Source organism: Arthrobacter sp. KNU-44, from assembly GCF_051843155.1.
GTDB lineage: Bacteria > Actinomycetota > Actinomycetes > Actinomycetales > Micrococcaceae > Arthrobacter.
Genome location: NZ_JBPXNG010000002.1, coordinates 1,988,943 through 2,044,385 on the forward strand (window position 1 = coordinate 1,988,943; position 55,443 = coordinate 2,044,385).

Annotated in this window: 55 protein-coding genes and 1 tRNA gene (2 of these 56 running past the window's edge); 20 read left to right on the plus strand and 36 right to left on the minus strand. The window is 64.5% G+C overall.

Annotated elements, in window-relative coordinates:
- The 5 genes from ACSVHC_RS10200 to ACSVHC_RS10220 form a co-directional block, all read right to left on the minus strand.
- Nucleotides 1–195, minus strand: partial view of a DUF1304 domain-containing protein gene (locus ACSVHC_RS10200; protein ID WP_437772081.1) — the beginning only. The gene continues 198 nt to the left of window position 1, outside the view; only the first 195 of its 393 coding nucleotides appear in the window; its start codon is at nt 193–195; its stop codon lies beyond the left edge, outside the window.
- Between the two features lie 46 nt (nt 196–241).
- Entirely contained in the window at nt 242–1,117 is an 876-nt protein-coding gene (locus tag ACSVHC_RS10205; RefSeq protein ID WP_437772080.1) for a class II fructose-bisphosphate aldolase, read from the minus strand.
- Nucleotides 1,117–2,583, minus strand: a complete 1,467-nt coding sequence (locus ACSVHC_RS10210) for a GntP family transporter (RefSeq protein ID WP_437772079.1) — start codon at nt 2,581–2,583, stop codon at nt 1,117–1,119. Before ACSVHC_RS10210 ends, ACSVHC_RS10205 begins: the two co-directional genes overlap by 1 nt.
- A 101-nt stretch (nt 2,584–2,684) precedes the next feature.
- The gene (locus ACSVHC_RS10215; RefSeq protein ID WP_437772078.1) at nt 2,685–3,584 is read right to left on the minus strand and encodes an NAD(P)-dependent oxidoreductase; all 900 of its coding nucleotides are present in this window, start codon (nt 3,582–3,584) and stop codon (nt 2,685–2,687) included.
- Nucleotides 3,585–3,609: 25 nt separating this feature from the next.
- On the minus strand, nt 3,610–5,097 hold the full coding sequence (locus tag ACSVHC_RS10220; RefSeq protein WP_437772077.1) for a four-carbon acid sugar kinase family protein: 1,488 nt from the start codon (nt 5,095–5,097) through the stop codon (nt 3,610–3,612).
- 119 nt (nt 5,098–5,216) lie between these two features.
- On the opposite strand from ACSVHC_RS10220, the gene ACSVHC_RS10225 reads away from it, so the two are divergent.
- The gene (locus ACSVHC_RS10225) at nt 5,217–6,041 is read left to right on the plus strand and encodes an alpha/beta fold hydrolase (protein WP_437772076.1); all 825 of its coding nucleotides are present in this window, start codon (nt 5,217–5,219) and stop codon (nt 6,039–6,041) included.
- 28 nt (nt 6,042–6,069) lie between these two features.
- Nucleotides 6,070–6,771, plus strand: coding sequence for a FadR/GntR family transcriptional regulator (locus tag ACSVHC_RS10230; RefSeq protein WP_437772075.1), 702 nt, complete (start codon nt 6,070–6,072; stop codon nt 6,769–6,771).
- Between the two features lie 81 nt (nt 6,772–6,852).
- On the opposite strand, the gene ACSVHC_RS10235 is transcribed toward ACSVHC_RS10230, so the two are convergent.
- The 3 genes from ACSVHC_RS10235 to ACSVHC_RS10245 form a co-directional block, all read right to left on the minus strand.
- Entirely contained in the window at nt 6,853–7,851 is a 999-nt protein-coding gene (locus ACSVHC_RS10235; RefSeq protein ID WP_437771022.1) for a transposase, read from the minus strand.
- A gap of 32 nt (nt 7,852–7,883) precedes the next feature.
- Entirely contained in the window at nt 7,884–8,288 is a 405-nt protein-coding gene (locus ACSVHC_RS10240; protein ID WP_437771023.1) for a hypothetical protein, read from the minus strand.
- A gap of 200 nt (nt 8,289–8,488) precedes the next feature.
- Nucleotides 8,489–9,702, minus strand: a protein-coding gene (locus ACSVHC_RS10245; RefSeq protein ID WP_437771182.1) for an IS3 family transposase whose coding sequence is annotated in 2 segments (ribosomal slippage) — nt 8,489–9,441 and nt 9,441–9,702 — 1,215 coding nt in all. Because the reading frame shifts where the segments join, the coding sequence is not laid out codon by codon here.
- A gap of 212 nt (nt 9,703–9,914) precedes the next feature.
- On the opposite strand from ACSVHC_RS10245, the gene ACSVHC_RS10250 reads away from it, so the two are divergent.
- On the plus strand, nt 9,915–10,124 hold the full coding sequence (locus tag ACSVHC_RS10250) for a dodecin (RefSeq protein WP_184740694.1): 210 nt from the start codon (nt 9,915–9,917) through the stop codon (nt 10,122–10,124).
- Nucleotides 10,125–10,204: 80 nt separating this feature from the next.
- Here ACSVHC_RS10250 and ACSVHC_RS10255 read toward each other — a convergent pair whose 3' ends face one another.
- From ACSVHC_RS10255 to ACSVHC_RS10265, 3 genes are all read right to left on the minus strand, one after another.
- Complete coding sequence (locus tag ACSVHC_RS10255; RefSeq protein WP_437772074.1) at nt 10,205–10,477, minus strand: hypothetical protein; 273 nt, start codon at nt 10,475–10,477, stop codon at nt 10,205–10,207.
- Entirely contained in the window at nt 10,474–10,680 is a 207-nt protein-coding gene (locus ACSVHC_RS10260) for a hypothetical protein (RefSeq protein ID WP_437772073.1), read from the minus strand. Before ACSVHC_RS10260 ends, ACSVHC_RS10255 begins: the two co-directional genes overlap by 4 nt.
- A 145-nt stretch (nt 10,681–10,825) precedes the next feature.
- Complete coding sequence (locus tag ACSVHC_RS10265; protein ID WP_437772072.1) at nt 10,826–11,749, minus strand: helix-turn-helix transcriptional regulator; 924 nt, start codon at nt 11,747–11,749, stop codon at nt 10,826–10,828.
- Between the two features lie 164 nt (nt 11,750–11,913).
- Here ACSVHC_RS10265 and ACSVHC_RS10270 point away from each other — a divergent pair, with 164 nt between their 5' ends.
- From ACSVHC_RS10270 to ACSVHC_RS10290, 5 genes are read left to right on the plus strand one after another with little or no spacing between them, the layout of a single operon-like run.
- Nucleotides 11,914–12,759, plus strand: a complete 846-nt coding sequence (locus ACSVHC_RS10270) for an aldo/keto reductase (RefSeq protein ID WP_437772071.1) — start codon at nt 11,914–11,916, stop codon at nt 12,757–12,759.
- A 30-nt stretch (nt 12,760–12,789) separates the two neighbouring features.
- Nucleotides 12,790–13,761: an aldo/keto reductase gene (locus tag ACSVHC_RS10275; RefSeq protein ID WP_437772070.1), complete on the plus strand. Its 972-nt coding sequence runs from the start codon at nt 12,790–12,792 to the stop codon at nt 13,759–13,761.
- Nucleotides 13,755–14,762, plus strand: coding sequence for an NAD-dependent epimerase/dehydratase family protein (locus ACSVHC_RS10280; RefSeq protein WP_439180921.1), 1,008 nt, complete (start codon nt 13,755–13,757; stop codon nt 14,760–14,762). The genes ACSVHC_RS10275 and ACSVHC_RS10280 overlap by 7 nt, the downstream gene beginning before the upstream one ends.
- Before the next feature lie 19 nt (nt 14,763–14,781).
- Nucleotides 14,782–15,612, plus strand: coding sequence for an aldo/keto reductase (locus ACSVHC_RS10285; protein ID WP_437772069.1), 831 nt, complete (start codon nt 14,782–14,784; stop codon nt 15,610–15,612).
- 32 nt (nt 15,613–15,644) lie between these two features.
- Nucleotides 15,645–16,715, plus strand: coding sequence for a lactonase family protein (locus ACSVHC_RS10290; RefSeq protein ID WP_437772068.1), 1,071 nt, complete (start codon nt 15,645–15,647; stop codon nt 16,713–16,715).
- A 75-nt stretch (nt 16,716–16,790) separates the two neighbouring features.
- Here the strand turns inward: ACSVHC_RS10290 and malQ are convergent, their stop codons facing one another.
- Nucleotides 16,791–18,983 carry a 4-alpha-glucanotransferase gene (gene malQ / locus ACSVHC_RS10295; protein ID WP_437772067.1) on the minus strand — a complete coding sequence of 731 codons (2,193 nt, stop codon included), beginning with the start codon at nt 18,981–18,983 and terminating at the stop codon, nt 16,791–16,793.
- A gap of 485 nt (nt 18,984–19,468) precedes the next feature.
- Between malQ and ACSVHC_RS10300 the strand changes: the two genes are divergently transcribed.
- The gene (locus tag ACSVHC_RS10300) at nt 19,469–20,494 is read left to right on the plus strand and encodes a PHP domain-containing protein (protein ID WP_437772066.1); all 1,026 of its coding nucleotides are present in this window, start codon (nt 19,469–19,471) and stop codon (nt 20,492–20,494) included.
- On the opposite strand, the gene ACSVHC_RS10305 is transcribed toward ACSVHC_RS10300, so the two are convergent.
- The 9 genes from ACSVHC_RS10305 to ACSVHC_RS10345 form a co-directional block, all read right to left on the minus strand.
- Nucleotides 20,491–21,534, minus strand: a complete 1,044-nt coding sequence (locus ACSVHC_RS10305) for a HoxN/HupN/NixA family nickel/cobalt transporter (protein ID WP_437772065.1) — start codon at nt 21,532–21,534, stop codon at nt 20,491–20,493. The genes ACSVHC_RS10300 and ACSVHC_RS10305 overlap by 4 nt on opposite strands.
- Nucleotides 21,534–22,364 carry an urease accessory protein UreD gene (locus tag ACSVHC_RS10310; RefSeq protein ID WP_437773938.1) on the minus strand — a complete coding sequence of 277 codons (831 nt, stop codon included), beginning with the start codon at nt 22,362–22,364 and terminating at the stop codon, nt 21,534–21,536. Before ACSVHC_RS10310 ends, ACSVHC_RS10305 begins: the two co-directional genes overlap by 1 nt.
- Nucleotides 22,365–22,486: 122 nt before the next feature.
- Entirely contained in the window at nt 22,487–23,104 is a 618-nt protein-coding gene (ureG, locus tag ACSVHC_RS10315) for an urease accessory protein UreG (protein WP_078106937.1), read from the minus strand.
- A 16-nt stretch (nt 23,105–23,120) separates the two neighbouring features.
- Nucleotides 23,121–23,789, minus strand: coding sequence for an urease accessory protein UreF (locus ACSVHC_RS10320; protein ID WP_437772064.1), 669 nt, complete (start codon nt 23,787–23,789; stop codon nt 23,121–23,123).
- 192 nt (nt 23,790–23,981) lie between these two features.
- The gene (gene ureE / locus ACSVHC_RS10325; protein ID WP_437772063.1) at nt 23,982–24,461 is read right to left on the minus strand and encodes an urease accessory protein UreE; all 480 of its coding nucleotides are present in this window, start codon (nt 24,459–24,461) and stop codon (nt 23,982–23,984) included.
- A gap of 19 nt (nt 24,462–24,480) precedes the next feature.
- Nucleotides 24,481–26,226, minus strand: coding sequence for an urease subunit alpha (gene ureC / locus ACSVHC_RS10330; protein WP_437772062.1), 1,746 nt, complete (start codon nt 26,224–26,226; stop codon nt 24,481–24,483).
- On the minus strand, nt 26,223–26,609 hold the full coding sequence (locus ACSVHC_RS10335) for an urease subunit beta (RefSeq protein WP_437772061.1): 387 nt from the start codon (nt 26,607–26,609) through the stop codon (nt 26,223–26,225). Before ACSVHC_RS10335 ends, ureC begins: the two co-directional genes overlap by 4 nt.
- A 9-nt stretch (nt 26,610–26,618) precedes the next feature.
- Nucleotides 26,619–26,921: an urease subunit gamma gene (locus tag ACSVHC_RS10340; RefSeq protein WP_236814155.1), complete on the minus strand. Its 303-nt coding sequence runs from the start codon at nt 26,919–26,921 to the stop codon at nt 26,619–26,621.
- A gap of 204 nt (nt 26,922–27,125) precedes the next feature.
- Nucleotides 27,126–27,734 carry a DedA family protein gene (locus ACSVHC_RS10345; protein ID WP_437772060.1) on the minus strand — a complete coding sequence of 203 codons (609 nt, stop codon included), beginning with the start codon at nt 27,732–27,734 and terminating at the stop codon, nt 27,126–27,128.
- A gap of 96 nt (nt 27,735–27,830) precedes the next feature.
- Here ACSVHC_RS10345 and ACSVHC_RS10350 point away from each other — a divergent pair, with 96 nt between their 5' ends.
- Entirely contained in the window at nt 27,831–29,222 is a 1,392-nt protein-coding gene (locus ACSVHC_RS10350; protein ID WP_437772059.1) for a CoA transferase, read from the plus strand.
- 55 nt (nt 29,223–29,277) lie between these two features.
- Here the strand turns inward: ACSVHC_RS10350 and ACSVHC_RS10355 are convergent.
- A tRNA-Lys gene (locus tag ACSVHC_RS10355) sits at nt 29,278–29,350 on the minus strand.
- Nucleotides 29,351–29,590: 240 nt separating this feature from the next.
- Here ACSVHC_RS10355 and ACSVHC_RS10360 point away from each other — a divergent pair.
- From ACSVHC_RS10360 to ACSVHC_RS10370, 3 genes are all read left to right on the plus strand, one after another.
- Nucleotides 29,591–30,250, plus strand: coding sequence for a hypothetical protein (locus ACSVHC_RS10360; RefSeq protein WP_078106945.1), 660 nt, complete (start codon nt 29,591–29,593; stop codon nt 30,248–30,250).
- A 238-nt stretch (nt 30,251–30,488) separates the two neighbouring features.
- On the plus strand, nt 30,489–31,106 hold the full coding sequence (locus tag ACSVHC_RS10365) for a DUF47 domain-containing protein (protein ID WP_345450326.1): 618 nt from the start codon (nt 30,489–30,491) through the stop codon (nt 31,104–31,106).
- 1 nt (nt 31,107) lies between these two features.
- Nucleotides 31,108–32,121, plus strand: a complete 1,014-nt coding sequence (locus ACSVHC_RS10370; protein ID WP_437772058.1) for an inorganic phosphate transporter — start codon at nt 31,108–31,110, stop codon at nt 32,119–32,121.
- A 216-nt stretch (nt 32,122–32,337) separates the two neighbouring features.
- On the opposite strand, the gene pstB is transcribed toward ACSVHC_RS10370, so the two are convergent.
- From pstB to pstS, 4 genes are all read right to left on the minus strand, one after another.
- Entirely contained in the window at nt 32,338–33,117 is a 780-nt protein-coding gene (gene pstB / locus ACSVHC_RS10375; protein WP_059388353.1) for a phosphate ABC transporter ATP-binding protein PstB, read from the minus strand.
- Nucleotides 33,118–33,165: 48 nt separating this feature from the next.
- Complete coding sequence (gene pstA, locus ACSVHC_RS10380) at nt 33,166–34,275, minus strand: phosphate ABC transporter permease PstA (protein ID WP_437772057.1); 1,110 nt, start codon at nt 34,273–34,275, stop codon at nt 33,166–33,168.
- Nucleotides 34,275–35,207: a phosphate ABC transporter permease subunit PstC gene (pstC, locus tag ACSVHC_RS10385; protein ID WP_439180922.1), complete on the minus strand. Its 933-nt coding sequence runs from the start codon at nt 35,205–35,207 to the stop codon at nt 34,275–34,277. The genes pstA and pstC overlap by 1 nt, the downstream gene beginning before the upstream one ends.
- Before the next feature lie 140 nt (nt 35,208–35,347).
- Nucleotides 35,348–36,469: a phosphate ABC transporter substrate-binding protein PstS gene (gene pstS, locus ACSVHC_RS10390; RefSeq protein WP_437772055.1), complete on the minus strand. Its 1,122-nt coding sequence runs from the start codon at nt 36,467–36,469 to the stop codon at nt 35,348–35,350.
- A 282-nt stretch (nt 36,470–36,751) separates the two neighbouring features.
- Between pstS and ACSVHC_RS10395 the strand changes: the two genes are divergently transcribed.
- From ACSVHC_RS10395 to ACSVHC_RS10405, 3 genes are all read left to right on the plus strand, one after another.
- Entirely contained in the window at nt 36,752–37,882 is a 1,131-nt protein-coding gene (locus ACSVHC_RS10395; protein ID WP_437772054.1) for an FUSC family protein, read from the plus strand.
- Nucleotides 37,883–37,923: 41 nt separating this feature from the next.
- Nucleotides 37,924–39,297, plus strand: a complete 1,374-nt coding sequence (gene radA, locus ACSVHC_RS10400) for a DNA repair protein RadA (protein WP_437772053.1) — start codon at nt 37,924–37,926, stop codon at nt 39,295–39,297.
- A 64-nt stretch (nt 39,298–39,361) separates the two neighbouring features.
- Nucleotides 39,362–39,985 carry a Pr6Pr family membrane protein gene (locus ACSVHC_RS10405; protein ID WP_437772052.1) on the plus strand — a complete coding sequence of 208 codons (624 nt, stop codon included), beginning with the start codon at nt 39,362–39,364 and terminating at the stop codon, nt 39,983–39,985.
- Nucleotide 39,986: 1 nt separating this feature from the next.
- On the opposite strand, the gene ACSVHC_RS10410 is transcribed toward ACSVHC_RS10405, so the two are convergent.
- Nucleotides 39,987–41,600: a peptide chain release factor 3 gene (locus ACSVHC_RS10410; protein ID WP_437772051.1), complete on the minus strand. Its 1,614-nt coding sequence runs from the start codon at nt 41,598–41,600 to the stop codon at nt 39,987–39,989.
- Between the two features lie 334 nt (nt 41,601–41,934).
- Here ACSVHC_RS10410 and ACSVHC_RS10415 point away from each other — a divergent pair, with 334 nt between their 5' ends.
- Together ACSVHC_RS10415 and disA are read left to right on the plus strand one after the other, a co-directional pair.
- Nucleotides 41,935–42,159: a hypothetical protein gene (locus ACSVHC_RS10415; RefSeq protein WP_437772050.1), complete on the plus strand. Its 225-nt coding sequence runs from the start codon at nt 41,935–41,937 to the stop codon at nt 42,157–42,159.
- Between the two features lie 270 nt (nt 42,160–42,429).
- A complete protein-coding gene (disA, locus tag ACSVHC_RS10420; protein WP_059388344.1) occupies nt 42,430–43,506 on the plus strand; it encodes a DNA integrity scanning diadenylate cyclase DisA in 1,077 nt (358 codons plus the stop codon).
- Here the strand turns inward: disA and ACSVHC_RS10425 are convergent.
- Complete coding sequence (locus ACSVHC_RS10425; RefSeq protein ID WP_437772049.1) at nt 43,503–44,222, minus strand: hypothetical protein; 720 nt, start codon at nt 44,220–44,222, stop codon at nt 43,503–43,505. The two genes, disA and ACSVHC_RS10425, sit on opposite strands and share 4 nt — an antisense overlap.
- Before the next feature lie 162 nt (nt 44,223–44,384).
- On the opposite strand from ACSVHC_RS10425, the gene ACSVHC_RS10430 reads away from it, so the two are divergent.
- Complete coding sequence (locus ACSVHC_RS10430) at nt 44,385–45,353, plus strand: HhH-GPD family protein (protein WP_437772048.1); 969 nt, start codon at nt 44,385–44,387, stop codon at nt 45,351–45,353.
- A 22-nt stretch (nt 45,354–45,375) separates the two neighbouring features.
- Here the strand turns inward: ACSVHC_RS10430 and ACSVHC_RS10435 are convergent, their stop codons facing one another.
- Nucleotides 45,376–46,044: a class I SAM-dependent methyltransferase gene (locus ACSVHC_RS10435; RefSeq protein WP_439180923.1), complete on the minus strand. Its 669-nt coding sequence runs from the start codon at nt 46,042–46,044 to the stop codon at nt 45,376–45,378.
- 274 nt (nt 46,045–46,318) lie between these two features.
- Between ACSVHC_RS10435 and ACSVHC_RS10440 the strand changes: the two genes are divergently transcribed.
- Nucleotides 46,319–46,714 carry a hypothetical protein gene (locus tag ACSVHC_RS10440; protein ID WP_437772046.1) on the plus strand — a complete coding sequence of 132 codons (396 nt, stop codon included), beginning with the start codon at nt 46,319–46,321 and terminating at the stop codon, nt 46,712–46,714.
- Nucleotides 46,715–46,777: 63 nt separating this feature from the next.
- On the opposite strand, the gene dhaM is transcribed toward ACSVHC_RS10440, so the two are convergent.
- The 7 genes from dhaM to ACSVHC_RS10475 form a co-directional block, all read right to left on the minus strand.
- Nucleotides 46,778–47,473: a dihydroxyacetone kinase phosphoryl donor subunit DhaM gene (dhaM, locus tag ACSVHC_RS10445; RefSeq protein ID WP_437772045.1), complete on the minus strand. Its 696-nt coding sequence runs from the start codon at nt 47,471–47,473 to the stop codon at nt 46,778–46,780.
- Complete coding sequence (gene dhaL, locus ACSVHC_RS10450) at nt 47,470–48,120, minus strand: dihydroxyacetone kinase subunit DhaL (protein WP_437773937.1); 651 nt, start codon at nt 48,118–48,120, stop codon at nt 47,470–47,472. Before dhaL ends, dhaM begins: the two co-directional genes overlap by 4 nt.
- Nucleotides 48,121–48,122: 2 nt before the next feature.
- Complete coding sequence (gene dhaK / locus ACSVHC_RS10455; RefSeq protein WP_437772044.1) at nt 48,123–49,124, minus strand: dihydroxyacetone kinase subunit DhaK; 1,002 nt, start codon at nt 49,122–49,124, stop codon at nt 48,123–48,125.
- 491 nt (nt 49,125–49,615) lie between these two features.
- Entirely contained in the window at nt 49,616–50,125 is a 510-nt protein-coding gene (locus ACSVHC_RS10460) for an amino-acid N-acetyltransferase (RefSeq protein ID WP_059388339.1), read from the minus strand.
- A 28-nt stretch (nt 50,126–50,153) separates the two neighbouring features.
- On the minus strand, nt 50,154–52,256 hold the full coding sequence (locus ACSVHC_RS10465; protein WP_439180924.1) for a S9 family peptidase: 2,103 nt from the start codon (nt 52,254–52,256) through the stop codon (nt 50,154–50,156).
- A 151-nt stretch (nt 52,257–52,407) separates the two neighbouring features.
- Nucleotides 52,408–54,900: an ATP-dependent Clp protease ATP-binding subunit gene (locus ACSVHC_RS10470; RefSeq protein ID WP_284980636.1), complete on the minus strand. Its 2,493-nt coding sequence runs from the start codon at nt 54,898–54,900 to the stop codon at nt 52,408–52,410.
- Between the two features lie 373 nt (nt 54,901–55,273).
- Nucleotides 55,274–55,443 carry the 3' portion of a histone-like nucleoid-structuring protein Lsr2 gene (locus tag ACSVHC_RS10475; protein ID WP_236814113.1) on the minus strand. It continues 157 nt past the right edge of the window, so the window shows 170 of its 327 coding nt (coding positions 158–327); the start codon falls outside the window, past its right edge; its stop codon occupies nt 55,274–55,276.

Here is a 55,443-nt window from a genome sequence, read left to right on the forward strand (position 1 = left end):
CGCCCCGATGGCAAGGAAGAGGTTGTAGAAACCCTGGTTGTACGCGAGGGGCTTGGTGGTTTCGGCGTCGGACTGGGAAGCGACGCTGAAGCGCTTCCACGTGGCCGGGCGGGTCCAGGTGATGGACTCCATGCTGAAGATGTAGACGTGCAACAAGCCGGCAAGGAGGGCGAAAATCAGGGAGGCTACGATCATGTGCTGATCGTAGCCTCCCTGCGTTGTGTGGGTTCGCCAGCCGCCCCTAATTGCTGAGCATGTCCAGCGTTGCCCCGGCGAACGTCGAGGCGGAGGAACTCCAGCGACCCAGCAGGCCCTGGAGGTTCTCGCCGTCGGCCCGGTGCATGGTGGTCTCGGCTTCGAGCGTGGCGAGGATGCCGGTGCGGAGCTCGGTGTTGAAGTTCACCTTGCCCACGCGCATGGACGTCGCCTTGACCAGGTCCGCAGCGGGGATGCCCGACGCGCCGTGGAGCACGAGCGGAAGCTCCGTGCGCGAGGCGATGTCTTCCAGCACGTCCCAGTGCAGCTTGGGCTCGCCGGCGTAGCGGCCGTGCGCGTTTCCGACCGCCACGGCCAGGAGCTGGGCGCCTGTGCGGGAGACGAATTCCTGCACTTGGCCGGGATCGGTCAGGCCTGCGGGATGGACGCCCGCCGGATGAGCGTGAACATCAGCACCGAAAGCCTTGTCTTCGTCGCCGGCAAGTCCGCCGAGTTCTGCTTCAATGACGACGTCGGAGGCGCCTTGGGCGTCCAGCGCAGCACGGACTTCGCGGACCAGGGCGATGTTCTCCTCGAACGCGAGGGACGAGCCGTCGGCCAGGACGGCGTCGGCACCGGCAGCTACCGAATCACGGATGACATCCAGGTCCGAGGCGTGGTCCAGCTGTACCGAAACCGGAACACTGGCGTGGTCGGCCAGAGTGCGGAGCGCCGTGATCAGCCGCAGTCCGCTCTGAGTGCCGGCCGTTTTCGGCGCGACCAGCAGGATGACCCCGCGGCCTGACTCCTCAGCTGCTGCCACCACGGCCAGCGCAGTGGTGAAGTCGTAGCAGGTGAAGGCCGGGCGCGCTGCCCCTCGCTCCAGTGCGGACCCTACAAGATCGTCAAGGCGGACACGCATCAGTGGGCCAGGCCTCCGACCAGGATCCAGGCGACATAGCTGAGCAGGAAGCCGGCGATGCCCAGGATGGTCGTGAGCACGGTCCAGGTCTTGAGCCCGTCGGACACCGTGAGGCCGTAGTAGCGCACCACCACCCAGAAGCCGGCGTCGGTCACGTGGGACAGACCCAGTCCGCCGAAGCCGATCGCGATCACGATCACCGCGATCTGCGCCGGGGTGTAGCCGCCGTGGGCGACGGCAGCCGAGAGGAGGCCAGTGGTGGTGACGATCGCAACCGTGGCCGAACCCTGTGCGGCACGCAATGCGAGGGAGATGATGAATCCGAGCAGGATGATCGGCACGCCCAGGGAATCCAGCGTCTGGGACAGGGCCGCGCCGATGCCGGAGACCTGCAGGACACCGCCGAACACGCCGCCGGCAGCTACAACCATCAGGATCGATGCGATGGGAGGCAACGCGCCTTCGAAGATCTCGCCGGTTTCCTTGAGCGACCACTGGCGGCGGACTGCCAGCAGGAAGAAAGCGAGCGCAACGGCCACCAGCAAGGCGAAGAACGGGTTGCCCACGAAAGATGCGACGCCGTACCAGTAGTCCTTCTTGTTGATCAGGAGGGTACCGGCTGTGCCGAGCAGGATCTGGACGATCGGGGCGGCGATGAGGAACATGATCAGGCCCGGACGCGGCGGGGCGACTGCGCTGGCACCGGGACCGTCGTGGCCCACCCGCACGAGGGAATCGGAGCCGAATTCTTCAATCTGGTCACGGACACCCGGAAGCAGTTCGTAGTCCTTGCGGTTCATGATGCTGGCGACCCAGTAGGACAGGAAACCCAGCGGTACGCAGATAATCAGTGAAATCATCGCGATGAGTCCGATGTCGGCACCCATGACGCCTGCCCCGGCAACAATGCCCGGGTGGGGAGGAACCGCGACGTGGATGGAGAGCATGATGCCGGCCATGGGAAGGCCGAACTTGATGGGGTGCAGCTTGGCGATCTTCGCGAACGCGTAAACAATCGGCACAAGGACGATGATGCCCACTTCGAAGAACACCGGGATGGCAACGAGGAAGCCGACGGCGGTTAGTGCCACGGCGACTCGCTTGGCACCGAGCTTCGCGGTGAAGTGGTTGGCCAGCGACTGTACGCCACCGGACACTTCGATCATCCGGCCCAGCACGGCGCCGAGGGCAATCAGCAGTGCGACTTTGCCCATGGTTCCGCCCACACCGTTGGCCACAACGGTGAAGACGTCCGCCAAGGGGATCTGCGCGGCGACGGCAACCAGGATGCTCACGGCCAGCAATGCCACGAAGGCCTGGATCTTGAAGCGGATGATCATCAGCAGCAGGAGTGCGACGCCGGCAACGGCGATGGTCAGCAGCAGCGGGGTCCCAAGGTCCACGGCCGGCTTGATGGCAGGGGCATCAGCTGCCCGGACCGCCAAGGTATTGATGAGGGGATTCATCGGGGGTGTCTCCTTTGACAGAGCCGGCCTCGACTCGAGGCCGGCAAGAGAGGCGACGACGGCGGAGGGGGGACCGCCGTCGTCGCACGTTGTGCGAGGGGTTAGTTGGTACGCCTGGTGGGCGCGACGACCTTGATGACGGCGGAGTCGTCGGCGGCGGCGAGGCCCTGGGCCTGGCCGAGGAGGTAGAGCTGTTCGGCAGCGGCGGCAACCGGTGCGGCCAGGCCGGCAGCGCGCGTGGCCTTGCCGACGATGCCCATGTCCTTGACGAAGATGTCCAAACGGCTGAGGACCTCGGCCCCGTCTTCGGTGTAGGCCTCGAGGATGCGGGGGCCGCGGTTGGACAGCATGAACGAGCCGGCGGCGCCTGCCTCCAGGGCCGCAAGGGTCTTCGCCTGATCCAGTCCGAGGGCGTCCGCGAGTGCCATGGCCTCGGCGGCAGCGGCGATGTGCACGCCGCACAGCAGCTGGTTGACAGTCTTGAGTGCCTGGCCGTCGCCGGGCTTGTCGCCCACGATGCTTAGCGTGGAGGCCAGCAGTTCCAGGGCGGGTCGGGCCTTTTCCTGGGCAGCCGGCGTCGCACCCACCACGATCAGAAGATCGCCTTCGCCGGCACGCTTGGGGCCGCCTGAAAGGGGTGCGTCAACGAGTTCGACGCCGTACTCGGCCAGGCGCGCCACGGTGGCCGGAATGGCTTCGGTACCGACGGTGCTGCCCAGGATCACGACGGCGCCCGGCTTGAGTACCGAGGCAACACCGTTCTCGCCGAAGAGGACGTCGTCGAGCTGTTCGCCGTTGCGCACGGCAAGGAGCAGGGCGTCGGCGCCTTCGGAAGCTTCACGCGCCGAAGGGAAGGTGCGGATCCCGGCGTCGGCAGCGAGCTTCAGCCGCGGTTCGGCGATGTCGAAGCCGTGGACGGTGAGCTGGGTTGCCAGGCGGGTGGCCATCGGCAGGCCCATGGCGCCCAGGCCGAGGACGGCGACGGTGTAGTTGCTGGTCATGGTGTTCTCCATTGAATGCGGTTGGCTAAAAGTTGTTGCTGAGCTTGCGCGTGACTTGAGCGAGGGACTCGTCGTCACCCACGTTGCCGGCGAAAACGATGTACGGGATGCCCTTCGCGGGTCCGTCCACCGGCTCCCACAGCGAGACGATGCCGGGCAGCATCGGGCCGCGGACAATCGCGTGGCGGATTTCCAGGCCGTGCGCGGCCACGTCCGATGACGTGATGCCACCCTTCGCGATGACGAAGCGCGGCGGGAAGGTCTTGAGCGTCCGGTTCACGATCGCGACGACGGCGGCAGAGACGGTGCGGGCAATCTTCAGGCTCGCCGCGGCGTCGTCGGTCTTGATGAGCAGGCGGCTCGTGTGGACGATGACGTCGCCCGTGTGGAGGGCGTCGACGACGGCCGCGACCATTTCGTCGAGGTAGGCCTCCGCGCCGCTGGCGAGAAGCTTCTCGACGTCGATCTCGATGATGCGGGCGGCGCTGTGCTGGGCGGTCAGGACGTTGAGCTGGCGCGTGGTGAGGCCGACGTGCGAGCCAACGACGATCAAGCCACCGGCTGTCGAGGGAGTGTTGCCTTCGTAGGCCTCCTCGCCGCTAAGTGCCTCGTGGATTTCCTGGCCGATGCGGCCACGGACGAAGGGCGGGCCCACGCGGTAGAGCAGCTTCTTGCCGCGGCGTTCGGCTTCTTCCAGTCCAAGGGCCAGCGCGCGGAAATCGTTCTCGGTGACGATGTCCACGACGATGGGCGTGGAGTTCGTGGCAGGTTCGATGGCGTCGGCGATGGCCTTGGCAGAAATTGAAGGGTCCTGAGCCGAGGCGCCGGCGCGGATGATGTTCAGGTCGAGGACGATCACATCGCCGGCCGGGAAACGGCCCTGCGACTTTTCCTCCACATATTTGGCCAGCTCGGAATTGGCGAAGCCGAAGCTCGCATCCTTGGCGAACTCGGTCTCGGCAACCGGGGTGAGCTTGCCGGCGTCGTGCCCGGTACCGCGCATGTAGTGCACGCCGCCGATGGTGACGCGACCGGCGTCGGGAAACGCCGGGACCATCACGACGCCGTCTGTCGCTTCGCCGGTCACGTCAGCGACGGTGGCTGCAATGACGTCCGGTTCCAGCGGGTAGTGGCCGCGGAGGGTGGAGTCGGAGCGGCTGACGAACCCCAAGCGCACATCGTCGCCCGCTGCGGCAAGGGCGTTGCGCACGATTTCCTCGTTGCGGGCAGCGGCCTCAACCGGGTCCAGGCTGCGCGTGTTGGTCAGCACGTAGACCGCGGGCTGGGACCGGCTTTCCGCAATGTGAGCGAACGCCCATTCGAAATCGACAACCTCCCAGCGGGTGAGTACCGGCAGGTTGGCCACTGATTGGGTGCCCGTTGGGTCGTCGTCGAGGACTACCAGGACGCGGGGCGAGGCTGCGGAAGACGTCGCTACTGCGTCGGCAACCAGCTGAGCGGGGATCTGGACTTCAGCCGGGAAGGCAGCCAGAACATCGGCTTCAAGGGTCACTATGCACTCCATCGTGGTTTCGAAAGTAAATGTAAGATGTCAGACATCTAATATTTGAATGCTAGTGTGACACACCCCCTTTCGGCTGTGCAAGTGTCAGTCGTCACTATGCTTGGCGCATGCTTCAAGAGCCTCCCGCCGCGGCAGCACTACATATGGACATGCGCCTTCCAGCGGCTGCCGTTAGCACGGACCCGGAACAACCGTCCCAGCCTCCCGTCTTCTTGCTGCACGGCTGGGCCTCGACATCCGCCTATTGGGAGCCACTCGCCACCGAACTGCTCGACGCCGGGCGGACCGTCTGGATCGTCGATTTGCCCGGGTATCACCGCGGGGACGTATTGCCTCCGGGTTTCCAGTGGACCCTGGAATCAGCGGCCGATTCCGTCGCTGCCGTTGCTGTCCGGAACGCATCGCCGGTCCACATTGTGGGCCACTCAATGGGCGGCAGTGTGGCGCTGACGTTAGCGGCCGCGAATCCGGAGCTAGTGGCGAGCGTGGCCTTGATCGGCATGGTCCCGGCTCCGCCGAACGAAGTCTTCAGATCGATGCTCGAATCCCAACTACGGCAAGGCTTCATTGACGACGCGACGCGCGCCAAGTGCATGAAGGCCTGGTTCGGGGCGTTGTCCCCGGAGGACCATCGCTTGTTGAGCCGAGGATTTGAACTGCCTTTCGAGGTCCTCGGCCCCAGCGGCCTCGCGGCGATGGCCGGGGTGGCTGCGGGCGTCCCCGAAAAGGTGACGGCACCGACGCTGGTGATTGCCGGCGTCGGGGACCGACTACGTTCGCCGGAGCAGGCGCAAGCCTTCGTGGCAGAGAGCCCGCTGCGGAGGCTCGCGGCAATCCCCGACGCCGGGCATAGCGTCCATTGGGAGCAACCACGTGCTTGCGCCCTCGCGCTCGGCGCGTTTTGGAACGAAAGCCGGCAACCGCCAGCGTAAGATGTCAGACATCTAAGAACGGAGCACCATGGCACGCAAGTCGCTGGTCGGCGTGGTCGCTGACGAGCTGCTGGACCGCATCGTCGCGGGCGAATTTCCGCCGGGCACGGTGGTTCCCGGCGAACTCGAATTGAGCGCAAAGCACGAAGTCAGCCGCATGACCGTCCGCGAGGCCATGAAGACCCTCGAGGCCCAGCGAATCCTCAGCGTGGAGCGCGGCCGGGGAACGTTCGTCAACCCTCTGAACCGCTGGGCATCCCTGGAAGCTGTGTTGCGTGCGGCTTCCGAGGGAAAGAACGACGCAGCAGCGTCCGTCCAGCTCATTGAGCTGCGCCGCATGCTCGAGACCGGCGCCTGCGAACTCGCCGCTTCACGGATCTCCCCCGAGGAAATCGACCAGCTGCAGGTTCATGTGTCCGCGATGCAGAAGGCCCACGATTCCAATGATGTGAGCGCATTCGTCGAGGCGGACCTGGGCTTCCACGATGTCATCCTGCATGCCTCCGGCAACGTCTTCGTGGCCGTGCTTTTCGAACCCCTGCACCGCGTCCTGGAAGCCCGACGCACCCAGACCTCGAAAATCCCCGATATCCAGAGGCACGCGATCGGACATCACCGGGCCATCCTGAAAGCCCTCGAAGCCGGCGACTCCCCCCGTGCCCGCGAGGCCATGGACGCACACATGCAGCAGACGCTCGACGATCTCAGGACGTACGTCCTAGAGGCCTAGCCCCCGGCCCCCTCCCACGGACGCCCGCTCACATATCCGGGCCAATTCCCAAACCCTCGAAAGTTGTCAAGCTGTGTGGAGTCACTGGGCTAGTTTTTGGGGTGTTTTGGTCTGGGGGAGGTTGATCCCGGCGTATGTGGCGGGGGCCGGTGTGGTGGGTCGGCGGCGGAATCTTCCCGGGTGTCGTTCGTAGTAGTCCTGGTGGACTTTGTCTCGCTTGGTCCAGAGTTCTTTCCACGACCCGTCGTGGACCTGTGATGGTGAGAACAGTGCGATGCCGGAGTGTTTGTGATCGGTGCTGTACCAGTGCACGTAGCAGGTGAGGTACTCCCTGGCGGCCTCGAGATCGTTAAAGATCCGGGGGTAGCCGGGCCGGTATTTCATCGTGCGAAAGCCTGACTCCGAGAAGGGATTGTCGTTGGAGACGTACGGGCGGTTATGGCTGAGTTCCACGCCGTGGGCGGTGAGGGTGTCACGGAGCAGGGTTGATCTCATGGCCGGGCCTGAATCGGCATGCACGATGCGCGGGGCGCCGTGCCGGGCGATGGCTGTCTTGAACATCTGCGCGGCGAGGTGGTCGGACTCGCGTTCCTCCACCCGCCAGCCGACGATTTCCCGGGAGAAGATGTCCATGATGGAGTACACCTTGAAAACCTTGCCCTGCCACTTGGCATAGATGTCGGTGATGTCCCAGGACCAGACCTGGCAGGGTCCGGTGGCCTTGACCACCGGCTTTTCAGAGGAACCACGCGTGCCCCAACGCTTGCGCGGGATGGTTGGGCGGGCCTGCTGGTCCTCGTAGTCTGCCGCGATCCGCCACCACGAGCGGTTGGAGGCGAGCAGCTCGCCGTTGTCCCAGGCTGTGGCGAAGGCATGGTCAACGGAGTTGCCCTTCTCCCAGCTGGCCAGGATGAGCCCCAGGATCCGGTCCTGATGCGCGGAGCTGATCCGGGATTCGTAGGCCCGGTCGCTCTGGTGGATCGGGTGCTGCACCGCCGGACGGGGATTGGACCGGTAATGCCAGGTCCCGCGCGAGAGGCCCGCCAGCTTGAGCGCTGTCCGCTGGGAGCCGATGATCACATGCAGTTCCAGGACCAGAGTGTTCTCGGCCGCTATGAATCGTTGTGAGCGCTCGTCGGGGTTGTATCGGGCTCTGGCACGCTCAACTCGTGCAAGAGCCCGATAGCTTTTCCCAGCGCGGAATTCGTGTCCTCCAGCTCCTGCACCCGCTTCTGGAGTTTTTCGACTTCGGCACGGTGGGCAGCCATTTCCTTCGCGCGTGCTTTTTCGAACGCGGAGAGTTCACGATTCGTCGGGACCATGCCTCCATGCTCCCGCGGAATCAGGCCACGGTCGATATCGCCCTGGACCATCATCTTGCGCCACCGGCGGAACGTCCATTCCGAAACGGACGTCGAGGCCATCCATTCCTTCCTCGACCCGTGCGGCTGCAAATAGTACTCATGCATGAACTCACGGATCTCTTCACGCGTAAAACCCTTGTTATCAACGGCCATCGCCGGCTCCTTCAATCAAAAGGTAATGAATGACTCACAACCAGCTTGACGATGAGGGCCTCGCTCACATATGGGCCACTTCACGGACGCTCGCTCACATATCCGGGCCAATTCCCAAACCCTCCCTCACATCATCTGCAGTGGCGTTCCGCCACTTTGCGGTCGTCAAGTTTTTGAGACATTTTCGTTGTTTGTTTTGGTTAGGCGGCCAGGGGTTCCTGGACGCTGGTGTGGTGGTTTGCGTGGGCGGTGGCTGGCGGGATGCCGCCGGCCCGTCGGTTGGGTCGGCGGCGGTTGTACCAGCCCTCGATGTAGTCCATCACGGCGGTCCGTGCGGTGAGCCTGGAACCGAAGCGGTGGTGGTGGTAGAACTCGGTCTTGAGGTGTGAGAAGAAGTTCTCGGCGACCGCGTTGTCCCAGCACACCCCCACCTTGCCCATGGACTGGGTGACCTCGTTCTGGGCGCACCATCGTTGGAATTCCTCCGAGGTGTACTGGGTGCCCCGGTCGGAGTGGAAGACGACTGGGCCGCCGATGAGGTGGCCGTGGTTCCGGGCCATCCGCAGGGCCGCGGTGCACAGGCTGGCGCGCATGTGTTCGGCCATGGCCCAGCCGATGACCATCCCGGAGAACAGGTCGATGACCGTGGCCAGGTAGAGCCAGCCCTCGCCGGTGCGCAGGTAGGTGATGTCCCCGACCAGCCGGGTCCCGGGCACCGCGGAGGTGAAGTCGCGCCTGCCCTGGTCATCGAGCATGTGGTTCTGGATGTGGGCGGTCTTGGCCTGCGGGTCCTGGAGCGTGGTCTTTTTCCAGGCCTGGGTGCGGATGGCCCGCAGGCCGTGCTCGCGCATGATGGCCCCCACGGTCGGGGCGGAGACCTTGGTCCCGGCCGCGTTCAGGAGCCGGGTCAGCTGGTCCCGCCCGGCACGCCCGGACTCCTTCGTGTAGAGCTTGGTGACCGCGGTGACCAGCTCCCCGTGCCGCACGGTGCGCGGTGAAGGGCCGGCAGGTTTGCGCCACCGGTAATAGGAGGCCCGGGAGACGTTCAATTTCCGGCATAGCCACACCACGGGATGGTTGGCCTTCTCCGCTTCGATGAACTCGTAGAAATCCTCTACTTTTGCTTCGCGGCAAAGAAGGCGCTGACTTTTCCCAGGAACTCGACCTCGGCCTTCAACCTGGCGTTTTCGGCCAGCGCTTTCTGGTGTTCATCCCACGCCACCGGCCCCCGGTCCTCGGGCTGGGCAGGGGTGTCCGGTTGCTTGTCCCGGGACTTGTGTACCCAGTTTCCCAGCGTGCTTTCCTTCACCCCGATCTCCTGCGCGATCTGCTTCACCGGCCGGTCCGAAGACAAAACCAGTCGAACCGATTCCTCCCGGAACGCGGCGTCGTATGTCTTTCTGCGGGTGGTCATCTGAAACTGAGGCTCCCATCAAGCTGTCTCACAAAACCATACGGCCGCACTTTGCCTCATAGGTGAGCGAGCGTTGGCCCGAAAGGCCTCATAGGTGAGCGAGCGTCGGCGGGGACCAGACCCCTAGTCCGCCGGCCCTGGGTCGGCTAGTCTGCTTTCACGGCCTGCCAGGCCCGCAGTTCAGGCATCAAGGACGATCATGAGGAGCAAGAATGGCTGACCACACATATAGCGTTTCCGAAATTGTTGGAACCTCGTCCGAGGGCGTCGACGCCGCCATCAAGAACGGGATTGCGGCTGCTAGCCAGACCCTCCGGAACCTCGACTGGTTCGAGGTCAAGGAAATCCGCGGCCACCTTAGCGAGGGCGCCGTTGCCGACTGGCAGGTAACCATCAAGCTCGGATTCCGCCTGGAGCGTTAAGAAGCCCCCAAACCCCAAAACGACGATGGCCGCCAGCCTTTCTGTGGAAAGGCTGGCGGCCATCAGTTGCGAGGCTGGACTCACCCGCGGGTCCAGACTTGGACGGGGTCACCGCCACAGAGGAGTCGCCGGCCACGGCCGGCAAAATCGATCCACAGGAATTCGTGGTCGGAGGAAACTTCGTCCACAAGGCCGGCGTCGAAGCCCCATTTGTCCTCGTGGATCCAGACGGTTTCGCCGCGGCTGAGTTCCGACCATTTCGACGGCGGCAGACGAAGTGCCGCTCCAGCGGGCCGTTGCGCCGACGTCGTGAAGTGGCGTGGGCCCCAGGCGCCCAATGTTTCGGGACTCATCGGGACTCTGCGGCCAGGTACTGGCGGTGCCAGACCGTTGCCGCCCCGTTGTGGGTCGGGAAGACGTGGCCTTCGAAGAACGTGTGCACCACGTGGGGTTCGCCTTCAGGGCTCCACTGACCGGATGCCGGGCAGTGCGAGCCTGTGGATCCCGCGGACCCGGCGGTGGATGCCCGTTCCCTCAGCAGCGCGATGCGTTTCATCGTTGAATTCCATCCTTGATATGCGAAAAGGTCTGGATTCAGCGTAAACGCGATTCAAAAGCCGCCCAATGGGCACATAGACAAACTCATGCCGATTCACTATGCAGCAGCACAGTGACGTGGGGCACTTTTGGCTGAAACTGGTTCAGCTCTCGTCCATTGCATGACGCTCGGACAACTCCGGGCTCGTCGTCGCCGTTCCCGCACCAAACGCCGTTCCCGCACCAAACGCCGTTCCCGCACCAAAGCTGCCGAGCAACTTCAGGGCATCGTCCGACGGCGAACCCGCCTTCGCGGAGTAGACCCTCAAGACCTGGTCCGGGTCCTCCGGCAGGGCAAGATTCTCGAAGTTCAGTTCCACGTCCCCCACGGTGGGGTGGTGCAGTCGGACCGTGCCGGCTGAACGTGCCGCCACGCGATGCCCTGCCCACCACTGGCGGAAATGTTCGCTGTTCACAGCGAGTTCGCCCACGAGCTGGTTGGCTTGGGGATCGTCGGGGTGCCGCCCGGTATCCGCACGCAGGGAGCCGGCGGCTTCCGCGGCAACCGTCTTCCAGTCCCGGAACAGTTCGCGTGCCTGGGGGTCCAGGATCAGCCAGCGCGTGAGGTTTCGCTCGGCGGGAGGCATGGCCGGGAAGTCGGCGAACAGCAGGACCGCCATCCGGTTGGCGCCCAGCACGTCGCTGCGCCGGCCAAGCAGGAGGGCCGGAACGTCGCCAACAGCGTCCAGAAGTTGACGCAAGGCCGGCCGCACCCGTGGCGCCGGAGTCGGCGCCTTGGCGCTCGACGCGCAGTGCTCAAGCAGGTCCATCATGTGGGTGTGCTCGCTTGAGTCCAGGCGAAGCGCCCTCGACACCGATTCAAGGACTGCCCGTGAAGGATGGATATGGCGGCCCTGTTCGAGGCGGGTGTAGTAGTCCGTGCTGACATCGGCCAAGCGTGCAATCTCTTCCCTGCGCAGCCCCGGAACCCGGCGCGCGCCCGATGCCTCCGGCAAACCTGCATCCTCCGGCGACATCCGGGCACGCATGGCTTTGAGGAATTTTCCGAACTCGGCGCTTTGACCCATGTCCCCATTCTTCCTTTCCTGGGGGCTTGTTTCTACGGCCAAGGTAGGACTGCGAGTCCTAGGAAAAACAGGGGGCGTCAAAACTACTGCTTGTTGTGCCGAAAGTGCATAGGCTCGAAAAAGCCAGTCAGGCAATCCACCCACCAGCGACGAAAGGGCCGGACATGTCCAACGCTCAGAATTCAACCGTTCCCGGGCTCGTCCTGAACAACTCGGTCACCATCCCCCAGCTCGGCTTCGGCGTCTTCCAGGTCCCGCCTGCCGAGACCCAGAAGGCCGTCGAGGACGCACTTGAAGCCGGGTACCGGCACATCGACACCGCCGCGGCGTACCGGAACGAGTCCGGCGTCGGCGCCGCAATCAAGGCTTCCGGCATCGCCCGGGAGGAACTCTTCATCACCACCAAACTCCGCAACGGCGAACAGGGCCGGGCCGCGGCGGCATTCAACCACAGCCGGCGCGAACTCGGCCTCGACGTCATCGATCTCTACCTGATCCACTGGCCCGTGCCGTCCCAGGGCCTGTTCGTGGATGCGTGGAAGGCCCTGGAAAAGATCCACGCCGACGGCGGCGCCCGGGCGATCGGTGTCTCCAATTTCTTGCCCGAACACCTCGACACGCTCCTGGAGTTCGCCGACGTCGTTCCCGCCGTCAACCAGATCGAACTGCACCCGACCTTCCAACAGCGGGAACTGGCGGCGAAGAGCCGCTCGCACGGGATCGCCGTCGAGGCCTACAGCCCGCTGGGGCAGGGCGCGGACCTGGGGTCGCCAACGGTCACCGAACTTGCCGAAACGCACGATGCCACCCCGGCGCAGATCGTGCTGGCCTGGCACCTCGGAACCGGCAACATCGTCATCCCTAAGTCCGTCCATCCGGAGCGGATTCGCCAGAACCTCGCGGCGGCGTCGTTGCAGCTCACCCAGGACGAACTGGCAGCCATCAGCGCGCTCGACGCCGGTGCCCGCCTCGGCGCCGACCCCGCCGTCGCGTCCTTCAGCCAGATGTAGAAACCACCACAGCGTAAGGAAACCGAAACCATGCAGTACACCCACCTGGGCCGCTCAGGCCTCAGCGTCTCCCGCTTGTGCCTCGGAACCATGAACTTCGGCCCGCAGACGGAGGAATCCGCAGCGCATTCCATCATGGATTCCGCGCTGGACGCCGGCATCAACTTTTTCGATACCGCCAACGTCTACGGCGGCACACAGCACCGTGGATGGACCGAGGAGATCCTGGGCCGCTGGTTCGCGAAGGGCGGCGAGCGCCGCGAGCGCGTCGTCCTGGCCACCAAGCTCTACGGGACCATGACGGACCGTCCCAACGAGTCCAAGCTCTCCGCCCTCAACATCCGGCGCGCCTTGGACGCCAGCCTCAAGCGCCTGCAGACCGACTACATCGACGTGTACCAGTTCCACCACGTGGACCGGAACACGCCGTGGGACGAGATCTGGCAGGCCATCGAGGTAGCGGTCCAGCAGGGCAAGATCCTGTATTCCGGAAGCAGCAACTTCGCCGGCTGGCACATCGCCCAGGCCCAGGAGGCGGCGGCGCGGCGCAGCTACAACGGCCTCGTGAGCGAGCAGTCCATCTACAACCTGCTCACCCGCAACGTCGAATTGGAAGTCATCCCGGCGGCCCAGCAGTACGGCCTCGGGCTCATCCCGTGGTCGCCGCTTCACGGCGGGCTTCTGGGCGGGGTGCTCAAGAAGGAGCGCGACGGCGTCCGTCGCCTTGAGGGCCGCGCGGCCGAGACCCTGAAGAAGCACGAGGACCAGATCCGCCAGTACGAGGACCTCGCCGACGACCTTGGCTACGAGCCCGGCGACGTCGGCCTGGCCTGGTTGCTGCACCAGCCGGCCGTGACCGCACCGATCGTGGGTCCGCGCACGCAGGAGCAGTTGGACGCTGCCATCAGGGCTTTGGACGTCACCCTCGACGCCGATGCCCTCAAGCGGCTCGACGACATCTTCCCGGGCCACCGGACCGCGCCGGAGGACTACGCGTGGTGACGTCGGCACCGTTGCACCTGCTGTTCATCGGCGGAACCGGGACCATCAGCGCGGCGGCGGCGGAGCGCGCCGTCGCGCTGGGCCACCGGCTCACCATGCTCAACCGCGGACTGAGCTCAGAAAGGCCGGTCCCTCCGGGCACGGAACTGCTCCAGGCAGATATCCGCAACCCCGCCGAGGTGGCGGAGGTGCTGAACGGCCGCGAGTTCGACGCCGTCGCGGACTTCATCTCTTTCACGCCGGAGCACGTTTCTGCCGCCGTGGAGTTGTTCCGCGGCCGGACCGGTCAGTACGTGTTCATCAGCTCGGCTTCGGCCTACCAGAAGCCGCCCGCACATTTGCCCATCCTCGAGTCGACCCCGCTAAGGAACCCCTTCTGGAAGTACTCGCAGGACAAGATCGCGTGCGAAGACCTTCTCGTCAGGGCCTATCGCGACCAGGGATTCCCCGTGACCATCGTCCGGCCTTCGCACACCTATGACCGCACGCGGATCGCCCTTCTGGGCGGTTGGACGGACATCCATCGGATGCGGGAAGGCCTGCCTGTGGTAGTCCACGGCGACGGTACCTCGCTGTGGACGCTCACCCATACGGATGACTTTGCGGTGGCCTTCGTCGGCCTCCTCGGCCGGCCGCAGGCCGTTGGTGAAAGCTACACCATCACCTCGGACGAAGCGCTCCCGTGGGACCAGGTCTACCGGCTCTTCGCGACGGCCGCAGGGGCCCCGGAACCCGAACTGGTGCACGTCGCCTCGGAAACCATTGCCGCGCACTCTCCGGAGCTTGGTCCCGGGCTTCTCGGGGACAGATCCCACTCCGTGGTCTTCGACAACACCAAAATCAAGACTCTGGTGCCTTGGTATCGGGCAGAAATTCCGTTCGCGGCAGGCGCACGGGAGATCGTCCGGTGGCATGATGAACATCCGGGCATCAAGCACGTGGATCAGGACTTCATGAAACTCAGCGATCAACTGGTCCAATGGGCACGGAGGCCGATCTAGCAACCGAAAGGACAGGACCATGGCACTTGCTCCGACCGTCAGGCTCAATGACGGTAATGCCATTCCGCAGATCGGCCTCGGAACCTGGCCGCTCGACGACGCCCAGGTCGCCGCGGCGGTAGTGTCCGCCGTCGGGCTCGGCTACCGGCACGTCGACACGGCCTACCGCTACGGTAACGAGGCCGGCGTCGGGCAAGGCGTGCGGGACTGCGGGATCCCGCGCGAGGAACTGTTCATCACCACCAAACTGGACGGCACGCACCAAGGCCGCGATCGCGCCGTCGACGGGCTCGAGGGCTCCCTCAAACGACTCGGGCTGGACTACGTGGACCTCTTGTTGATCCATTGGCCGCTCCCCCAACGGAATGAATTCGTGTCCACTTGGGAGACTTTCGAGCGACTCCAAGCTGAGGGGAAGGTGCGCTCAATCGGCGTGTCCAACTTCAAGCCATCGCACCTTGAACGGCTTCTGGAGGAAACCTCGGTGGTGCCGGCCGTCAACCAAATCCAGATCTCGCCGTCAATCACTCGGATCGATGAGCGTGCCTTCAACGGAAGCCATGGCATCGCCACGGAATCGTATAGTCCGTTGGGGGCCGGCCGCGATCTCCTGAATGCCCCGGTGTTGGCCGCGATCGGGAAGAAACACGGAAAGACTCCGGGTCAGATTGTGCTGCGCTGGCACGTCCAGGAGGGGCTCGTTGCTATCCCGAAGTCCGCAAATCCGCTGCGCATGAAGGAAAACCTGGACGTCTTCGACTTCGCTTTGGACCACGACGATCTGTCCGCGATAGCCACTTTGGACGCGGGTGCCGACGCCGGCGTCGACTCGGATGTACAGGGCCACTGAGGCCGCACTCCATCACCAACACTAAGGACGGCATGGCAGAGAACATCGACGGAACGCTCATCTGGACAGGCGCTTACACCACGGACAGCGACGGGAACGGAACGGGCATTGGGGCAGTTTCCGCGCGTGAAGATGGCAGCCTCAGTTGGCTGGGCACGGCCGTCGAAGCGCCCTCGCCGTCGTTCCTTGCCGTGCACCCCACGCTGCCGGTGGTCTACGCGGTAGCCGAGGCCGCCCAGACGGTCCGGGCATACCGACGGGCCGGGCTGTTCGGCCTTGAACCCCTGGGCGAGGCTTGGCCTGCTGGAGCTGCGGCCTGCCACGTCGCCGTCGACCCCTCCGCCCGTTTCATCGTGGTCAACTGTTGGGGCGACGGCAACGTGCTGCTCTACGGGCTCGACGACGACGGCGGCATCACATCGCGCTTTGTGGCGCCGCCGGCGAAGGATCCGCACGCCGGCGTCGACGGCGCGATCGACATCGCCACCGGCGGCGCCCGGGTGAGCCGCGCCCACGCAAGCCTCATGCTCGAGGACGGCCGGATCATGACCACCGACCTCGGCTTCGACCTTGTACGGGTGTGGAACTATTTCCCCGACACCGGCCTGCTTCCTGACCACCAAGTCGCACTCCCGATGGGCAGCGGTCCGCGGCACCTGGTCCAGCACCCCTCCGCCGGCGCCGTATTCGTGGTGACCGAATATTCGATCGAAGTGGTGGTGCTCCTGCCCGGCGCCGACGGCCGCTTTGTGCTCCACCGTCGCGGTCCCGCGACTGCAGGTGGGGCCGCCGACGGCGACGCAGCCGCCGAAATCGCGCTGTCCCCGGACAATCGCTTCGTCTACACGGGCATCCGCGGCTCCAACCGGATCTCGGTACTGGCCGTCGAAGGCAGCGGAACCCGGCTCCGACCCGTCGCTGACGTGCCCAGCGAAGGAGACTGGCCCCGCCACCACCTGGTCCGCGACGGCTGGCTCCACGTCGCGCACGAGCGTTCCAACCAAGTCACCACGTTCGCATTGGACCCTTCCACCGGCATCCCGGGCGAAGTCCTCGACCAGCTGAACGCGGGTTCCCCCACCGCTTTGGTCGTAGCTCCCTGAGCCGTTGATCGAGGCGTGAGATCTCGCCCCTTTCGCGACCCCAAAGAGGTGAGATCTCACGTCTCGATGCGGCGCCTAACCCCGTACGGCCTCGTCAACTGCCGCCAGCAGGGAGTTGAACCGCGGGTTCGCGTCGAGGTCATCAATGAGGACCGCCCGTCCTCGTTCGTCGGCTAGTGGTACTTGCCAGTTGGGGTAGACCTCCGACGTCGTTCCGGGCTGGTTCTGCACCCTCCGCTCCCCCACGGCATCCACTAGGGCAACACCGAGCAGGACCGACGGAGCAAGGGCCAGCAAGCGATGGAGCGCCTCAATGACTTGCTCCTCGCCAAGCGCTTTTCCGTTGACCGGCAGGAGGCCCCGTTCCCGGAGCAACCCCATCATCTTGTCCAAGCTGGCCTCGTGCTCGGCCCGTTCCTCGGCCACGCTTCGTTCGAGCAAGCCCAGTTGGCTCCGGAGTTCCACGTGATCGCCGGCAAGGTACCCGGCAGTCGGCGGGAGGTCGTGGGTGTTGACGCTAGCGAGGGCCTGCACTCGGTATCGTTCGGGCGGGAGGGGCGAGTCGCCGTCGTACTCGAACCAGAGGATCGACGTGCCAAGGATGCCGCGGGCCGCAAGGTAGTCCCGCACCCAAGGCTCGAAGACGCCCAGGTCTTCGCCGATGACCACCGCGCCCGCGCGGTGCGCTTCCAAGGCGAGGATGCCGATGAGGGCCTCGTGGTCGTACCGGACGTAGGCGCCGTCGCGGGCGGAATTCCCGGCGGGCACCCACCACAAGCGGAACAGCCCCAGGATGTGGTCCACGCGGATTCCGCCGGCATGGCGAAGGACTGTGGAGAGCATCGCGCGCAACGGCGCGTAGCCCGCCTCTGCCAAACGGACCGGGTGCCACGGTGGCTGATTCCAGTTCTGGCCGAGCTGGTTATACATGTCCGGTGGTGCGCCCACGCTGACACCCGGCGCGAAGCTGCTGCGCAGGGTCCAGGCGTCGGCACTGCTCAAATCCGCGCCGACCGCGAGATCGTGCACTACTCCCAGCCGCATGCCGGATCGCCTTGCCGCGACCTGGGCCGACTCGAGCTGCTCATCGCAGATCCACTGAAGCCAACGGTGGAAACCGATCCGGTCGGCCAATGCCTGGCGCATCGACTCAACCTTGGGCGAACCGAGGGTGGCCGCGGGGTCCTGCCAGAAGGGGTCGTCCGGCGACCGGTCCTCGCGGATGGCGCACCAAAGGGCGAAATCGTCCAGGCCCGGGCCGGACTCGCGGCAGAATTCCTCGAAGGCACGTTGCCGGGCCGGAGAAAGCTTGACTGTGTGAAGGAGTTCCAGGGCAGCGAGTTTGGCGGCGAAGATTTGGTCCCGGTCCAGCCGTTCCGCGTCCTTGTTGAGGGCATGGACGTGATCCAACAGCCGGTCCACCGTGGCGCGCTTCCGCGGCTTCACATATGCCAATTCGGGAATGGATTCGACCCGGATATAGAGGGGGTTGAAGAATCGCCTGGTGGACGGAGAATACGGCGACGCTTGAACCGGAGGCACCGGATCTGCGGCATGCAAGGGGTTGACCAGGACGTAGTCTGCACCGCGTGCGCCGGCCAACGCCGCCAAATCGGCCAAGTCCGCGAAATCCCCGATACCCCATGAGCGCTTCGAGCGTACCGAATACAGCTGCGTTGCGAGTCCCCACCCGCGCCGTTCCTCCAGCTGTGCTGCCGTCTGCAACTTGGCTGGAACCACGGCCAGCGCGGCAGTGGCCGTCACGCCGTCGGACTCGGCCGTGAGCGAATGCCAGCCGAGCGGCAAGCCGGCCGGCACCTCAAAGGTGGCACGGCCTGTGGGCACTCCATCCACGTCGCGCGGCGGCGCCCAATCCTCCTGCTGGGTGGCGGCGAGTTCCGTTCCGTCCTCGAGTGAGATCGTCAGACTGGCCGGCAAACCGTCGCGGACGTGGACGTGCACGGCCGCGTTCGTTCCCTCTTGGACGACGACGGCGGGCGGCAGCATCCGCCGCCACGGCGCCACTTCCGCGTCAGCCAGGGCCGCCTCGATCTGCTCGTCGGAATGAGCGGCGACTCCCAGTGCGTCCAGCACTTGGATCAGCGTGGTGGGTAAAACATCGTGTTGCAACCCGTCCCAGCCGTGGAACGACGTCCCGACGCCATGAGCGTCCGAGAGCCGGTGAAGCAGATCCTCGTCGATGGCGATGTTCGGGGCGGGTGGCATCGCCGTGGTGTCGGAGTCCTGCTGGATGGGAGTGTTGGTCATGTCCGCCTCGTCTGCGATGTGATTCGTCCGAAGGTGCATACCGCCCCGCGTGCAACTCGAGCGAGGCAACTGGTTCCGATTATTGCAGGGCGGTGGGGGCCGACCCAGTTATTCCGACAGCATGACGCCCCCAACCCGAAACCCCCGCCCACATATGAGCCCCAAACCGGAAACGCTCGCTCACAAGATGTGAGCGAGCGTCGGTCGTGGAACCCACATATCCGAGCGAGCGTCGGTCGTAGAACCCACATACGTGAGCGAGCGTCGGTCGTGGAACCCACATATCCGAGCGAGCGTCGGTCGTAGAACCCACGTACGTGAGCGAGCGTCGGTCGTAGAACCCACATACGTGAGCGAGCGTCGGTCGTGGAACCCACATATCCGAGCGAGCGTCGGAAAACCGGAAACGCTCGCTCACATATAAGCCCCAAACCGGAAACCCTCGCTCACATACGCCTGGGCACGGCGTGGTACATGATTGAGCTATGGACGCCGTGGATGCGCTCAACGAAACCGCCTTCTGGCTGGAACGGGAACTCGCGGACAGCTTCAAGGTCCAGGCGTTCCGCCGGGCTGCAGGCATCGTCGCCGGACTCAGCCAGGAGGAACTGGTTGCCCGGCTCATGGACGGCCGCCTCAAGCGAACCAAGGGAATCGGCAGCCGGACCTTCGAGGTGATCAGCCAGGCCCTGGGCGGAGCTGTTCCGGAATACCTTGAGAACCTCCGCCGTCGTGGGGCCGAACCCTTGGTCAAGGGTGGACACGAGCTAAACGCCGAGCTGCGGGGCGATCTGCACAGCCACAGCAACTGGTCCGACGGGGGCTCACCGATCGAGGTCATGGTCACCGCTGCGAATATTCTCGGACGGGAATATCTCGCTTTGACCGATCACTCCCCCAACCTCACCATCGCGAACGGACTCAGCCCCGAGCGCTTGATGGAGCAACTCAGCGTTGTGGATGGGATCAACGAGCGATACGGGCAGGAGCCCGGGTTCCGGTTGCTGGCCGGTATCGAAGTAGACATTCTTGAAGACGGCGAGCTGGACCAGTCCGCTGAGCTGCTGAGCCAACTCGACGTCGTGGTGGCCAGCGTCCACTCGAAGCTCCGATCCGACAAACGGCCTATGACCCGGCGCATGCTCGCCGCCATCGAAAACCCGCACACGAACGTCCTCGGGCACTGCACGGGCCGTTTAGTCAGGGGATCGCGCGGAACAAGGCCGCCGTCGGAGTTCGACGCCGAAGAGGTGTTCGCCTCGTGCGCGGAACACTCCGTCGCCGTCGAGATCAATTCGAGGCCGGAACGCCAGGACCCACCGGACGAATTGATTCGGATTGCCCTTGATGCCGGCTGCCTCTTCAGCATCGACAGCGACGCCCATGCCCCCGGCCAACTCGACTTTCTGCAATACGGAGCGGAGCGGGCAGAAGCCAATGGTGTTCCCGCCGACCGGATCATCACGACGTGGCCTTTGGATCGACTCCTGGGGTGGCTCCAGCCAGCCTAGCGGCGCCGCGCCACCCGCAACCGCAGGGCCGCAACCACCCATACGACGGCGAATAGGGCAATCAGCACCAACCCGGCGTCGCCGAGGTCTATTTCGCCCAGCCACGTCGTGACGGGATCCGTCAGGCCAAAAGCCGCGTTGAGGAAACCGCCCAGCGTGATGACCGATATGAACAACGCCGAGAAGGCCGAGATGCCAGTGATGATGGCGTTGAATCCAAGCTTGCGCTGGGGATCGTGGATGGCGGATTTGTACATTCGCATCATGGCCACGCCGTTGACGGAATCGCAGAGTGTCATCGCCGCGGTGAAGGCCAACGGCAACGCCAGGAGGGCCAGAACAGACACGCCCGCGAGCGACGCCGCCGTCGTGAGCACCAGGAGCCCGATGGTGGTGGCGGTGTCGAAGCCGAGTCCGAACAAGAAGCCGATCACATAGATGTTCCGCGGACGCTGGACCTTGGATAGCGGCTTGGCCAGGAGCCGCGCAATAAGCCCTTTGGTTTCGAGGTCCTCGACGGCGATCGCGCCACCGGCCTGGGCGGCGCGATACAGCTGCATCGTGCGGAGGAACGCAGACCCGTTGAAGACCCCCATGGCCAGGAGGAAGAGCCCGGAAACGCCGCTGCCGATCAGCCCCAGCACTAGGTGCCCAGTGGTGCCGTCCTCCATGAGTTGGCCCACCAGGCTGGCGCCACCGATCACCATCACACCGGCCAGGATCACCACGGAGCTGTGGCCCAGGCTGAAGGCGAAACCGACGCTCACGGGGTCCTTGCGCTGTGCCACGAATTTACGAGTGGAATTGTCGATCGCGGCGATGTGGTCCCAGTCGTAGCTGTGCTTGATGCCGGCCACATAGGCCGTCAGCACAAGGCCCAGCGCCAGCGGCTGCCCGCCACCGGCGCCACCCACCAGCAGGAGTACGACGGCGGCAAGGTGCAAGAGGACGACGGAACCGAACATGAACGCGAGGCGCGACCTCATCGGGAGATGCTCGCGCCGGCGGTACATCGAGGCGAACTCCGCGAGTGAGGTCATCAGTATTTCCTTAGGTTCAGCGGCGCCCTGCCGTACCAGCGTTCGCGCAAAAGGCTGGTGCAGGCACCAAGCAATCGATTCAGTTCCTCGGTGCTGTTCGAGAGGGACCGCAGAACCAGGCCCGTTGTGCCCGCAAGGGTGCGGGTCAGCGACAAGCCCGGGTACGCGTCGTACTCCGCCGTCAGCCGGTGCAGTTCATCGGCGAGCGCCTGGTCAACCCGAGAATCCACCACAATGAGCGAACCCAAGTGGCTGTACCCCTCCATGAAGCCCATTCCGGTTACATCGCCCAGGGGCGGCCGGATCAGGAGGTTGTCGAGCGCGAGCAGCGCTGCGCCGTCGTCGCCCTCCACCTGGATCTCGTTCCGGAGCCGCAGTTCCCGGTACCGGAAGGAGGCCCCGTCCGGCGACCAGCCGGGAGTGATGACTTCCGCCATGATGAGGCTCGACGTCGGATGCACAGTGATGTGCGTATTCTGCCGATAGCTGGCCTCCCGGTAGGCGATGAGCTGGTCGGGAGCCAACTCCAGTTCCGCCCCCTCCCCCAGCCGTATGGTCATCCGCTGCTCCGCAAACGACCCTGGCGTTCGATAGATCTTCGTGGCCGACTGAGTCGTCAAAAGCAACGAAGCCCCCGCCTCGACCTCCACGTCCACGACATAGAGATCCGCCCCCAAATACGCCCCGCCCGGATTGACCACGACATAACAAACCTGCCCGCTCTGATCCAAGTAATGCGGCCTCAAAACCCGCAAGGCACCCTGATGAAACTGCCGCACGGCCACGGAACGACCAGCACGTTTCCCTACGACGAGCGCAAGGCGACCCATCTCGGGCCGATCAGCGGACGCGGATGAAGGGGGCCGCGGCGTGGCGGGCACCGCGAAGCGGGCACGGCCCCCTTTATCCGCGGGCGCAGGCCCCGGTGAGATGAGAGCGTTCGCGAGTGAACTCATTGCGCCAGGTCGAGCATCAGGACATCGTGCCGCATCCATGCGATGACCTTGTCCAGCCCTTCGTCGGTCTTCAGGTTGGTGAAGCAGAAGGGCTTGTCGCCACGGAATTCCTTGGAGTCCCGTTCCATCACTGACAGGTCTGCGCCGACGAACGGGGCGAGGTCGGTCTTGTTGATGATGAAGAGGTCCGACTTGATCATGCCTTGGCCGGCTTTGCGGGGGATTTTCTCTCCCTGGGCGACGTCGATGATGTAGATCGAGAAGTCCACGAGTTCGGGGCTGAACGTGGCCGAGAGGTTGTCGCCGCCGGATTCGACGAAGATGACCTGCAGGTCGGGGTGCCGTTTCTTGAGTTCCTCGATGGCTGCCGTGTTCATGGAGGTGTCTTCGCGGATGGCGGTGTGCGGGCAGCCGCCGGTTTCCACGCCGATGATGCGGTCCTCGGGCAGGATGCCGTTGGCCGCGAGGATCTTGGCGTCTTCGATCGTGTAGATGTCGTTGGTGATGGCAGCCATGGAGATTTCCCGGCTCATGTGGCGGGTTAGGCGCTCCACGAGTTGCGTTTTGCCGGCTCCTACCGGGCCGCCGATGCCGATCTTGATGGGTTCAGACATGTGTCCTCCTATGGTTCTAGCTCATGAACATGCGCGCGCGTTGCCATTCGTGCCGCATCTGCGAAATTTCCAGCCCGGGGCTGACGGCTCCGAAGTCGTCCCAGCTGAGGTGCCGGACATGCTCGACGGCGGCAGCGACGTCGTCGTGCGCCCTGAGCAGCAGCCGCTGCCCGGAGTTCTGGCCGAGCGGGATGGCACGCACGGCGTTCTGCGTCAGGGAGGTGACCGCCGCGAAAAGGTACCCGGCCAGCGCTTCTTCGAACGGCACGCCTAGCGAGCGCGCGACGACGGCGAACGCCAGCGGCTGATGACCGGCAGCCCGGCCTGTGGTCACGAGAGTCCGGTACGCCTCGAGCTGGGCCGAAGGAAAGACTTCGGTCCCGATCTCAATCAGCCGCCCGCCCATCTTGGTACTGGCTTCCCGTAGTTGCCGCGGCAAGAGTTGGGCACTCAAATGAGTATCCAACTCCCCCAAATCCACCCCTTCATAAAGGAACCGAACGGCCAGCCCATCGGAATAAGTCAACTGCTGCCCCACAAACGCAGACAGCCAAGTGCCGAATGAGGCTTCATCGTGAACCAACCCCCGCTCGATGTACGTCTCAAACCCCAAGGAATGAGCAAACGCCCCAGTAGGCAACGCAGAGTCAGTCAGCTGCTGAAGCGCCAGCTGATAAGTGCTCACTGTTGCCCCCCAAAGGTGACCTGCGCGGCGTAGGTGGGTGATAGGGGCCGCGGCGTGGCGGGCACCGCGGGGGGCCCACTGCCGCGAGGGCCCCGACCCGAGCTTGCGAGGGTTGGGAGCGGCTGGGGACGGGCACGGCCCCTATCACCCACCGGAGGCTTGCCGACCGGGTTAACAGCGGCCGGGACCGGCCTAGTGCGTGTGTTCAGCATGGCGAAAAGGCACCGGCATTACGCGTTCCTGGCGGTCGTAAGGCACACCGACGTGTTTGAGGTAATCCTCGACCGTGTGGTCGTACTGGCACACCATGACTTCGGCCCCGTACTCGGACGCAGCGTCGAAGAACTGGGCCTGCAGGTGCCGGTTGCCGAGGGAGTGCGCCACGACACCCATTTCGTAGATGCTTCGGGCGGCGATGACCAGGACATCGCTCGGCAGCACGGACACCACGATCAGGTTCGTATCCTCGACGGCGAGGATGTCGCCGTCGCGCAGGTCTCCGGAGCCGGCCGGGAGGCGGATGCCGAGTTCCTTCCCGTGGTCCGTGGTGACGCGCTGGATGCGTTTGACCAGTTGAGCGCTGGGCAGCACGACTTTCTCCTTGTGGAGGCCGGCGTATTGTTCGGGATCGGGCAGTTCGTGCAGGTTGCCGAGAATCTTTTCGATGATCATGTGGTTCTCCTCCGGCGGTCTAGAAAAGGAAGTAGCGCTGGGCCATGGGCAGCACGTCGGATGGCTCGCAGGTGACATCTTCGCCGTCGACCGTCACTTTGTAGGTTTCGGGGTCTACGGCGATGTCGGGGGTTTCGCCGTTGAACTTGAGGTCCGCTTTGCTCAGGTTCCGGATACCGGATACCGGCCGGATGACGCGTTCAAGTCCAAGCTCTTCCGGGACGCCGGCCTCGATGGCCGCTTTGGACAGGAAGGTAATGGAGGACTGCTGCAGCGCTTTGCCGTGGGTGGCGAACATCGGACGCATGGTGCGTGGCTGGGGTGTGGGGATGGAGCCGTTGGAATCGCCCATGAGTGCGTAGGCGATCTGGCCGCCCTTGAGGACCAGTTCAGGCTTCACGCCGAAGAAGGCCGGATTCCAGAGGACGAGGTCGGCGAACTTGCCCACCTCCACGGAGCCGATGGAGTCTGCCATGCCCTGCGCGATCGCCGGGTTGATGGTGTATTTGGAGATGTAGCGCTTGATCCTGAAGTTGTCGCTTTCCGCGCCCAACCCGTTCGGAGCGCCGTGGCTCGCACCTGACGCGTCCTTGAGGACGCCCCGCTGCCGCTTCATGGCGTCGGCCACTTGCCAGGTGCGGATGACGACTTCGCCCACACGGCCCATGGCCTGGGAATCCGAGGAGGTCATGGAGAAGATGCCCAGGTCCTGGAGCACGTCCTCGGCGGCGATGGTTTCGGCCCGGATGCGGGAATCGGCGAACGCCACGTCTTCCGGGATGTCCGGGTTGAGGTGGTGGCACACCATGAGCATGTCCAGATGTTCTTCGATGGTGTTGCGCGTGTACGGGAGCGTCGGGTTGGTGGACGCCGGGAGCACGTTCGGCAATCCGGCGATCTTGATGATGTCCGGAGCGTGCCCGCCGCCGGCGCCTTCGGTATGGAAGGTGTGGATCACGCGGCCGTCAATGGCCTTGATGGTGTCCTCCACGAATCCGCACTCGTTGAGGGTGTCCGTGTGGATGGCTACCTGCACGTCGTATTCGTCAGCTACGCGCAAGGACATGTCGATCGACGAGGTCGTGGCGCCCCAGTCCTCGTGGACTTTGAGGCCTACGGCGCCTGCGCGGATCTGTTCGGCGAGCGGCTCGATGGCTGACGCGTGGCCCTTGCCGAAGAGGCCGATGTTGATCGGCAGCCCTTCCGCGGCTTGCAGCATCCGTGAAATGTGCCATTTGCCGGGAGTAATGGTGGTGGCCTTGGTTCCTTCCGCCGGTCCCGTACCGCCGCCGACCATTGTGGTGATGCCGCTGCACAGGGCCGTGGGGACTTGGTCCGGGGAAATGTAGTGGATGTGGGTGTCGACGCCGCCTGCGGTGAGGATCTTGCCCTCGCCGGCGATCATCTCGGTGCTGGCCCCGATCACGATGTCCACGCCGTCGGCGATCTGCGGGTTTCCGGCCTTGCCGATCTTGAAGATGTGGCCGTCTTTGAGCGCCACATCGGCCTTGTAGATTCCGGTGTAGTCGAGGACCACCACGTTCGAAATGACGGTGTCCGGGACGTCCTCATCCCGGGTCACTTGGCCGTTCTGCCCCATGCCGTCCCGGACCACTTTGCCGCCGCCGAACATGACCTCTTCTCCGTAGACCGTGTAGTCCTTCTCGATCTCGAGGAAGAGTTCGGTGTCCGCCAAGCGGATGGAGTCTCCCGTCGTCGGGCCATAAAGGTCTGCGTACTGCTTGCGCGAAATTTCAAAGCTCACTGGGCTGTCCCTTCTTTCCTGGCTCCGGGCCCTTCAGTGCGGGCGGCAGCGCCGCCGTCGTTCTTTCCGGCATCCGCGTCAAGGGGACCATTGACGGCGTTCCGCAGGCCGTAGACTTCGCGGCTGCCCGCGAGCGCAATGAGCTTGACCGTCTTCGAATCGCCCGGTTCGAAGCGCGCGGCTGTTCCGGCGGGGATGTCCAGGCGGCGGCCGTAAGCGGCCTCACGGTCGAAATCGAGCGCGGGATTCGATTCGGCAAAGTGGTAGTGCGAGCCCACCTGGACAGGGCGGTCGCCACGGTTGACGACGTCGACGGCGATTGCCTCGCGTCCGCTGTTGCAGGCAATGGGCTCCGTTTGGAGACGGTATTCACCGGGAATCATGTTGGCCTCCTAGCGGATCGGGTCGTGGACGGTGACGAGCTTGGTCCCGTCGGGGAATGTAGCCTCGATCTGGACGTCATGGATCATCTCGGGCACGCCTTCCATGACATCCTCACGACCAAGTAGGGTGGTCCCGTAACTCATGAGTTCAGCCACGGTTTTCCCGTCACGGGCCCCCTCAATCAGTTCGTAGCTGATGATCGCCACGGCTTCGGGGAAGTTGAGCTTCAGACCGCGGGATTGCCGACGGCGGGCGAGGTCGGCCGCGACCACGATCATGAGCTTTTCCTGCTCACGGGGCAAAAGATGCATCGGTTCTCCTTAAAGTTCTGTGCTGCAGAAAGCGGACATCAGATCACTCGAGGCTCAGATAAGCCGAGGACATCGGGGCAGCTACTACGGTTATAACGCCAAACATCAGACATATCCAGTTCGACCATTCACCGCCTCTCCCGAACGAATTGTGACCAGCCTAAAGCCTTGAGGTTTCCGCCAGATTTCCGTGCTCCCGCGGCATCAGGCCTTCTTGGCGCGGTGCTTCCTGACCTGCCACACAAGCACAATCGCCACCACAATTACTGCCACCACAGCCGCTGCCCCCCGGCCCACCACACGGGCCACTTCTTCGTACGAATTTCCGGCCACAAAACCGAGCGTCACGAACAGGGACCCCCAGATAATGCCGCCGCTGAAATTCCAGAACGCGAAACGCCGGTAAGGCATTCGGCTAAGTCCGGCGAGCGCGGGCATGACGGCACGGAAGAAGGCGGTAAAGCGCCCAAGGAGCACCGCGACGCCACCTTTGTCTTTGAGGAAGTCTTCGGCCTTCTGCAATTGGGCGCGCCTTTTGTCCAGGATTTTCAAGGCCATCACCCGTGGGCCGAAATGCTTGCCTATTTCGTAGCCCACGGTGTCTCCCGTGATCGCTGCAATCACCACTATGGCGATCATGACCCACAATTCGAAGAGCCCGCGGCTCGCAATCACCCCGCCGACCACCGCCGCCGTTTCACCAGGAATCACGAACCCCACAAAGATTGCATCCTCAGCGAACACGAGGGCGAAAACGATGCACGCGATCACGAGCGGGCTGGTATTCAGGAGTCCGTCCAAAAGCGCATGCATGAAGAACAGTCTGGCAGTTGAAGGCCCACTTGGGCAGGAGGCACCAGATCCGGGCACCATTGCCCGTTCCGTGCAGGCCCGTTGAGAATGGTGAGTGTGAACAACAGCTTCGCTGATGCGACCTCCCGCTTGTGGCACGCGCTCGGTGCAGAAGATGCGGATTTGGCGGCCGCTCATCTAACGACGACCGGGCCGCGGGCTGTTCTCCCGGCCGCTTTCGACGTGACAGGACTCGCGACGGGGGCGGTGGCCGTCGCAACGGTGGCGGCAGCACAGTTTCTGGCAGCTCGCCGAGAGTCACGGCAGCCGGCCGTGACGGTAGGCAGTCGGGAGTCATGCGCCGCGTTCGCGTCCGAGGGGCTGTTCACTCCAGTCGGCTGGAACCGGCCACCGCTCTGGGACCCCATCGCCGGCAACTATCGTGCGGCCGACGCCTGGATCAGGCTGCACACCAACTACGCCGGCCACCGCGCCGCCGTCGAGCGGGTGCTTGGAGCCCATGACCGCGAAACAGTTAAGGCCGCAGTGGGCGGTTTGCGTGCCGAGGAATTGGAGACGGCCATCGTGGAGGCGGGCGGATGTGCCGCCGTCATGCACAGCCGCGTCCAGTGGCTCGCCTCGGCTCCAGGGGCGGCGACCACGGACGCGCCGCCCTTGACCGTCGTCGAACGCCGCTCATCCGGTGCCCGCACGCCGGACGCCGTCGGGAAACTGCCCTTCGACGGCGTGCGCGTGCTCGACCTGACTCGGGTAATCGCTGGACCGGTCTGCACCAAGTTCCTTGCCGGCTACGGTGCGGAGGTGCTTCGGATCGATCCGCCCGGCTTTGAAGAGGTGCCGTCGCTGCTGCCTGAGACGACGCTCGGCAAGCGTACCGCCGCTTTGGATCTCACTGCCCCAAGCGACCGCGCGACTTTCGAGGCACTGCTCGCGGGTGCCGATGTGCTCGTGTCGGGACTGCGCGGCGACGCCCTGAAACGCATGGGCTACGACGACGAGGCCCTGGCCGCCGTGAACCCCGGCCTGATCATCGCGAGCCTGGACGCCTACGGCTGGGATGGCCCATGGCGCAACCGTCGCGGGTTCGACAGCCTGGTCCAGATGAGCTGCGGGATCGCCGACGACGGCGCTACCGCCACGGGCCAAGCGGAGCCGGCCCCGCTTCCCGTTCAAGCCCTCGACCACGCGACAGGCTGGCTTTTGGCCGCGGCCGTCGCCCGAGCCTTGACCCGGCGCCTCACCCACTCGGTGACGACCCGCATCCAAGGCTCACTCATCGGCACGGCCAACCTGCTGTACTCGATGACCCCGCCGAACGACCACCTATCGGTACCGACACCGAATGACTTCACTCTCGTGGAAACCACCACAGACTGGGGGCCGGCGCGCCGCGTGCCGCTTCCAGGGCGAATCGACGGCGCCCCAGCGCACTGGTCGCAGCAAGCCGGACCGCTCGGCCGCCACCCGGCCGCGTGGGGCACGGCCTAGTTTTCGCTTGGCACAAGTAAACCCCCGGAACCGTGCGGTTCCGGGGGTTCTAGAGTGGGCCCTGTGGGGATCGAACCCACGACCCACGGATTAAAAGTCCGATGCTCTACCAACTGAGCTAAAGGCCCCTGCCGACTGTAGAAACAGCCATAAACACTGTACCTCAAGCTCAAGGCCGTTTTGACACGCTTGGCACCCGCGCCGTCCAAGCCGGCACCCGCACCTTTCTCCCCACTTTTGAACCAGGCCCCGACGACGACGCGCGGAGACTAAGGCGATTCGCGGCTCCCACGGATCCAAACATGGGGAGGTTGCAACAAGCCCCAGTCAAGGGTGCACGAGCGAAAACACAGGAGTAGCGTTGGGGCATGAGCGAACAATCGGGACCTCCTGTGTACGGCGGAGCAAATAGGCACCACAAGCCGAAACCGTTCGCGCCGGTTGACTTCGAGCCGTTTGCCGGCGGAGCGGATCCCGCGCGGGTGTCCGAAGCCGCGCACCTTGCCGCTCAGGCCCTCGTACGGCGAGGCCGAGATAGCGATGATCCCAAGATCACCAGGCGCCTCGTGAAGCTCGCTGATGAGCAAGGCCTGGAGGCCATCGCCGAAATGTGGGCCGAGAGCCCCGCCCGGTCCTTGCCCGGCGCCTTGTGGCGGCTCTATGCATTGCGCGCGGCCACCATGCAGAACTCGGAGCGCATCTCCGTGTACTTCAAGGCCGGCCGGGACACGGCCCAGGTTTCCCACGTTGTGGCGGGCGCTGCCGAGCCGCCGGGAGCCGACGAAATGAAGCAAATGGCCGACGCCATTCTTTCGGGAGCGTTCGACGGCGATTTCGACGTCGCGCTGGAACGCTCAGCCGCGTTTTGCCGCGTCGTCGCGCTGGGCCAAGCCACCCTGGCAGACAGTGCGGAGCATTCCAATGAAGGCCACGCAAGCAAGCTGACCCGGAACTCCCACCAGCTCGTAAAGACCGCGGAAGATCTAGAGCACGCGGCCAATGCGTGGCGCCTGGGAGAGCTGGACTGACATGAAATATAGGGGCGAGGGACAGTCACAACCACCCCGGGCGCCAGCTGTCAAGATTGACTTAGCTCGGGCGACGTAGAAAACTGAAACTGGTGTCGAACCGCGAAACCCCCGGGCTTCAACTTATAGCCGCTTCGAGCGGCCTACCGCCGAGAGGCGTATCCGGTTCGGCACCATTTTTATGCCCTTCGGCGAAGACGCCGCCCCACCCCTATCCCTCCCGACTACCGGAAGCCAAATGAAGCTGCGTCTCTTCCCCCAAGAACCCGCCGGGTTGCAATTGTTGTCGCAAATGGCCCGCCAGATTCTTGAGGCAACCGGGACGCTTTCAGAGATCTTCGGAGCTCCTGTCGCGGAGCACGAACGGCTTGTGGAGGAGATGCACGAACACGAGGCGAAATCCACGGATCTGCATTTCGCCCTCCTGACCCACATGCGCACGAGCTTCGTGAACCCGCTCCCCCGCGAGGACATGTACGCCCTCTCCCGTTTCCTCAACGAGGCGATGGAAAAGCTGGATGCCGCAGGTGAGCTCGTGGCCCTCTACAAACTGGACCGGGTGCCCAAGCGCGCGGCGGACCAGTTGGAGATCATCAGCCGCCAGGCGGAACTCACGGTTGATGCAATGCGTCAGCTCGACGATCTGGACGAACTCGAGGACTACTGGATCGAGGTCTTGCGGCTGGCCAAGCGTGCGGAGCGCAGCCATCGGACCTGGGTGGCCGAGATGCTCCGCGACATGAAGTCCACCCAGTTTTCGCGGAACCGCGACGTAGCCAATCAACTAGTGGACGCTACCAAGGACATGCGCCGCGTCGCGACCCAGGTAGGCAGCATCATCGTCAAGGAAGCATGAGGTGGCGGTCGCGTTCTTCGCCCTGGTGGTGGTGCTGGCGGCTGGCTTCGCATTCCTGAACGGCTTCCGCGACGTCTCCACCGCCGTCGCACTCTCTGTGCGGACCCGTGCCCTGACTCCGTCGGTTGCCGTCGTGTTGGCAGCCGTCTTCAACTTTGCCGGCGTGCTGCTCAGCGGCGGTTTCGCACTGGTCTTCAGCCAGTCGTGGGTGGTTCTCCCCTCGGGAATGAACGGGCTTACAATACTCGCCGCGGGGTTGTGCAGCGCCATCCTTTGGGGAATCTACGCTTGGTGGCGCGGTGTGCCGCTCTCGTCAACCCATGCCTTGGTGGGAGGCCTCGTTGGCGCCGGAGCCGCAAGCGCGTTGATGGGAGGCAGCTCGATCAGCGGGGTGGACAGTATTTTGCTGGCGCAAGTAGTCCTGCCGTTGCTGCTGTCCCCCCTGATTGCCTTCCTTGGCGCCTATCTGCTCGTGTGGCCTGTCACGTGGGCGGCCCGCTACACCCAGCCCGATGTTGTGCATGGCCGCTTCCGCCACGCGCAGTCTGTCTCGGCCGCTGCCGTCGCGTTCGGCCACGGCCTACAGGACGGGCAGAGATCCGTAGCGGTGATCCTGTTGGGAGCCGTGGCGGCCGGGGTGTCCGACTCCAACGACCTCCCGTTCTGGGTCATCCTGCTGACTGCTGTCATGCTCACAGCGGGAACGCTTTGTGGTGGTTGGCGCATCTCGTACACCCTGGGTTACAAACTGACGCGGGTAGACCCGATGCGGGGATTCATTGCCCAAAGCCTGACCTCGCTGATGTTGTTCGTCGGGGCCATTGGCTTCCACTTGCCGCTTTCCACCACGCACACTGTGACGTCGGCAGTGCTCGGCGCAGGAACCAACCAGAACTTTTCCGTCACCAACCGTCGGATGGTGCTGCGGATCCTGGGGTTCTGGGTCGCTACGCCGATCGTCACCGCCGCAGTGGCGTTCGTCCTTGGGCTGGCGCTCTCGCCGCTGTCGCACTGACTTGGGGAATCGTCCCGGCACGCAAAAGCCCGACGCCGACAATCACCTCAGAAGGTGACCGTCGCCGTCGGGCTTTTCTGGCATCCGTTGCTCCAAAACTGTCGTTTTGGGCCCCAAAACGACCGTTACTCAGCAATCGACGGGGGAGCCGGCGACTGGGCCCACACCGCCAGGGTTCCCTGGCCGAGCTTGCGAGCCAGGGGGGGCGGCTGGGGATTATCCGAACCGGCCGGAGACGTAGTCTTCCGTGGCCTTCTGGGACGGGTTGTTGAAGATCGTGGTGGTGTCCGCGAACTCGATGAGCTTGCCCGGCTTGCCGGTGCCGGCGATGTTGAAGAACGCGGTCTTGTCGGAAACGCGTGCGGCCTGCTGCATGTTGTGGGTCACGATCACCACGGTGTATTCGTCCTTGAGCTCATTGATGAGGTCTTCGACGGCCAAAGTAGAGATGGGGTCCAGCGCCGAGCAGGGCTCGTCCATGAGGATGACCTGCGGTTCCACCGCAATGGCACGGGCAATGCAGAGCCGCTGCTGCTGGCCGCCGGAGAGTCCGGAGCCGGGCTTCTCAAGGCGGTCCTTGACCTCGTTCCACAGGTTGGCTCCGCGCAGGGACTTCTCCACGAGTGCGTCGGCCGCGCCCTTGCTGATCCGCTTGTTGTTCAGCTTCACGCCGGCCAGCACGTTGTCGCGGATGGACATCGTGGGGAACGGGTTGGGCCGCTGGAAGACCATGCCAACCTGGGTTCGGACCGTCACGGGGTCCACGCCGGGGCCGTAGAGGTTGTCGCCGTCGAGCAGGACTTCGCCTTCAACGCGCGCACCGGGAAGCACTTCGTGCATGCGGTTCAGGGTGCGCAGGAAGGTGGACTTGCCACAACCGGACGGGCCGATGAATGCCGTGACCGATTTGGCTTCAATGTTGATGTTGACGCCCTCAACGGCCAGGAAGCTGCCGTAGTAGACGTTCAGATCCTTGACGTCGATCCGCTTAGACATGGTGTTCCTTCGGTGCTGTGGTTGGAAGTTTGCGCGTGGCCTGGCGGCTCAACGGCCGGCCTTGGGGGCGAAGATCCGGGCGATCAGCCTGGCGCCGAGGTTCAGGAGCATCACCAGGATGATCAGGACCAGTGCGGCGCCCCATGCCCGCTGGCTCGACGGGTCCGGGTTGGACGGCGAGGTCGGGTTCAGGATCTGCGTGTAGATGAACGTAGGAAGTGAGGCCATCCAGCCGCCGAACACGTTGTTGTTGATCGTGGTGGCGAAACCTGCTGTGACCAGGATCGGAGCCGTCTCACCAATCACTCGGGCGATCGCCAAGGTGACGCCGGACGCGATGCCGGAAATCGCCGTCGGGATGACCACCTTGAGGATGGTGCGCCACTTGCGGACGCCGAGCGCGTAAGCCGCCTCACGGAGCTCGTTCGGGACGATCTTGAGCATCTCCTCGCTGGAGCGGACCACCACCGGGATCATCAGGACTGAAAGCGCGACGGCGGCGACCGCACCGGTCTTGGTGCCCGGGCCGACCACGGCGAAGAAGAAGGCTGCGGAAAAGAGTCCTGCGACGATCGACGGGATACCGGTCATGACGTCGACGAAGAACGTGATGGCGCGGGCGAGGGCCCGGTCGTTGCCGTACTCCACGAGGTAGATGGCGGTCAGCAGGCCCACAGGAACCGAGATCACCGTGGCGAGCAAGGTGATCTGCACGGTGCCCAGGAGCGCGTGATAAATGCCGCCAAGGACCTTGGTGCCTTCATCGACGCTCTTGTTGTCCAGGGTGCCTGTAACGCCGTTCATGGATGTCGTCAGGAAACCGGGGGTGATGATGCCCGGGATGCCGTTCACGAGGACGGTCCAGATCACCGAAATCAGGGGCAGCAGCGCCACAAGGAAGGAGCCCACGATCAGGCACGTGGCGAGCTTGTCGCTCGCCTTGCGGCCGCCTTCGACGACGGCACTCCAGCCGACCAGGCCTACCGCGAAGAGGATGGCGGACACTATGCCCCAGCCGAAGGCGTTGAAGCCGATCAGCGCGAGGATCGCCGCGCCGAGCACCAGGGCGACCGCAAGGACGACGTACGGTGCGAAAGCGGGCAACTGGCCCTTGGTCAGTGCGGAGCGTTTGCGCGCCACAGGGGCTGTGACAGTCATTAGTTGGCTCCCGAGAATTCTTTGTGCCTGGAGATGATCCAGCGTGCAATCATGTTGACACCCAGGGTGATGACGAACAATACCAAGCCGGCCGCGATCAACGTGCTGACCTTGAGTCCGCTGGCTTCAGGGAAGTTCAAGGCGATTTCCGCGGCGATGGTCTGGTTGCCCGACTGGATCAGGCTCGCGGTCAAAACGCCGGAGGACAGCACCAGCGCGACGGCCATGGTCTCGCCAAGTGCGCGGCCGAGGCCCAGCATGATGGCGCTCACGATACCCGGGCGGCCGAACGGCAAGACAGCCATCTTGATCATTTCCCAGCGTGTCGCGCCGAGGGCCAGGGCGGCTTCTTCGTGGAGCTTCGGGGTCTGCAGGAAGATTTCACGCGAGAGTGAGGTGATGATCGGCAGGACCATGACGGAGAGGACGATGCTCGCGGTCAGGATGGTCTTGCCGGTAGCGGAGGCCGGGCCTTGGAAAATCGGCAACCAGCCCATGTTGCTGGCCAGCCAGCCGTAGGCGGGCGAAATCTGGGGGGCAAGGAACGCCGCGCCCCAAGCGCCGTAGACCACTGAAGGAATGGCAGCGAGGAGGTCCACCACGTAGCCAAGGCCCGAGGCAAGCCTGCGGGGCGCGTAGTGGGAGATGAACAGCGCGACGCCGATGGCAACCGGGGTTGCGATCACAAGCGCGATGAAGGCGGCAATCAGGGTCCCCACCACGATCGGCCCGATGTAGGCGAAGAAGCCGTGCCCGCCTTGGATGTCCGCGGGCGGAGCCACAAGCGCCGGAATGGCCTGGATTACAAGGAAAAGTGCGACGCCGAAGAGAACCACGAGGATCAGGCATCCCGCGGCCAGGGTGGCTCCGGAGAAGACCTTGTCCCCGGCGCGTCCGGCACCTTGGGAAGTGGTCAAGGAGTTGGTGGTCACTTCACGATCCTTCAGATTCACTCAAAAATGGCCAAGTTCCCCGCCCCGTCCGGTGATGTTTCACCAGCGCGGGACGGGGAACGTTGATATTCAAGGGTAGTGGTGCGGCGGTCCGCGGCACCACTACTCCATTGTGGTCCTTAGGCCTTGGCCTTGATGGAGTCAACAGCGGCCTTTGCCTTGTCCTGCAGCGCCTTGGAGAGCGGAGCGGACTTGGCGGAGCCGGCAGCAGCCTGCTGGCCGGCGTCGGAGACTACGTAGCTCTCGAATGCCTTGACCAGGTCAGCGGTTTCCTTCTTGTCGTAGGTGGTGCAGACGACGTGGTAGGAAACCAGGACTACCGGGTAGGCAGAGGAATCCGTGGTGGTGCGGTCGAGCTTGATGGAAAGGTCGCCGGTCGGGCGGCCTGCAACGGGCTTGCCCAGCTCGACAGCCTTGGCGGCAGCGGCAGCGGAAATCTTGACGAAGTCCGAGCCAACCTTGATCTGCGCGGTGCCGAGCTTGCCGGAGACTGCGGAGTCGTCAGCGTAGGTCACGGCACCCGGGGTGTCGGTGACGGTCTTTACGACGCCGGAGGTGCCCTTGGCGTTCTCGCCCTTCAGGGAAGCAGGCCAAACGCCGGCTGCCTTGTCGGTCCAGACGGAGGGTGCAGCGGACGCCAGGTAGTCGGTGAAGTTCTGGGTGGTGCCGGAGTCGTCAGAGCGGTTGACCGGGGTGACCTTCAGGTCCGGAAGCGTGACGCCAGTGTTCAGGGCGGCGATTGCCGGGTCGTTCCAGTTGGTGATCTGGCCGCGGAAGATCTTCGCAACGGTGTCGGCGTCGAGCTTCAAGTCCTTGACGTTCGGGATGTTGAAGGCAACGGCGATCGGGGAGATGTACACCGGGATGTTGATGGCACCGTCGGTGCCGCACTTGGTCTTGGAAGTGGCCAGCTCAGCGTCGGTCAGGTAGGCGTCAGAGCCTGCGAACTGTGCGGAGCCGTCAAGGATGGCCTTACGGCCTGCGCCCGAGCCGTCGGGGGAGTACTGGACCGTGGCACCCGAGTTCGCGGAAGCGAAGTTGGTCTTCCAAGCGTCCATTGCGGCGCCCTGCGCCGAGGAGCCGATGCCGGTCAGGGTGCCGGTGACCTTGACGCCTGCGGCACTCTGGGTGGCTGCCGGTGCGGCGCCGGTTGCGTTGTCTGAACCACAAGCGGTCAGCGCAAGGGCGCCGACGGCGAGGACCGCGATTGCCGCGTTGCGGCCGAAGCGAGTTGCCTTCACTGGGATGTACCCCTTCCAGGGATTCTCTGATGCGTGCCGAGGGAGAAAGTCGGCATACGAAAGATTTGCGTACGTGTTTGTACCTTTATTGACGGTAGGAGCCGCAGGTAACGGGATCGGCCGTCCAAAGTGAACAGGAGGTGAACGGCTGTGGACCATTGGCTTACATGTACAGCGTCGCCCTTGCGCTTGGCGCATCATGAGGGATTAAGTGACGCCCCTCACTTTGGGGTTCCCCCCGCGAGCCGCACTCCGTAAGCCTCTCCTGAATAGACTTGAGCCATGGCCGCCCCCCAAGGACTTTCAGCAAGCAAGAAATTCCTGCGGGCGCGGCTGCGCACCGGCCTCGTCCGCAGCCGGAACTCGTTGGTTCCAGCCGTCCAGATGACCGTGTGCGCAGTGGGTGCCTACGCGTTCGCCGAATACATCCTGGGCCACTCGGGACCCCTTTTCGCCGCGACTTCGTCCCTGATCGCGCTCGGCTTCTCCCGGGATCCACGGCTTCGCCGGGTGGTGGAAGTCGGGTTTGGCTGCACCCTCGGGATCGTCGTCGGTGATCTGCTGCTCCACTGGCTGGGTTCTGGGATCTGGCAAGCCGCCGTCGTCCTTCTTTTCTCGATCCTGTTGGCACGTTTCCTGGACGGTGGCTCCATTTTCACCACCCAACTGGGCCTGCAATCGCTTCTCGTGGTCTTACTGCCCGCGCCGTCCGGGGGACCCTTCACCCGGAGCATCGACGCCGTAGTGGGCGGAGTTTTCGCGCTCCTCGTCACAATGCTGGTCCCGAAAGACCCGCGCCGGGAGCCGCGCCAGGACGTCCGCAAACTCCTGCACGAACTCTCGGAAGTCCTGCGTGAGTGCGCCGACGCCTTGATCAACAGCGACTCCACCCAGGCCTGGCATGCCCTCATCCGGGGGCGGAACTGCCAGCCCCTCGTGGACCGGATGCGCCAATCCCTCAAGGCCTCCGGAGAAGTGGCCACGCTTGCACCGGCGTATCGTCGGCACCGCGACGAGCTGACCATGCTTGAGGAGTCGCTGGATTCCATCGACCTTGCCCTCCGCAACAGCCGGGTGTTCGCGCGGCGGCTCACGAGCGCCATCAACCATGCAGCGTTGACTGACGAGGCGACGGACAGCATTTCGGAGGTCCTGCAGGACACTTCCGCAGGGGTCGAGGAGCTCTCGCTCGGCCTCGCCGAAGTGCACGACGGCGCCCGCCGCGCCCACCTGCGCGGTGCGCGGCAGGACTTGGCCGACATTGCCACCCGGTTGCACCCCAAAATGCTGCACGTCCAGAAGCTTGAGGGTGAAACAGTGGTGATGCTCTTCCGCCCGCTCATGGTGGACCTGCTCGAAGCAGCGGGCATGGACCCCCGGGAAGCCCGGGACGTTCTTCCTCCCCTGCAGTGAGGCGCACTTGACTGTCCGACTGCTCCATTAGCCTTGTACGCATGGCTTCCAAGACCTCACGCACCTCCAAGACGCCCGCGTACAAATGTGCCGAATGCGGGTGGACCACGGTCAAGTGGGTGGGGCGCTGCGGTGAGTGCCAGGCGTGGGGCACCGTGGAGGAAACAGGCGCCACGGTTGCGCGTACGACGGCGGCAACAACGGTTTTGGAGCCGGCCCGCCGGATTGCCGAGGTAGACGGCACCACGGCCGCTTTCCTGCCCACCGGCGTCGACGAACTGGACCGCGTCCTGGGCGGAGGCCTGGTTCCCGGCGCGGTGATCCTGCTTGCCGGGGAACCCGGCGTCGGGAAATCCACCCTCCTGCTGGACGTCGCTGCGAAGTTCGCCCGCACGGGGCAGGACGTCCTTTACGTGACGGGCGAGGAATCTGCTGCCCAGGTCAAGCTACGTGCGGAGCGGATCGACGCGGTCGCGCACACCCTCTATCTCTCGGCTGAGACGGACCTCGGGCAGGCGCTGGGGCAAGTGGAGAAGCTTGAGCCGAAGCTGCTGATTGTGGACTCGGTGCAGACCCTCAGCAGCGCGGATGTCGAAGGTAGCGCTGGCGGAGTCTCACAGGTCCGGGAAGTCGCGGCGTCCATCATCGCCGCCGCAAAGCGCCGCAACATGACCACGCTGCTGGTTGGCCACGTGACGAAGGACGGCTCCATTGCCGGTCCGCGTCTTCTGGAGCACTTGGTGGACGTTGTGTGCCAGTTCGAAGGCGAGCGCCATTCGCGCTTGCGCTTGTTGCGCGCGGTCAAGAACCGCTACGGTGCCACTGACGACGTCGGCTGCTTCGACCTCAATGAGGCCGGTATCGAAGGCCTAGCCGATCCCAGCGGGCTTTTTGTATCGCGGACACGCGAGCCGGTGTCCGGCACCTGCATCACGGTGACCATGGAAGGCCGGCGCCCGCTGCTGGCCGAGGTGCAGTCGCTGCTGGCCGAAAGTACCAGCTCACAACCCCGCAGGGCAACGAGCGGCCTGGACAGCTCGCGCGTCGCCATGCTCCTGGCCGTGCTCCAACAGCGGGCTGGCTGCATCCTGCACAAGGACGACTCCTACGTGGCCACTGTCGGAGGAGTGAAATTGAGCGAACCGGCAACCGACCTGGCTGTGGCGCTTGCCGTGGCCTCGGCAAAGGCGCGCAAGGCACTGCCGCAGCGGCTCATTGCCTTCGGCGAGGTTGGCCTGGCCGGCGAGGTCCGTCCGGTTCCCGGGATCAACCAGCGTATCCACGAGGCTCAGCGGCTTGGGTTCACCCACGCCGTGGTGCCGGCGAGTCCCAACGGACCGGGCCCCGTCCCGGAGGGTTTCTCGGTCCGCGAAGTGGCACACCTGGCGGAGGCCTTGGAGTTGCTGATCACCTAGCGGCCGGCTTGGCTTCGGAGTGTCGGGTGCATGGGTTGGCCTCGTCCACCGGAAGATTGTCCCCATGACAAAAAGAAATGTGCTCATTGGGGGACGCCTCTTCTTTGGCCTCTTGACCCTTGTTGCGGTGGGGACGCAGCTCACGGTCCACATCGGTCTGGGCTTCGATCCGTGGAACTTCTTCAGCTACTTCACCAATCTGTCCAACATCTTCGCGTCGGTGGTGCTGCTGATCAGCGGCTACCGCGTGCTGGTTGGCAAGCGGCCCAGCGAGCTCGACGACGCCACCCGGGGCACTGCGACGATCGCCATGGCCGTCGTGGGACTCGTCTTCGGCGCACTCCTGGCGGGGCAGGACCTCGGCTCCCTGCTCCCCTGGGTCAACTTCGTGGTCCACTACCTGATGCCGGTTGTCATGGTTGCCGATTGGCTGTTCCAGCCTCCGCGATCCAGGCTGGCCATCAAGCACCTCTGGTACTGGCTGCTCTACCCCGTTGCGTATCTCGTCTACAGTCTGATCCGCGGCTCTTTCGTCAACTGGTACGCCTACTGGTTCATCGACCCGATGCGCGCAGGCGGTTGGGGCGGTGTGGCGGTCTTCGCAGTGTCGATCTCCATAGGATTCCTTGCGGTGAGCCTCGCCATGCTGGGACTGGGAAACAAGCTCGAACGCCAAGTGAGTTACTGAACTATTTTGCCGGGTTGTGCGTTCCGATCGGGACCAGCGTGAGCTTCGGGTGGTTCTTCTCGATCCGGCGCAGTGCCCAGACGTCGTTGAACAACGCGAGGTATTCGCCGTCGGACCTGAGCAGCACCTCTGCGCCCGGGACGTTGGCGAGCGCCGGCATGGCCTCCGCCGTCGAGATTCTTGCCATCGAGTACGGAAGGCGCTCCAGGCGCATCGGGGCGTTGAAGTCGTGGGCCATGCGGTCTTCCACAACCTCGAACTGCATGGGACCGACAGCCGCGAGCACGGGTGCCTGGTCGCCCCGGACGTCGGAACGGAGCACCTGGATGACGCCTTCGTGCTCAAGCTGCTCAATGCCGCGCCGGAACTGCTTGAACCGGCTGGGATCCTGGGACCGGGCCACCTGGAAATGCTCGGGGGCAAAGAGCGGAATGGCGGGGAATTCCACGGGCTCGTCGAGGAACAGGCTGTCCCCTACGCGCAGCGAGGACGCGTTGACCAGGCCAACGACGTCGCCGGGATAGGCCTCGTCGATGACTTCGCGTTCGCGCCCGAACACCTGCTGGGCGTACTTCGTGGCGAAGGACTTTCCGGTGCGTGTCTGCGTAACAACCATGCCGCGCTCGAAGACGCCGGAGCACACACGGATGAACGCGACGTGGTCGCGGTGGGCCTTGTTCATGCCTGCCTGGACCTTGAAGACGAACCCCGCGAAGGGAGCGTCTACCGAACGGGGCTCGCCGTCGACGTCGGGGCGGGGCGCGGCTGGAGGCGCGAAGTCCACCAGGGCGTCAAGGATTTCCTTGACCCCGAAGTTCAGGGCCGCCGAACTGAAGAGGATAGGTGTTGCCGTTCCGGCGTGGAAGCTCTCAATGTTGAACTCGAGGTTCGATTCGATCACGAGTCCGGCTTCGTCGACGGCGTCGCTCCAGTTGTTGCCCTGGGTTTCGGCTGCTTCCTCCGGAGTGAAGTACTCGGTGATGGCGATGTTGGCACCGGCATTATTGCGCGCGAACCGTGCGAAGCGGTCATTTCGCAGGTCCCAGACTCCACGGAAGTCGCCGGAAATGCCCACGGCCCACGTCAAGGGCATGGGCTGGAGTCCGGTGCGTTCCGTGATCTCGTCCATCAGCGCGAGGGCGTCGAGGCCCGGGCGGTCCCATTTGTTGATGACCGTGATGATGGGAAGGTTCCGCTGCTTGCAGACCTCGAAGAGTTTCATGGTCTGCGTTTCCAGGCCCTTGGCGGCGTCCACCAGCATCACTGCGCAGTCGACGGCGGCCAGGACGCGGTAGGTGTCCTCGGAGAAGTCGGCGTGGCCCGGAGTGTCCAGCAGGTTGATCACAGTATCCCGGTAGGAGAACTGCAATGCCGCGGAGCTGATGGAAATACCGCGGTCCTTTTCCATCTGCATCCAGTCGGAAACAGTTTCCTTGCGGTTGGCCTTGCCGCTGGACGCACCGGCGGTGCCGATGACCTTGGCGTGCAAGGCGAGGGCTTCCGTGAGCGTGGACTTGCCGGCGTCAGGGTGCGAAATGACCGCGAAAGTCCGACGCCGGGAGGCCTCATGGTGAATTTCCTGGACTCGGGCGGGGCTCAGGACTTCTTGGGACACGGTGCTACTTTCGCTGCGATCTGGGCGTTGCCCGCATTGGAACGACGGGCCGAACGTGGGATGGAGGCTGGATACTGGCCCCGCGCCGGCCGGGGCCAACTCAGGGAGCGGCACGATTTGCGCGCCAGCCAAGATACCAAGTTTATCGCAGCCCGGGACCACGCCGGAGGCAGGGTCCCGGGCCAGCGCTTAACAGGATCGAAACGAAGTGCACAAACCTCCGAAATCACCTGCCGATAGTTTGAACGCATAGCGGACGCGTCCGGCCCGGATTGGAGCCATCCGCCAGGAAAAACCAGGCAGCCGACGATGGCATGAAAGGAACAGGGCATCAATGAATCCAGGGAATGACTTGTTCTACGATCCCTTCGGCCCCTCCCCCGCGGGGAACCCCGCTGCGAACCAGCAAGGGCACCGGCCGAACGCCGGCAGAGGTGGAGTCAACCCTCCTGCGAGGCAAGCGCATCCGGACACGGGAAGGGCTGCCGCCCGGGAAGCGGCGCTGCAGAGCGTGCGACGCGACCTTGAGCGGCTCGCACACCTTCGGACGGCTCCCTGAGGGTCAAGGGTCACCGAGGTTCCGGGACCGAACTGAGGGTCCAGGGACCGAGCTGAAAATGGCGGTGCCGCGGCCGCCTTCGAACGCGTTTCGAAGGTCCCGCCACATAAGCTAATTTGGGGCACTTTAAGGCTTGCCCGTGCGGTTGTTGCCGGTCTATACCTCTATCATTGAGCTTGCGGGAAACCTGGCATTTTGCTCCCGTCGACTCACTGCTGAAAACCGGCACACTTGCGGGCGCGCCTGCGTGCACCTTTGAAGGGAACACCTATGGCTCGGAGCCCCGAAGATTCGCTCAAGGCGACTCTGGGCAGGGTGGCCCCCGGAACACCGTTGCGCGACGGCCTGGAACGCATCCTCCGTGGGCGCACCGGCGCCCTGATTGTGCTCGGAACAGACCGGACCATCGAATCCATCTGCTCCGGCGGCTTTGAAATCGGCATCGATTTCTCCCCGACGCGGCTGCGTGAACTCGCGAAGATGGACGGTGCCATCATCTGCGACAAGGACGCCGGGAACATCCTTCGTGCCGCGGTACAGCTTGTGCCGGACTCCAGCATCGAGACCCAGGAATCAGGAACGCGTCACAGGACGGCCGAGCGCGTGGCCATCCAGACCGGAGTTCCGGTGATTTCGGTCAGCCAGTCCATGCAGATCATCGCCCTCTATGTCAACGGCCTGCGCCACGTGCTTGAGGGCTCCGAGAAGGTCCTGGCCCGCGCCAACCAGGCTCTCGCAACCCTGGAACGTTACAGCGCCCGCTTGGATCAGGTCACTAGCGCCCTATCGGCCCTCGAAATCGAGGCCATGGTCACCGTCCGGGATGTGGCTGTCACCCTCCAGCGCCAGGAAATGGTCAGGCGCATTGCCGAGGAAATCGCTCAGTATGTCCTGGAGTTGGGTGAGGACGGCAGGTTGCTCTCGCTGCAGTTGGAAGAGCTCACCACCGGCCGCGGCCCGGGCAGCGACGTGATCATCCGCGACTACGCCGGCGCCGACGCCTCGCCCGAGGACATCGACGGTGCGGTGCAGGCCCTTCTGGATCTTGGCCCGGCGGAGCTGATCGATCTGGGCAAGATCGCCGGGATCATCGGATTCGCCGGGGGCATGGACGTGCTCGACGCGGGTGTTCAGCCGCGCGGTTACCGCCTCTTGTCCGGGCTGAAGTCGGTTCCGAAAGCCGTGGCCGACCGTTTGGTGGAGCACTTCGGCGGACTCCAGTACCTCATGGCCGCCACTATCGACGATCTCATGACCGTGGACGGCATCGGCGACCAGCGCGCCCGGACCGTCCGCGAAGGGCTCAGCCGCATGGCCGAAGCCAGCCTGCTGGACAGGTTCCTCTAACCCAGCTGGAAGACCGCTTTGGTGCTCGCCTTGTTTCCCAGTACGGCCTTGAAGGTGTAGGTGCCGGTGGCAGGCTTGGCCGAGATTACGCCGCAGCCCTCGGTCGTCCGGTTGCGTTGCCACGGGAAGTTGGCAATCTCGCTCTTGCCCGGATCAATCTGCTTCACGAGGTCATCGCCCTTCGCTTGACAGTCCTTGGAGGAGAAAATCCGGTCCTCGCCGCTCATCACCAGGAACTCCATCTGGGATGTGCCGACGTTGACCTGGCACGGTGCTGCCCCGCCATTGGTGATCTTCATGCTCAGCACGGGGTTCTGCCCGGCCGGATACGCAGGCTGGTCCGTGGACGCCGTCACCGTCACCAGATTGAGGTCGCACACCGGCGTGGCCGTGGGCGTTGTGGTGGCCGCGATGGCATCCGTCGTAGGGGCCTGGCTCGCCGGGGCGGCTCCGACCGCTTGGGTCTTGGATGCGCCGGGATCAGCCTTGCCCGCAAGAGATGAACTCATAGCCACAGCACCGGCCACGAGCATCGCCAGGACCACCAGGAGCGCGCCGAAAACAACCAGCCTCCGACGCCGGTAAACGGCAGGGCTCGTCCGTCGCCTTTGGGGCCGGACCCCGTTCGCCGAACGGTTTGCGCCTCCGGCCCGGGCAGCACTTTTCGCCGACGGCGACGTGCGCGCCCTCGGCGGTTGCTTGCCCTTGTTGACCATGCTTCTAGGCTAGGCAACGCAAGGCGTGGATGGTGCCGCACCACGCCGCCGGGGCCTGATCGGAGCCAGTATGACCTACGTCATTCCCGGCCGGCTCCACTACAGTGGATGGCAGGAATCGGCCGCCAACAGGGCCCGCCACGAACCGCAGCAAGGATCTCCATGTCACTGCCAGGCGCCGCTGAACTTGCCGGCACCCATCGCCTCACGGACTTGCACCAATCCATGGACCGCTGGTTCTCCGAGGTGGCGCGCGTATTGCCGTGGAGGTCGCCGGACTGCAGCCCGTGGGGGATCCTGGTCAGCGAGGTCATGCTGCAGCAGACTCCGGTAGTCCGCGTCCTGCCGGTGTGGAGAGACTGGATGGAACGCTGGCCGGAACCCGCGGATCTCGCAAAGCAGCCTTCGGGCGACGCCGTGCGACATTGGGGAAGGCTCGGTTATCCCCGCCGCGCGCTCAGGCTCCACGCGGCCGCCGTCGCGATCGTGGAACAGCATGGAGGCAGGGTGCCGGACACGCATGCATCGCTGTTGAGCCTTCCCGGCGTCGGCGACTATACGGCCGCGGCCGTGGCTGCTTTTGCTTTCGGTCGCCGCGAAACGGTCGTAGACACGAACATCCGGCGAGTGCATGCCAGGCTCGTTTCGGGACTTGCGCTTCCGGCGCCGTCGCTCAGCGCGGCGGAGATGCGCCTCGCCGAATCACTCATGCCCGACGATGTCGGGCTCTCCGTCCGCTGGAACGCTTCCGTCATGGAACTCGGAGCGCTCGTGTGCACCGCCCGCTCCCCCAAGTGCCTGGACTGCCCCGTCCGCGGTTCCTGCGCGTGGCTTGCCGCAGGTGAACCGCCGCCCACGTATACGCCGAAGGGCCAGGCGTGGCACGGCACAGACCGGCAGCTGCGGGGTGCCGTCATGGCCGTATTGCGAGTGGCAGAGTCGCCGGTAGCTCCTGAACTGTTCGAACGACCCGCAGCTGACCTCGGATTCGCCGCCGAGGGCGCGGCCGTCCCGTTGGCGGCCCTGCACCGCTTGAATTCGGCCCCCGAGCAGCTGGAGCGCGCTCTCCAGGGGCTACTGAGCGACGGCTTGGCCGAGATGCACGACGGCGGGCTGCGGCTCCCGGCCTAGGCCTCCTTTTGCGCCGCTTCCGCTACGACGTGGCTGGCTTGCGCGCTGGCTTGCGGGCTAGGAGATACGCCTGCGGGGTCTTCTCGTGCCTGCCGTCCGGCTCGCGGAGAAGCTGCGCTTCAACGACAAAGCCAGCCTGAAGGAGGAGTTCCATGATGCGTTCAGGGGGCAAGCGGTAGGCGTCAAGGTCGATTTCGTGGCCATACGCGAAGTCCAAATGCCTTGGCTCGTCGCCGGCCTGGAACTCGAGCAACAGCAAGCCGCCGCCCACGAGGGTACGGTGGAACTCCGCGAACACTCCCGGCAAACGGGCCGGCGGCGTATGGATGATCGAATACCAAGCAACGATGCCACCCAGAGTGCCGTCCGCCAGCTCCAGGGCCTCCATCGACCCTTCATCGAACTGCAGGCCGGGGTGGTCCTTGCGGGCTACTGTCACCATCTCCGGCGACAGGTCGATGCCTAAAGCCGCCAGCCCGAGGGAATCCAGGTACGCCGTGATCCGTCCGGGCCCGCAACCGATGTCGGCAACCGCCCCGCCTCCGGAGGAACGCACGAGCTCGGCGAACGTACCGAGCATGGCCCGGTCAAAGGGTTTGGTGTCGAGCTCGTTGCGCAGGAGTTCAGCGTAATCGGCGGCTACCGTGTTGTAGGCGGCGCGAGTGGCAAGCAGATCCGAGGGTTCAGTCATGCGAAGAACCCTATTCTCTGCGGCCGGCGCATTCCTTGCGCCCTGCGAAAACCCTGCCGAACCCGCCCATGGCCAGGCCTTGAGGTCGCGGAGCCGCAACGATCCGTAGATGTCGGTAACGATGTGCCTGCCAGTTGCAGATATCCCGTTCCGGGTCCCCGGTGCGGGATTATTCTCAAGTATGCGCAGGTTGTGGGCCGCCATAGCATTGACCACGACGGCGACGCTCTGGTCGGCATGCGAACCTCAAGTCACCGTTTGTCCGGCAATTGCGATGGCCCCCGTGGTCTCCCTGACAATCACGGCAGAGTACGCGCCAACGGTCAAGGCCATCCATTTGAAGGCATGCCAGGACGGGAAATGCCGCGAGGCCGATTTGGAGCTGCGCCCGGGCAGCGTGCCGCTCCCTCAATCCTGCGGGCCGGAACCCGAAGGGTCATGCTCTGCCGTCGCGTCACCGGATGGCACCCGCTATGGCTTCCTCAACATGGGAACGCTGACGTCCTCGCCCATCGATGCCGAAGTGACCGGCGCGGACACAAACGGCGAGACCTTGCCCGTCAGGACACTCAACTTCACGCCGAAAAGCGCAAAACCGTGGGGCGAGCAGTGCCAGACCGCCATCACGGCAAGCCTCGTGCTCGATGCCCGCGGCCTGTGGCAGTCCTGAACACCGCGCGCAAACCCCCGCGGCGCGGTAAATCCTGGCGCGAAGCGACATCCCGGCGCGGCGTCAAATCTCGCCGAATCCCTGTTCCACCAGCCGCCTGACGTAATCCACGGCCTTCGATGAATCTTTGCCCCACGCCTCGACCTTGAGCTTGCCACCCTTGCCCACGGCGAGGCTCATGAGTTCCATAATGGAGGTGCCATCGACGCCATTTACCGTTGCTTCGACATCCATGCCGGCGAGTCCGCCCGCGATTTTGGCCGCAGGCCTGGCGTGCATTCCCATGGGGTTTACGAGTTCGAACTCGCCGCTTTCCGCTGGTTCGCCCCTGCCTTGGGATTCTGCCGGCCCCGCCGCTTCAAAAACGGGCTCCTGACCGAAACGCACCGCCTCGGCGGCGGCCTTCACTGCGGCCGCCGAGGCACCACCCTGGGTGGCCACCGCGGCGGCAACCAGGCCCTCAACCAAGGGAGCGTCGGCAATGAGGACCTTTTCCGGCTCGCTGCAGAACTCGGCAGCTGATTCTGCCGTCATAACCGCCGAACCAAGATCCGTCAGGACCACCACTCCATCCCCTGAAGCCTCCCCAAGTCCTGCCTCGAATGCGGCGATCGTTTTCTCCAGGTCGGTGCCAATCCGGCCATCATCCGTGCCGCCGACGGCGTAGAACTTCACATCGGTAGCCATCTGCGCAGCCAACTCCACCGCGCCTTCCGCGATTTTCCGGCTGTGCGAGACCACCACCAAGCCCACCGTCATTCAGCGGCCCCTTCAGGGAATCCCGCAGCGGTAGCCGCTGCGCGCAACAACAGGGCAGAAGACGCAGCCCCGGGATCGCGGTGACCTGCGCTGCGTTCACCGAGGTAGCTTGCGCGGCCCTTGCGGGCTACCAACGGATCTGTCGTGACGGCACCCACCTCGGCAGCCTCGGCCGCCGCAGCCAACACAGCCACAGCATCTCCACCGGCCACCAGGACCTCGTCCGCCGCTTCCACAGCCGGAGACCAGGCATCCACCATGGTTTTGTCGCCGAGCTCCGCCTTGCCGCGGGCAACAATTCCGTCCCGGGCCGCGGTCAGTGCTCCGGCGAGCGCCGCTGCGTCAATGTCCGCGCTTTCTCCCAGAGCCGTGGCCGCCCGAAGGTACGCGGTTCCATACAGCGGTCCGGCTGCCCCGCCCACCTTTGACATCAGCGCCATCGCGGCCAGCTTCAGGGCTGCGCCAGGTGTCTCGGGCGGAGTCTGGGCAAGTTTCTCCATGACGGCCTGGAATCCCCGGTCCATGTTTTCACCGTGGTCGGAGTCGCCTATCGCACGGTCCAGCGCAATCAATTCCTCCCTATGCTCGGACATGAGCCGAGCGGAGAGGGTCAACCATTGAACCGCCCATTCGACCCCCAGGCCCACTGTCACATCCCCCAACGCAGGGCCGGAGTATGGACGGGTGCGTCCCAGAGGGCGGTCAGTTCGTCATCGAGCCGCAGTACCGAGATGGAGCAGCCTTGCATCTCAAGCGACGTGACGTAGTTGCCCACCAGTGAGCGCTCCACTTTGGCTCCTCTTTCCGCGAGGATCTGGGCCGCCCGGCGGTAGACAATGTACAACTCACTGAGGGGCGTACCGCCCATTCCGTTGACGAAGAGCAGCACCTCTTCACCGGACTTGATCCCGAGGTCCTCCAGGACCGGGTCCAAAAGGCGGCTGGTGATGGCGTCGGCTCCCTCCATGGCGATCCGGTGCCTGCCCGGTTCGCCGTGAATGCCGATGCCGATTTCGATTTCGTCGTCAGCGAGCTCAAAGCTGGGTACCCCGGCATGCGGCACGGTGCAGCCGGACAAGGCGACGCCCATGGTGCGCACGTTGCGGACGACTCCCTCCGCCACACCCGCGACGGCCTCCAGCGAATCCCCACGCTCCGCTGCCGCACCAGCAATCTTTTCGACCAGCACAGTGCCCCCCACGCCGCGGCGGCCTGCCGTATACAGGGAATCCTCCACAGCGACGTCGTCGTTGACGAGAACCGAGCGGACGCTGATTCCTTCAGCCTGGGCCATCTCTGCCGCGGTCTCGAAGTTCAGCACGTCACCGGTGTAGTTCTTCACGATGTGTATGACGCCGGCGCCGGAATCGACTGCGGCGGTCGCCGGAATGATCTGGTCGGGAGTGGGCGACGTGAACACCGCACCCGGCACGGCGGCGTCGAGCATTCCGTGCCCCACAAAGCCGGCATGAAGCGGCTCGTGGCCGCTCCCACCTCCCGACACAAGCGCCACTTTGCCGGCCACGGGCGCTCCTTTTCGAACGACGAAGATGGGGTCCGTATGGACGTCCACGAGATCGGCATGGGCCATGCCGAAACCTTCGACAGACTCGTCCACCACCGAGCGGGGATCGTTGATGAGCTTTTTCATGGCGCGCTCCTGGGGCGTTGCTGGTAGGTGATTTGACCCTACTACCAGCGCCCCGGGCACGGTAGGGGAACGGTCCGTACGTGGACACTCCGGAACCCGGAAACGCAGAAGGGACAACCCCCAATGGTTGTCCCTTCTGAAGAACCTTCCGGCATCCGCCCGGTCAGTGCGGCGGCCCGCCCACCGTCAAACGACCGATGCTGAAGTCTTGGGGTGTTGCGTCTTTGGCCATCGAGTCGGGCCAAAGATCCGTGCACCCGGACCGCATGCAACCTCCGGTGCCCTGCTTGCGCGACTCCGGCGTGGCGCCGGGACGCGGCATGTCAATTTGGAAACCTGAAAAGTCCGGAAACATAACGTGGTACTTCATTTCTCGCCTCCACAGTATGGTTGGCCCGCCGCAACCGAGCCTCAACTAGTTTATCCATCAAGTTGATATACGTAAAGAGGTGCGGGCTGGCACATACAGGAGCCAAGGGGAAGAAGAGGAGCTAAAGGACCTTGATCATGCGTGTGTTGCCCAGGGTATTGGGCTTCACGCGGGCCAGATCCAGGAACTCGGCCACGCCTTCGTCATGGGAACGCAGCAATTCCGAGTAGACCTGGGGATCGACGGCGGTTTGGTCCGCCATGACTTCGAATCCGTGGCGCTTGAAGAAGTCCACTTCGAACGTCAGGCAGAAGACACGCGCAACCCCCAAGGCCCGGGCGTCCTCCAGGAGTTGCTGGACAAGGACGTGACCCACGCCTTTGCCCCGCCAGTTGTCGTCCGCCGCCAATGTGCGCACCTCGGCCAGGTCCTCCCACATGACGTGCAGGGCACCGCAACCGATCACCTCGCCATCGGAAGATTCGGCAATCCGGAACTCCTGAAGGCTCTCGTAATAGGCCACGGTCTCCTTGGCCATCAGGATTCGCTGCTCCGCCAGAGGCGCTACAAGCCGCTTGATCGCGGCAACATCGCCGGTGCGGGCAGGGCGGATACTGAACGTCGAAGTCACAGCCACAATCTTACGAGGCCGAAGGCGCCTAAAGCCCCAGGTCCTCAGGAAGAGGAACGTCCCGTCCAAGTACCTGCCTGGAAAGGAAGTGCTCCACGACGCCGTACCAGACCTTGGCGTGCTGCGGCTGCAGGATCCAATGGTTCTCGTCAGGGAAGTACAGGAAGCGGTGCTGGGTCTCACCGTTCTCATCGGCGGGCAGCCCGGAACTGGAAAGCAGTTCGTACCAAAGCCTCAGGCCCTCGCCGATCGGCACTCGGTAGTCCTTGTCACCGTGGATCACCAGCATGGGTGTCTTGATCTTCCCGACATGGAGATGGGGCGAGTTGTCCAGTGCCATCTCTGCGGTCATTTCCTTGAGCCAGTACTGCGAAGCGTCCGTTGTGGGCCCGAACTGGTCCATGGCCCACAGACTGGCGTGCGTCACGATCGCCTTGAAACGATCCGTGTGCCCGGCCACCCAGTTGGCCATGTATCCGCCGAACGACCCACCCATGGCGGCTGTCCGCGTCTGGTCAATGTCGGGCCGCCGGACCACTGCGTCGGTGATGGACATAAGGTCCGTATACGGCGCCTTGCCCCATTCGCCCCAGCCGCGCTGGATGAATTGCTGGCCGTACCCGGTGGACAGTGCCGGGTCGGGCAGCAGCACGGCATACCCCTTCGACACGAGCAGCCATGGATTCCACCGCCAGGTCCAGGCATTCCACGAGCCCAACGGCCCGCCGTGGATCCACAACAGCAAGGGCGCCGGATTCGCCCCCGACGCGCCTTCCGGGAGCGCGAGGTAGGCCGGAACCCTCGAACCATCAGCCGCGCTCGTCTCCACCCGCTCCAACGTGCCTTTGATCGCGGGGCGCTCAGCGGGCGCGGGGAGCCGCTCGACGTCGCCCGAGGCGAGCTCGATCCGGACGGCTTCCGCCGGGAATTCATAAGAGCTGCGCAGCGCGAACGCACTCAGCCCATCCGGCGAAACCACGACGTCGGTGTACGCCGCCGCGTCCTGCGTCACCCTGGTGACCATACCGTCCCCGACGGCGACCCGGAAGACCGGCGTCGCGCCGTCGTCGTCGGCTGTGACGAGGAGCGAGTGCCCGTCCGGCAGCCAGGCCGCGGGGTTGCCCCAGCGGTCCCAAGCGGGCGCGAGGGGCTCTAGGTCAAGGGTTTCTCCCGCCCCGACATTCAAGAGGTGGAGTTTGACCTGGGGTGCCTGCCCGGGGGTGCTGTCGCTTTCGCTGACTACCGAGAGCATCTTGTTGTCGGGGCTGACCGGTCCGGGGAAATAGCTCATTCCCTCATGGTCAAGGAGCACCTTGATCGAGCCGGAGGCCACATCGACAGCGGCGAGCACAAAGCGCGTGTCCGCCTTCGCGAGCGGCTTGGCCAGGCTCGTATAGATCGTCTTACCGTCCGGGCTGACCACCGCGTGGGTGTTGCGGAGGTTGCCGCCGACGTCGGGCGTCAGATTGCGCAGCTTCAGGGGTGCGGTTGCGTCCACGGTCGCGGGCTTCCCGGGCTCGGCCGCGCCTCCGTTTTCCACCGCGAACAGCCTGGGCTGGGCCGGGCCCAGGTCTGCGTCCCAGTAACGCACCGGGTAGCCGGTGTGCAGAATGGCCGCCACCTTGTTGTCCTTGCGGCTCTTGCGGCGCTCCTCGTCATTTTCCTCATCGGTGGAACCGGCAAGGACCGAGGCCGTCACGAAGGTTGCGTCCGCGGCTGACGCGGCCATGACGCCCCCGATTCCGCCTGCACGGGAGTGCACCACCCGGGCCTCACCGCCGTCGGCAGGCAGGAGCCACAACGCGCTCACGGGATCCGCTTCGGGGCTGTCCGGATCGGGCCGGGCTGAGGTGAAGTAGAGGTCACCGTTGGCAGCAAACACCGCGCCGGTTTCTCCCTTGGCGCTGCGGGTGATGCGCCGGGCGTGCTTCTTTCCGGCAGGATCAAGCTCCCAAAGGGCCGTGACGTATTCAGTGCCCTTGGCGTTGAGCGTGGAAACCGTAGTGACCAGGCGGCTTCCGTCCGTACTGAGAGCCAGGCCGCCGACCCTGGGGATGGCGAGGTAGTAGTCGAGATCGTGGAAAGGAGTTTCGGGTTGCGTGCTCGGGGTCTCGGAGGCATTCGAATCCATGCTCTGATTCAACACGCAATGTGCCCCAGATCACAAAAGGTTCACTAAGAGTGAAACAGTTATTTCAGAAATTACGAACCTCGGGAACGCAAAAACCCCGCCAGCTCCTTGAAGGGAGCGGGCGGGGCCTTTGAGTCGGCGGAACCTGAACCTAGGCGCTCGGAGCGATTTCCGGGATGCGCGGCTTGGCGTTGCCGGCGAAGGTGAATTTGGCGTCGTCGCCTTCGCCGTCCACATCGACCACCACGATGTCACCCGGGTGGAGCTCGCCGAAGAGGATCTTCTCGGAGAGCTGGTCCTCGATCTCGCGCTGGATGGTGCGGCGCAGCGGCCGCGCACCCATGGCGGGATCGTAGCCCCGGGTCGCCAGGAGGACCTTGGCGGCCGTGGTGAGCTCGATGCCCATGTCCTTGTCCTTGAGGCGGCCCTCGAGGCGCGTGACGAAGAGGTCCACGATCTCGATGATCTCGTCCTGCGTGAGCTGCGGGAACACCACGACGTCGTCAACGCGGTTGAGGAACTCGGGGCGGAAGTGCTGCTTGAGCTCCTCGGTGACCCGCGCCCGCATCCGGTTGTAGCCGGTGGTGGTGTCCGTGCCGGACTGGAAACCGGTCGCCACGCTCTTGGAGATGTCGCGGGTACCCAGGTTGGTGGTCATGATGATCACCGTGTTCTTGAAGTCCACCACCCGGCCCTGGGAGTCGGTCAGGCGGCCGTCTTCCAGGATCTGCAGCAGCGAGTTGAAGAGATCGGCGTGGGCCTTCTCAACTTCGTCGAACAGCACCACGGAGAACGGACGGCGGCGGACCTTCTCGGTCAGCTGCCCGCCCTCTTCGTAGCCGACGTAGCCCGGAGGGGCACCGAAGAGACGCGAAACCGTGTGCTTCTCGGAGTATTCGGACATGTCCAGCGTGATGAGTGCATCCTCTTCACCGAACAGGAATTCGGCCAGCGCTTTGGCGAGCTCGGTCTTGCCGACGCCGGTGGGGCCGGCGAAGATGAACGAGCCACCCGGACGCTTGGGGTCCTTCAGGCCTGCACGTGTGCGGCGGATCGCCTGGGAGAGGGCACGGATGGCCTCGTCCTGGCCGACGACCCGCTTGTGCAGCTCGTCTTCCATCTTGAGGAGACGGCTGGATTCTTCCTCGGTGAGTTTGAAGACCGGGATGCCGGTGGAGTTCGCGAGAACTTCGGCAATCAGCTCCTCGTCCACCTCGGAAATATCGTCCATGCCGCCGGACTTCCAGTTGCGTTCCTTCTCGGCGCGCTCGGCAATGAGCTTCTGCTCCTTGTCGCGCAGCGAGGCGGCGCCCTCGAAGTCCTGGGCGTCGATGGCGGATTCCTTCTCCATCTTCACTTCGGCGATGCGCTCATCCATGGCCTTGAGCTCCGGCGGGGCGGTCATGCGGCGGATGCGGAGCCGTGCACCTGCTTCGTCGATCAGGTCGATCGCCTTGTCCGGCAGGAAGCGGTCCGAGATGTAGCGCTCGGCCAGCGTTGCAGCAGAAGCAAGGGCGCCGTCGGTGATGGTCACCCGGTGGTGCGCCTCGTAGCGGTCACGCAGGCCCTTGAGGATCTCGATCGCATGCGCGACGGAAGGCTCCTTGACCTGGATCGGCTGGAAGCGGCGCTCCAAGGCGGCGTCCTTCTCAATGTGCTTGCGGTACTCGTCGAGTGTGGTGGCCCCGATGGTCTGGAGTTCACCACGGGCCAGCATCGGCTTGAGGATGGAGGCGGCATCGATGGCACCTTCTGCAGCGCCGGCACCCACGAGCGTGTGGATCTCGTCGATGAAGAGGATGATGTCCCCGCGGGTCCGGATTTCCTTGAGGACCTTCTTCAGGCGCTCTTCGAAGTCACCACGGTAACGGGAACCGGCAACAAGGGAACCAAGGTCAAGCGTGTAGAGCTGCTTGTCCTTGATGGTCTCCGGCACATCTCCCCGGACGATCGCCTGGGCAAGGCCCTCGACGACGGCAGTCTTGCCGACGCCGGGCTCACCGATCAGCACGGGGTTGTTCTTGGTCCGGCGGGAGAGGACCTGCATGACGCGTTCCATCTCCAGCTCGCGGCCGATCACGGGATCAAGCTTGTTTTCCCGCGCGGCCTGGGTGAGGTTGCGGCCGAACTGGTCGAGCACTACCGAACCGGCGGGGGTGCCTTCCTGTTGGCCCGGACCTGAGCCGGGACCCGCAGTTTCTTTGCCCTGGTAGCCGGAAAGCAGCTGGATGACCTGCTGGCGGACGCGGTTGAGGTCGGCGCCGAGCTTGACCAGGACCTGCGCGGCAACGCCTTCACCCTCGCGGATGAGGCCGAGCAGGATGTGCTCGGTGCCGATGTAGTTGTGGCCGAGCTGCAGGGCTTCGCGGAGCGAGAGCTCAAGCACCTTCTTGGCGCGCGGGGTGAAGGGGATGTGGCCGGACGGGGCTTGCTGGCCCTGGCCGATGATCTCCTGTACCTGCTCGCGGACGCCATCGAGCGAAATGCTCAGGGACTCCAGCGCCTTGGCGGCAACGCCCTCACCCTCGTGGATCAGACCCAAGAGGATGTGCTCGGTACCGATGTAGTTGTGGTTGAGCATGCGTGCCTCTTCTTGGGCAAGCACAACAACGCGACGGGCACGGTCCGTAAATCTCTCAAACATTTCGCCACACTCCTAGCTACGACGTACTTTGATGCTACGTGGCAACGCTGGAATTTTGGGGCGTGTTCGCCACAGGGGAAACATGGCCGCTCCGGGAATAAGTCCGCTCGACTCGTCCGTGGACCTCGGGACCACGGCGGAGACCGAATCCAGGGCTTTCCACGGTCACGCCGCGCTTCCCTCGATGCCCCCACGGGCCGGCCGCCGTCGTTCTTCCCGGCAAACGTGGTGACTGTCCACCGGATATGCCCAGTCGGCTCCAAACCTTCTGGGAATAGTGGCGCCATGCTGCCAAACGACATCCTTATCCCGGCAAGCCCTGCGGTTAAAAAACAATACCCCGGCCGTAGGGCCGGGGTATTGATACTTGGTGTCAGGAATTGGCCTTCTGGTAGGCTTCCTGAATTTCGGCCTGAATGCGGCCGCGGCTGTTTACGGTATAACCGTTGTCGCGCGCCCATTGACGGATCTGTGCGGAGTCCTGGTTTCTGCCTGCGGCAACGCGGCTACGCGTTGCACGGCCGGTCGATGTCTTGCGCGCCT

Bases quoted from the DNA above. Each gene is read 5' to 3' on its own strand.
- ACSVHC_RS10205 (WP_437772080.1), bottom strand. From the start codon at position 1,117: ATGCGTGTCCGCCTTGACGATCTTGTAGGGTCCGCACTGGAGCGAGGG.
- ACSVHC_RS10210 (WP_437772079.1), bottom strand. From the start codon at position 2,583: ATGAATCCCCTCATCAATACCTTGGCGGTCCGGGCAGCTGATGCCCCT.
- ACSVHC_RS10215 (WP_437772078.1), bottom strand. From the start codon at position 3,584: ATGACCAGCAACTACACCGTCGCCGTCCTCGGCCTGGGCGCCATGGGC.
- ACSVHC_RS10225 (WP_437772076.1), top strand. From the start codon at position 5,217: ATGCTTCAAGAGCCTCCCGCCGCGGCAGCACTACATATGGACATGCGC.
- ACSVHC_RS10230 (WP_437772075.1), top strand. From the start codon at position 6,070: ATGGCACGCAAGTCGCTGGTCGGCGTGGTCGCTGACGAGCTGCTGGAC.
- ACSVHC_RS10240 (WP_437771023.1), bottom strand. From the start codon at position 8,288: ATGGCCGTTGATAACAAGGGTTTTACGCGTGAAGAGATCCGTGAGTTC.
- ACSVHC_RS10250 (WP_184740694.1), top strand. From the start codon at position 9,915: ATGGCTGACCACACATATAGCGTTTCCGAAATTGTTGGAACCTCGTCC.
- ACSVHC_RS10255 (WP_437772074.1), bottom strand. From the start codon at position 10,477: ATGAGTCCCGAAACATTGGGCGCCTGGGGCCCACGCCACTTCACGACG.
- ACSVHC_RS10260 (WP_437772073.1), bottom strand. From the start codon at position 10,680: ATGAAACGCATCGCGCTGCTGAGGGAACGGGCATCCACCGCCGGGTCC.
- ACSVHC_RS10265 (WP_437772072.1), bottom strand. From the start codon at position 11,749: ATGGGTCAAAGCGCCGAGTTCGGAAAATTCCTCAAAGCCATGCGTGCC.
- ACSVHC_RS10270 (WP_437772071.1), top strand. From the start codon at position 11,914: ATGTCCAACGCTCAGAATTCAACCGTTCCCGGGCTCGTCCTGAACAAC.
- ACSVHC_RS10275 (WP_437772070.1), top strand. From the start codon at position 12,790: ATGCAGTACACCCACCTGGGCCGCTCAGGCCTCAGCGTCTCCCGCTTG.
- ACSVHC_RS10285 (WP_437772069.1), top strand. From the start codon at position 14,782: ATGGCACTTGCTCCGACCGTCAGGCTCAATGACGGTAATGCCATTCCG.
- ACSVHC_RS10290 (WP_437772068.1), top strand. From the start codon at position 15,645: ATGGCAGAGAACATCGACGGAACGCTCATCTGGACAGGCGCTTACACC.
- malQ (WP_437772067.1), bottom strand. From the start codon at position 18,983: ATGACCAACACTCCCATCCAGCAGGACTCCGACACCACGGCGATGCCA.
- ACSVHC_RS10300 (WP_437772066.1), top strand. From the start codon at position 19,469: ATGGACGCCGTGGATGCGCTCAACGAAACCGCCTTCTGGCTGGAACGG.
- ACSVHC_RS10305 (WP_437772065.1), bottom strand. From the start codon at position 21,534: ATGACCTCACTCGCGGAGTTCGCCTCGATGTACCGCCGGCGCGAGCAT.
- ACSVHC_RS10310 (WP_437773938.1), bottom strand. From the start codon at position 22,364: ATGGGTCGCCTTGCGCTCGTCGTAGGGAAACGTGCTGGTCGTTCCGTG.
- ureG (WP_078106937.1), bottom strand. From the start codon at position 23,104: ATGTCTGAACCCATCAAGATCGGCATCGGCGGCCCGGTAGGAGCCGGC.
- ureE (WP_437772063.1), bottom strand. From the start codon at position 24,461: ATGATCATCGAAAAGATTCTCGGCAACCTGCACGAACTGCCCGATCCC.
- ACSVHC_RS10335 (WP_437772061.1), bottom strand. From the start codon at position 26,609: ATGATTCCCGGTGAATACCGTCTCCAAACGGAGCCCATTGCCTGCAAC.
- ACSVHC_RS10340 (WP_236814155.1), bottom strand. From the start codon at position 26,921: ATGCATCTTTTGCCCCGTGAGCAGGAAAAGCTCATGATCGTGGTCGCG.
- ACSVHC_RS10345 (WP_437772060.1), bottom strand. From the start codon at position 27,734: ATGCATGCGCTTTTGGACGGACTCCTGAATACCAGCCCGCTCGTGATC.
- ACSVHC_RS10360 (WP_078106945.1), top strand. From the start codon at position 29,591: ATGAGCGAACAATCGGGACCTCCTGTGTACGGCGGAGCAAATAGGCAC.
- ACSVHC_RS10365 (WP_345450326.1), top strand. From the start codon at position 30,489: ATGAAGCTGCGTCTCTTCCCCCAAGAACCCGCCGGGTTGCAATTGTTG.
- pstB (WP_059388353.1), bottom strand. From the start codon at position 33,117: ATGTCTAAGCGGATCGACGTCAAGGATCTGAACGTCTACTACGGCAGC.
- pstA (WP_437772057.1), bottom strand. From the start codon at position 34,275: ATGACTGTCACAGCCCCTGTGGCGCGCAAACGCTCCGCACTGACCAAG.
- ACSVHC_RS10395 (WP_437772054.1), top strand. From the start codon at position 36,752: ATGGCCGCCCCCCAAGGACTTTCAGCAAGCAAGAAATTCCTGCGGGCG.
- radA (WP_437772053.1), top strand. From the start codon at position 37,924: ATGGCTTCCAAGACCTCACGCACCTCCAAGACGCCCGCGTACAAATGT.
- ACSVHC_RS10405 (WP_437772052.1), top strand. From the start codon at position 39,362: ATGACAAAAAGAAATGTGCTCATTGGGGGACGCCTCTTCTTTGGCCTC.
- ACSVHC_RS10415 (WP_437772050.1), top strand. From the start codon at position 41,935: ATGAATCCAGGGAATGACTTGTTCTACGATCCCTTCGGCCCCTCCCCC.
- disA (WP_059388344.1), top strand. From the start codon at position 42,430: ATGGCTCGGAGCCCCGAAGATTCGCTCAAGGCGACTCTGGGCAGGGTG.
- ACSVHC_RS10425 (WP_437772049.1), bottom strand. From the start codon at position 44,222: ATGGTCAACAAGGGCAAGCAACCGCCGAGGGCGCGCACGTCGCCGTCG.
- ACSVHC_RS10430 (WP_437772048.1), top strand. From the start codon at position 44,385: ATGTCACTGCCAGGCGCCGCTGAACTTGCCGGCACCCATCGCCTCACG.
- ACSVHC_RS10435 (WP_439180923.1), bottom strand. From the start codon at position 46,044: ATGACTGAACCCTCGGATCTGCTTGCCACTCGCGCCGCCTACAACACG.
- ACSVHC_RS10440 (WP_437772046.1), top strand. From the start codon at position 46,319: ATGGCCCCCGTGGTCTCCCTGACAATCACGGCAGAGTACGCGCCAACG.
- dhaM (WP_437772045.1), bottom strand. From the start codon at position 47,473: ATGACGGTGGGCTTGGTGGTGGTCTCGCACAGCCGGAAAATCGCGGAA.
- dhaK (WP_437772044.1), bottom strand. From the start codon at position 49,124: ATGAAAAAGCTCATCAACGATCCCCGCTCGGTGGTGGACGAGTCTGTC.
- ACSVHC_RS10465 (WP_439180924.1), bottom strand. From the start codon at position 52,256: ATGGATTCGAATGCCTCCGAGACCCCGAGCACGCAACCCGAAACTCCT.
- ACSVHC_RS10470 (WP_284980636.1), bottom strand. From the start codon at position 54,900: ATGTTTGAGAGATTTACGGACCGTGCCCGTCGCGTTGTTGTGCTTGCC.